The sequence below is a fragment of the Blastocatellia bacterium genome (genome assembly GCA_035275065.1).
Lineage (GTDB): Bacteria > Acidobacteriota > Blastocatellia > UBA7656 > UBA7656 > DATENM01.
The window spans coordinates 173,015-223,668 of the sequence record DATENM010000153.1 but is presented as its reverse complement, the minus strand read 5'-3'; the positions used below and the strand labels follow the sequence as shown (position 1 = coordinate 223,668).

General features: G+C 61.8%; 39 protein-coding genes (1 of these 39 cut by a window edge). 18 read left to right on the top strand and 21 right to left on the bottom strand.

Annotated elements, in window-relative coordinates; genetic code table 11:
• The first annotated feature begins 164 nt into the window (after nt 1–164).
• From rimP to VJ464_28950, 5 genes are all read left to right on the top strand, one after another.
• Nucleotides 165–626, top strand: coding sequence for a ribosome maturation factor RimP (gene rimP, locus VJ464_28970; GenBank protein ID HKQ09191.1), 462 nt, complete (start codon nt 165–167; stop codon nt 624–626).
• Nucleotides 627–713: 87 nt separating this feature from the next.
• A complete protein-coding gene (gene nusA, locus VJ464_28965) occupies nt 714–2,717 on the top strand; it encodes a transcription termination factor NusA (protein HKQ09190.1) in 2,004 nt (667 codons plus the stop codon).
• 86 nt (nt 2,718–2,803) lie between these two features.
• Nucleotides 2,804–5,551, top strand: coding sequence for a translation initiation factor IF-2 (gene infB / locus VJ464_28960; GenBank protein ID HKQ09189.1), 2,748 nt, complete (start codon nt 2,804–2,806; stop codon nt 5,549–5,551).
• Nucleotides 5,552–5,958: 407 nt separating this feature from the next.
• Nucleotides 5,959–6,357: a 30S ribosome-binding factor RbfA gene (gene rbfA / locus VJ464_28955; protein HKQ09188.1), complete on the top strand. Its 399-nt coding sequence runs from the start codon at nt 5,959–5,961 to the stop codon at nt 6,355–6,357.
• A gap of 169 nt (nt 6,358–6,526) precedes the next feature.
• Nucleotides 6,527–7,492 carry a bifunctional oligoribonuclease/PAP phosphatase NrnA gene (locus VJ464_28950; GenBank protein HKQ09187.1) on the top strand — a complete coding sequence of 322 codons (966 nt, stop codon included), beginning with the start codon at nt 6,527–6,529 and terminating at the stop codon, nt 7,490–7,492.
• A 29-nt stretch (nt 7,493–7,521) separates the two neighbouring features.
• Here the strand turns inward: VJ464_28950 and VJ464_28945 are convergent, their stop codons facing one another.
• From VJ464_28945 to rhaI, 4 genes are all read right to left on the bottom strand, one after another.
• Nucleotides 7,522–8,475 (bottom strand): VWA domain-containing protein, encoded by a 954-nt coding sequence (locus VJ464_28945; GenBank protein HKQ09186.1) that lies wholly within the window; start codon nt 8,473–8,475, stop codon nt 7,522–7,524.
• A gap of 368 nt (nt 8,476–8,843) precedes the next feature.
• Nucleotides 8,844–11,639 (bottom strand): glycoside hydrolase family 78 protein, encoded by a 2,796-nt coding sequence (locus VJ464_28940; GenBank protein HKQ09185.1) that lies wholly within the window; start codon nt 11,637–11,639, stop codon nt 8,844–8,846.
• Nucleotides 11,640–11,686: 47 nt separating this feature from the next.
• On the bottom strand, nt 11,687–12,196 hold the full coding sequence (locus tag VJ464_28935; GenBank protein ID HKQ09184.1) for a tyrosine protein phosphatase: 510 nt from the start codon (nt 12,194–12,196) through the stop codon (nt 11,687–11,689).
• Between the two features lie 301 nt (nt 12,197–12,497).
• Nucleotides 12,498–13,796 (bottom strand): L-rhamnose catabolism isomerase, encoded by a 1,299-nt coding sequence (gene rhaI / locus VJ464_28930; GenBank protein ID HKQ09183.1) that lies wholly within the window; start codon nt 13,794–13,796, stop codon nt 12,498–12,500.
• A gap of 534 nt (nt 13,797–14,330) precedes the next feature.
• Between rhaI and VJ464_28925 the strand changes: the two genes are divergently transcribed.
• On the top strand, nt 14,331–16,382 hold the full coding sequence (locus VJ464_28925; protein HKQ09182.1) for a TolC family protein: 2,052 nt from the start codon (nt 14,331–14,333) through the stop codon (nt 16,380–16,382).
• A 100-nt stretch (nt 16,383–16,482) separates the two neighbouring features.
• On the opposite strand, the gene VJ464_28920 is transcribed toward VJ464_28925, so the two are convergent.
• Nucleotides 16,483–16,797 (bottom strand): hypothetical protein, encoded by a 315-nt coding sequence (locus VJ464_28920; GenBank protein ID HKQ09181.1) that lies wholly within the window; start codon nt 16,795–16,797, stop codon nt 16,483–16,485.
• Nucleotides 16,798–17,124: 327 nt separating this feature from the next.
• On the opposite strand from VJ464_28920, the gene VJ464_28915 reads away from it, so the two are divergent.
• The 8 genes from VJ464_28915 (at nt 17,125) to panC (ending at nt 26,959) form a co-directional block, all read left to right on the top strand.
• Entirely contained in the window at nt 17,125–18,582 is a 1,458-nt protein-coding gene (locus VJ464_28915; protein HKQ09180.1) for a DUF1800 domain-containing protein, read from the top strand.
• Nucleotides 18,583–18,593: 11 nt separating this feature from the next.
• The gene (locus VJ464_28910) at nt 18,594–19,895 is read left to right on the top strand and encodes a DUF1501 domain-containing protein (GenBank protein ID HKQ09179.1); all 1,302 of its coding nucleotides are present in this window, start codon (nt 18,594–18,596) and stop codon (nt 19,893–19,895) included.
• Nucleotides 19,896–20,042: 147 nt separating this feature from the next.
• Nucleotides 20,043–20,555, top strand: a complete 513-nt coding sequence (locus VJ464_28905) for a peptide deformylase (GenBank protein HKQ09178.1) — start codon at nt 20,043–20,045, stop codon at nt 20,553–20,555.
• Between the two features lie 191 nt (nt 20,556–20,746).
• On the top strand, nt 20,747–22,201 hold the full coding sequence (locus VJ464_28900; protein HKQ09177.1) for a DUF1800 domain-containing protein: 1,455 nt from the start codon (nt 20,747–20,749) through the stop codon (nt 22,199–22,201).
• A 15-nt stretch (nt 22,202–22,216) separates the two neighbouring features.
• Nucleotides 22,217–23,515: a DUF1501 domain-containing protein gene (locus VJ464_28895; GenBank protein ID HKQ09176.1), complete on the top strand. Its 1,299-nt coding sequence runs from the start codon at nt 22,217–22,219 to the stop codon at nt 23,513–23,515.
• 176 nt (nt 23,516–23,691) lie between these two features.
• Nucleotides 23,692–24,876 carry a choice-of-anchor V domain-containing protein gene (locus tag VJ464_28890; protein HKQ09175.1) on the top strand — a complete coding sequence of 395 codons (1,185 nt, stop codon included), beginning with the start codon at nt 23,692–23,694 and terminating at the stop codon, nt 24,874–24,876.
• A gap of 231 nt (nt 24,877–25,107) precedes the next feature.
• Nucleotides 25,108–26,001, top strand: a complete 894-nt coding sequence (gene panB / locus VJ464_28885; protein ID HKQ09174.1) for a 3-methyl-2-oxobutanoate hydroxymethyltransferase — start codon at nt 25,108–25,110, stop codon at nt 25,999–26,001.
• Between the two features lie 100 nt (nt 26,002–26,101).
• Nucleotides 26,102–26,959: a pantoate--beta-alanine ligase gene (gene panC / locus VJ464_28880; GenBank protein HKQ09173.1), complete on the top strand. Its 858-nt coding sequence runs from the start codon at nt 26,102–26,104 to the stop codon at nt 26,957–26,959.
• A gap of 6 nt (nt 26,960–26,965) precedes the next feature.
• Here panC and VJ464_28875 read toward each other — a convergent pair whose 3' ends face one another.
• Nucleotides 26,966–29,260: an ATP-binding protein gene (locus VJ464_28875; GenBank protein HKQ09172.1), complete on the bottom strand. Its 2,295-nt coding sequence runs from the start codon at nt 29,258–29,260 to the stop codon at nt 26,966–26,968.
• 161 nt (nt 29,261–29,421) lie between these two features.
• Between VJ464_28875 and gatC the strand changes: the two genes are divergently transcribed.
• The gene (gene gatC / locus VJ464_28870; protein ID HKQ09171.1) at nt 29,422–29,724 is read left to right on the top strand and encodes an Asp-tRNA(Asn)/Glu-tRNA(Gln) amidotransferase subunit GatC; all 303 of its coding nucleotides are present in this window, start codon (nt 29,422–29,424) and stop codon (nt 29,722–29,724) included.
• Nucleotides 29,725–29,737: 13 nt separating this feature from the next.
• Nucleotides 29,738–31,192 carry an Asp-tRNA(Asn)/Glu-tRNA(Gln) amidotransferase subunit GatA gene (gene gatA / locus VJ464_28865; GenBank protein ID HKQ09170.1) on the top strand — a complete coding sequence of 485 codons (1,455 nt, stop codon included), beginning with the start codon at nt 29,738–29,740 and terminating at the stop codon, nt 31,190–31,192.
• Nucleotides 31,193–31,242: 50 nt separating this feature from the next.
• Here the strand turns inward: gatA and VJ464_28860 are convergent, their stop codons facing one another.
• A complete protein-coding gene (locus VJ464_28860) occupies nt 31,243–31,659 on the bottom strand; it encodes a hypothetical protein (protein HKQ09169.1) in 417 nt (138 codons plus the stop codon).
• A gap of 35 nt (nt 31,660–31,694) precedes the next feature.
• Nucleotides 31,695–32,180: an outer membrane beta-barrel protein gene (locus VJ464_28855; GenBank protein HKQ09168.1), complete on the bottom strand. Its 486-nt coding sequence runs from the start codon at nt 32,178–32,180 to the stop codon at nt 31,695–31,697.
• Between the two features lie 486 nt (nt 32,181–32,666).
• On the opposite strand from VJ464_28855, the gene VJ464_28850 reads away from it, so the two are divergent.
• Entirely contained in the window at nt 32,667–34,208 is a 1,542-nt protein-coding gene (locus tag VJ464_28850) for an FAD-dependent oxidoreductase (GenBank protein ID HKQ09167.1), read from the top strand.
• Between the two features lie 36 nt (nt 34,209–34,244).
• On the opposite strand, the gene VJ464_28845 is transcribed toward VJ464_28850, so the two are convergent.
• The 13 genes from VJ464_28845 to rplU form a co-directional block, all read right to left on the bottom strand.
• Nucleotides 34,245–35,858, bottom strand: coding sequence for a M28 family peptidase (locus VJ464_28845; protein ID HKQ09166.1), 1,614 nt, complete (start codon nt 35,856–35,858; stop codon nt 34,245–34,247).
• Between the two features lie 76 nt (nt 35,859–35,934).
• The gene (locus tag VJ464_28840; GenBank protein ID HKQ09165.1) at nt 35,935–37,230 is read right to left on the bottom strand and encodes a pitrilysin family protein; all 1,296 of its coding nucleotides are present in this window, start codon (nt 37,228–37,230) and stop codon (nt 35,935–35,937) included.
• Entirely contained in the window at nt 37,217–38,575 is a 1,359-nt protein-coding gene (locus VJ464_28835; protein HKQ09164.1) for a pitrilysin family protein, read from the bottom strand. The genes VJ464_28840 and VJ464_28835 overlap by 14 nt, the downstream gene beginning before the upstream one ends.
• Nucleotides 38,576–38,791: 216 nt before the next feature.
• Entirely contained in the window at nt 38,792–42,799 is a 4,008-nt protein-coding gene (locus VJ464_28830; protein ID HKQ09163.1) for a carboxypeptidase regulatory-like domain-containing protein, read from the bottom strand.
• 228 nt (nt 42,800–43,027) lie between these two features.
• Complete coding sequence (locus VJ464_28825; GenBank protein ID HKQ09162.1) at nt 43,028–43,888, bottom strand: double zinc ribbon domain-containing protein; 861 nt, start codon at nt 43,886–43,888, stop codon at nt 43,028–43,030.
• Nucleotides 43,889–44,195: 307 nt separating this feature from the next.
• Nucleotides 44,196–44,561: a TraR/DksA family transcriptional regulator gene (locus tag VJ464_28820; protein ID HKQ09161.1), complete on the bottom strand. Its 366-nt coding sequence runs from the start codon at nt 44,559–44,561 to the stop codon at nt 44,196–44,198.
• 105 nt (nt 44,562–44,666) lie between these two features.
• Nucleotides 44,667–45,128, bottom strand: a complete 462-nt coding sequence (locus tag VJ464_28815) for a 23S rRNA (pseudouridine(1915)-N(3))-methyltransferase RlmH (GenBank protein HKQ09160.1) — start codon at nt 45,126–45,128, stop codon at nt 44,667–44,669.
• A gap of 99 nt (nt 45,129–45,227) precedes the next feature.
• Complete coding sequence (locus VJ464_28810) at nt 45,228–46,181, bottom strand: sigma-54 dependent transcriptional regulator (GenBank protein ID HKQ09159.1); 954 nt, start codon at nt 46,179–46,181, stop codon at nt 45,228–45,230.
• A 125-nt stretch (nt 46,182–46,306) separates the two neighbouring features.
• Nucleotides 46,307–46,711, bottom strand: coding sequence for a ribosome silencing factor (gene rsfS, locus VJ464_28805; protein ID HKQ09158.1), 405 nt, complete (start codon nt 46,709–46,711; stop codon nt 46,307–46,309).
• Nucleotides 46,708–47,367, bottom strand: coding sequence for a nicotinate-nucleotide adenylyltransferase (nadD, locus tag VJ464_28800; protein HKQ09157.1), 660 nt, complete (start codon nt 47,365–47,367; stop codon nt 46,708–46,710). The genes rsfS and nadD overlap by 4 nt, the downstream gene beginning before the upstream one ends.
• Nucleotides 47,364–48,395: a GTPase ObgE gene (gene obgE / locus VJ464_28795; GenBank protein HKQ09156.1), complete on the bottom strand. Its 1,032-nt coding sequence runs from the start codon at nt 48,393–48,395 to the stop codon at nt 47,364–47,366. Before obgE ends, nadD begins: the two co-directional genes overlap by 4 nt.
• Before the next feature lie 72 nt (nt 48,396–48,467).
• Nucleotides 48,468–48,725, bottom strand: a complete 258-nt coding sequence (gene rpmA, locus VJ464_28790) for a 50S ribosomal protein L27 (protein ID HKQ09155.1) — start codon at nt 48,723–48,725, stop codon at nt 48,468–48,470.
• 70 nt (nt 48,726–48,795) lie between these two features.
• The gene (gene rplU / locus VJ464_28785) at nt 48,796–49,158 is read right to left on the bottom strand and encodes a 50S ribosomal protein L21 (GenBank protein HKQ09154.1); all 363 of its coding nucleotides are present in this window, start codon (nt 49,156–49,158) and stop codon (nt 48,796–48,798) included.
• Nucleotides 49,159–49,362: 204 nt separating this feature from the next.
• Here rplU and serA point away from each other — a divergent pair, with 204 nt between their 5' ends.
• Nucleotides 49,363–50,654, top strand: the 5' portion of a protein-coding gene (gene serA, locus VJ464_28780; GenBank protein HKQ09153.1) for a phosphoglycerate dehydrogenase. Its footprint extends 289 nt past the window's final position; 1,292 of the gene's 1,581 nt are visible here — the first part of the coding sequence; it begins with the start codon at nt 49,363–49,365; the stop codon falls past the right edge of the window.

Here is a 50,654-nt window from a genome sequence, read left to right as displayed (position 1 = left end):
AAAGGCGCGGCATCGCATGGCCATGATGAGGCCGCAGTGCCGCGCTTCTTTTTGCGGCCCGCGGTTGCGGCGCGGCGCGATGCCTTGCAATTTCTTTGCACAAACGGGTATCATAATAAGCTTGGTAAACAAGTGGGCTTGGCCCACTTTTTTCATTAGGGATAATGGCCGGCTTAAACCGTGAAGCGATTAACGAGATCATAGAGCGCGTGGCGGCGCGCGAGGGGCTCGAACTGGTTCACTGGGAGGCGGTGGGGCCGCGCAATCATTTCGTCTTGCGCATCTTCATTGATAAGCCGGGCGGCGTCACGATCAACGACTGCGAGCGCGTCAGCAATCAGGTCGGCACCCTGTTCGACGTTGAAGACCTGATCCCGAATCAGTACACGCTCGAAGTTTCGTCGCCGGGCATCGAGCGCGGCCTCTACAAGCGCGCCGATTACGAGCGCTTCGCCGGCAGCCGCGTCAAGCTGCGGACGGCGGAGCCGATCAACGGCCAGCGGAATTTCAGGGGCAAGCTGCTCGGCATGAGCGGAGACACGGTCAGCCTGGAGGCTGACGGGCCGGGCCGCATAGATATCCCTTTCGAGCAGATCGCCAAGGCGAACATCGAGTACGAGTTCTAGGTGCCAGGGGCCAGTCGTCAGTCGTCAGTTCGGAAGCGCGTTTGCTGACCACTGGCCGCCGACCGCTGACAACTAAAGGAAAGAGCTATGTCCACGAGCATGAGTCCGATTGCCCAGACCATAGACGTTCTGAGCCGCGAAAAGAACATTGACCCGATGGTGATCATCGCGGCCATCGAGGAGGCCGTCATCAAGGCGGCGCGCAAGCAGTTCAACGCCGAGCAGACGGGCGAGGAGTTGCGCGCGCGCTACGACCCGGAGACCGGCGACATCGACCTGTTCGCCTTGATGACCGTCGTGGACGAGGTGCAGAACCTCGCGACAGAGATCAGCCTCGCCGACGTGACCGAGATGGGCATAGAGGGCGCGGAGGTCGGCGACCAGTTGGAGTTTCCCAAGCCGAAAGAGGAACTCGGCCGCATCGCCGCGCAGACCGCCAAGCAGATCATTTTTCAAAAAGTCCGCGAGGCCGAGCGCAAGAACGTTTATGACGAATACATCGGGCGCTTGGGCGAGCTCGTCAACGGCTTCGTCAAACGCTTCGAGGGCGGGCGGCTGATCATCGATTTCGGCAAGCTCGAAGCCGTGCTGCCTAAATCGGAGCAGTCGCGCGTCGAAAGCTTCAGCCAGGGCGAGCGCCTGCGCGTCGTCATCAACAACGTGCTGACGGATTCCAAAGGGCCGCAGGTCGAAGTCTCGCGCACCTCGCCTGAGCTGCTGAAGCGGCTGTTTGAAATGGAAGTGCCGGAGATTTATGACGGCACGGTGCAGATCAAGGCCGCCGTGCGCGAGCCCGGCGACCGCGCCAAGATCGCGGTGATTTCGACCGAGCGCGACGTCGACCCCGTCGGCGCGTGCGTCGGCATGAAGGGCTCGCGCGTGCAGGCGATCATCCGCGAGCTGCGCGGCGAACGCATCGACATCATCGAGTGGAGCGAAGACCCGGCGGTCTTTGCCGCGAACGCCCTGTCGCCGGCCAAAGTCTCGAAGGTCGAGATCAACAGCTTCGAAGAGAAGAAGCTGACCGTCACGGTCCCCGAAGACCAGTTGTCGCTGGCCATTGGTAAGAAGGGGCAGAACGTGCGGTTGGCGGCCAAGCTGGTCGGCTGGCACATAGACATCCGCAGCGCCGAAGAAGCGGCGCGCGCTGCCGCCGCGCAGCTCGAAGCCGTCATGGCCGGCGGCGAAGCGACGCTCGCCGACATCCGCGAGAGCCTGGCGCTCGACCAGATCACGGCGCAGCGCTTGAAAGACCGCGGCATCGAGAACATCGAGCAGTTGAGCGGCATGGGCGTGGACGAGCTGGTTGACGCTATTGACGTGAGCTTCGACCAGGCGAACGAGATTCTGGAGCGCGCGCACCGCTTGCTGGCGCAGAAGCACGCGCGCGAAGTGCAGGCGGCGAAGGAAGCTGCTGCCGCGCCCGCCGAAGCCGAGGCCGCTGATGAAACGGCGACCGGGTCCGAAGCTACTGAGCCCGAAGCCGGTCACGGCGTCTCGGTCAGCGAAGAAGGCGTTGAAGGATCGGCTCACGACGCCGAGCTGGCGGAAAGCGGCGAAGCCGCGGAAGCGGCTCCTGAAGCCGCTTTGGAGGCCGAAGCCATGCCAGAAGAAGGGCACGAAACCGCGACCGCGGCGACAGAAGAAGCAACCATTGACCCGTCGCGGCTCGCCGAGCCTGAGCCTTCCGCGGAAGAGGCGGCAGACGAGATGGATGAAGAGCGGCAGTACGCGCCGCCGCCCGATGCCGAGCCTGACCCGGCGCGGCCCGACGCGTCCGCCGTGCCGAATTTTGACGCGATGAGCCCAACCGAGGTGCAGATTCAAGAAACGCTGGCCGATGCGCCCGCGGGCTCTGAAGCCGAGCTGGGGCCGATGCCGGCTTCCGGCCTGCAAGCTTTCGCGCCGGGCGCGCAGGTCGTCGCCGAAACCCACCGCGAGTGGGTCGAAGAGAGCGGCATCGATGAAGGCCGCGAGCAGAGCGCCGAAGAGCTGGTCGAATCGTTCCGCGCCGACCTGACGCTTGAAGATGTCGAGCACGTCACCGGCGAGACCGCGACGGGCGGCGAGGGCGAGGAAACGAAAGAGTAAAGTTGATCACACGCAGCGCCGTGTGGCGTTTGCGAGAGCGGCTCGTTGCGGATGCGGCGGGCAGACGGAGAAGTTTTCGGATCACTATGGCGACAGCAGGCAACAAAACGAGAATCTACGACCTGGCGAAGGAGCTGAAACTCGATAACAAGAAGGTTATCGAGGACGCGCGCCGCGAGGGCATTGATGTCAGTGTGCCTTCCAACACCGTGCCGAATGAGGTGGCCGAACGGATTCGCGCTAAGTACTTTCCCAAGAAGGCGACGCCGAAAGTCGCGCCGCGCCTCATCAAGCACGCGCACATGGAGGCGGCACCGGCAGAAGCCACAGCCGTCGAGCCGTCCGCCGAAGCGCCTGCTTATGAAGCGCCGCCGCCTGCCGCGCCGTCTGTCGAACCCGGCAGATTCGAGCCGCGCGGGCCACAAGTCCGCGTGCTGAAGAAAGCGCCGGCCCCGACGCCGCTGGCTCCGCCAACCGCGCAGGCCGCGCCGCCTGCGGCTGAGACCGCTGCGCCCGCCGCGCCGCCGACTTCCGTATTCGAGCCTGCGCCGCCAGCCGCCGAAGCGGCAGAAGCGCAGGCCCCTACCGTCGAGCCTGCCGCGCCGCCAATCACTGAACCGGTCGCGCCGCCGGTCGCGCCAGCGACTACCCCTGCGCCCGCCGCTTTGCCGCGCAGCGGTCAGCAGGTGCGCCAGTTGCGCCGCATTCCGGGCGCCGTCGTGGCGCCGCCTGCCGCGCCGCCGGCGACGACTCATGCGGGCGCGCCGGGTGGGCGTCCGGGCCATATGCGTCCCGGACAGCCGGGCGGGCGTCCAGGTGGTCCAGGGATACGCGCCGAAGCCGCCGCTCCCGGCATCGCCCCCGACGGCACAAAGAAGCCGAGCACGGTTTACATCCCGCAAGACAACCGCCCGCGCAAACGCACGCGCCGCGGCAAGCGCGGGCCGGGCGAATTCGGGCCGGAAGAGGGCAAACATCTCGATTCGCCGCGCACGCACCGCGGCACCATCGCGCCCAAGCAGAAGCCTGTCTTTACAGAGATGCGCGCCCTGAAAGTCGTCGAAGGCATCACGGTCAAAGACTTCGCTGAGAAGATCGAGGTCAAGCCGAAAGATGTGGTCACCGAGATGATCAAACGTGGCGTGATGGCGACCATCAACCAGACGATCAACCCGGAGATCGCCCAGGCCATAGGCCGTGAGTTCGGCTACGAGATCAGCTTCGCGCCGTTTGAAGAGATCATCAGCGAGGCCGAAGAAGTGAAGATGATCGAGTCGGGCGAAGAAGACCTGGCACCGCGCGCCCCTGTCGTCACCGTCATGGGCCACGTCGATCACGGCAAGACGTCGCTGCTCGACGGCATCCGCGAGACCCGCGTTGCCGAAGGCGAAGCCGGCGGCATCACGCAGCACATCGGCGCTTACGCGGTTGACGTTGCCGACCCGGACAATCCTGAGAAGTTGCGGCGCATCGTCTTCCTCGACACGCCGGGCCACGAAGCCTTCACGATGATGCGCGCCCGCGGCGCCAAAGTCACAGACGTTGTGGTGCTGGTCGTCGCCGCCGATGACGGCGTCATGCCGCAGACCCTCGAAGCGATTGACCACGCCAAGGCCGCCGAAGTGCCTATCGTTGTCGCCATCAACAAGATCGATAAGCCCGACGCCAATCCCGACCGCGTCAAGCAGGAGCTTGCCGACCGCGGCCTGTTATGGGAAGGCTGGGGCGGCGACACCGTGATGGTCGAAGTCTCTGCCAAGCAGCGCACCAATATCAAGGGGCTGCTTGAGATGATCCTCATCACCAGCGACCTGCTGGAGCTGAAGGCCAACGCCGACCGCCTGGCGTCGGGCGTGGTGCTCGAAGCCAAGCTCGACCGCGGGCGCGGCGCGGTCGCCACGGTGCTCGTCCAGCAGGGGACGATAAAAGTCGGCGACCCATTCATCGCCGGTCAGATTTTCGGGCGCGTGCGCGCGATGTTTGATGATCGCGGCCACGCCGTGGCGCAGGTCGGCCCGGCGACGCCCGTCGAAGTTCTCGGCCTTCAAGGCGTGCCGGCGGCGGGCGACCAGTTACAAGTCGTCTCTGACGCCACGCAGGCCCAGCACATCGCCAGCCAGCGGCAGATGCAGGCGCGCATGGCGGCCATCGCCCGCACCTCTGCGCGCGGCCTCGAACAGTTGTTCTCTGAAAAGAGCGCCGTCAAGGAATTGAAGGTGATCTTGAAGGCCGACGTGCAGGGCTCTGTCGAAGCCGTGCGCGACGTTCTCAACAAGTTAACCACGGAGCGCGTCAAGATCAGCATCATTCGTTCGGGCGTCGGTGCCATCACCGAATCGGATGTCATGCTGGCCGCCGCCTCGTCGAAAGACATGGGCCGGGCGGCGGTCATCATCGGCTTCAACGTGCGGCCGCAGTCGCGCGCCCGCGAGATTGCCGAGAACGAAGGCGTAGACATCCGCCTGCACACGATCATCTACAAGGTCGAAGAAGAGATTCGCCTGGCGATGCTCGGCTTGCTCGACGCCACCAAGCGCGAAGTCATCACCGGCCACGCAGAGGTGCGCCAGGTCTTCCGCGTGCCGCGCGTCGGCCAGATCGCCGGCTGCTATATCACCGACGGCTCGATCCGCCGCACGACGGCGCGCATCCTGCGCGACAACGTCGTCATCTTTGAAGGCAAGATCGAGTCGCTCAGGCGCTTTAAGGATGACGTCAGCGAGGTCAAGCAAGGCTTCGAGTGCGGTATCTCGCTCGAACGCTTCCAGGACGTCAAGACCGGCGACGTCATCGAAGCCTATATGACCGAGGAAGTCGCGCCGACGTCGTTGTAACGCGGCGTCTGGGCGTTTTGAAATTCAAGCTCCGTAGGAGCGGAATGTTTATAGATGACCGGTGCCAGAAGCACCCAGGCCCCGTAGGGGCGGAAGGTTGACATTGCGCTCCTGACGGGGCTCGATGCTTGAGTTGATCCGGTTGCTATAAACATTTCGTCCCTGACGGGACTTCGTGGAAGCATTGAAGAATCGGGAGCGGCCATCTGCGAGGCTGCTCCTCGAAGTGCGGTGAATCGCAGAGAATCCCCCCACGGCCTCTCGAATCGTATGCGCTTTTGTATGGCGCACTGCCCAAATTTATTTATGATGGAACTGTTGCAACGGTTGCTGACAGTTGCGCCGCAGGCGATTTGCGGATAGCATTTAAAGTTTAATTGTGGCCGCAAAACCTGACAGGTGAAAGTATGATTGGCAGAAGACAGGAACGATTGGCCGAACAGATCCGCGAAGAGATCAGCATGATTATCGCCGGCGAAGTCGAAGACCCGCGCGTCGCCACGGTCACCGTCACCGATGCGCGCCTGACGCCTGATCTTAGAAACGCGAAGATTTATGTCACCGTGCTGGGCAATGACGAAGAGATTGACGAAGCGCTGGCGGCGCTCAAGCACGCCGCTGGCTTCATTCGCACGCAGCTCGGGGCGGTGTTGCGCATCAGGCGCACCCCGGAGCTGCACTTCGTCTATGACAACACGACCGAGACTGCCACACGAATCGAAAGGATACTAAGCGAGGAAGGAGAAAAGGCACGGGCGCGCGAACAGGCCGCGAACGCTTCGGAATCCGGCCCCAGCGATGAATAATTTTGGATTTTAGATTTTCATAGCTTGGCGCTTCGCGCCGGCGATTTTGGATTGCCGGAAAGTTCGGACAGTACGGTATGGCTTTTCCCGTAATCCAAAATCCAAAATCGCCGGCGCGAAGCGCCAAGCTATGAAAATCTAAAATTCCCCCGTGTCTTTTGGATGTATTATGCTTGGTCAGGTTGTACAACTCATCGAACAGAAGCAGCGTTTCATGATCACGTCGCACATTCGGCCCGATGGCGACGGGCTCGGCTCAGGGCTGGCGCTCTACTGGATGCTGCGCAGTCTCGGCAAAGATGCCGAAGTCGTGCTGCATGACCGTGTGCCGCCGGCTTATCACATTCTGCCCGGCTCTGACGGCGTGCTCGTGCAGCCTGACATTGACACCAGCTACGACGCCGTCTTCATCATCGAATGCAGCGACGTTGACCGGCCCGGCCTGCCCGGCCTGCACCGCCAGTTCGTCGTCAACATAGACCACCACTCGACGACCTTGCCCTTCGGGGACATCAACTGGATTGACCCGACGGCGGCGGCGGTCGGCGAGATGATCTACAATCTCTGCAAGGCGCTCGGCGTCGAAGTCAGTAAAGAGATCGCCGACTGCATCTACACGGCGCTGCTGACGGACACCGGCAGCTTCCACTTCTCAAACACCACGGAGCGCACATTGAAGATCGCTTCCGAATTGGTGCGCTGCGGCGTCGAGCCGGCGAAGATTTCGCAGGCGCTCTTTTATTCCTACCCGTTCTCGAAGGTCAAGCTGCTCGGCCTGGCGCTGGCCGGCATGGAGCGCGACGAATCGGGGCGCATCGGCTGGGTGACCATGGATCGCGAGATGATGTACGAAGCCGGCGCTTGCGAAGAGGACGCCGACGGCATCGTCAACCACGCGCTATCGGTCGGCGATGTCGGGGCGGTGGCCTTTTTCAAGGAGATGGCGCCGGGCGTCTATCGCATCAGCCTGCGCTCGAAGGGGCGCATCAACGTCGCCAAAGTTGCCGAGATGTTCGGCGGCGGCGGCCACAAGAACGCCGCCGGCTGCCGCATCGAAGGCGATTTTGAAGAGGTCAAGCGCCGCGTCATCGAAGGCTTGCAGGTCGCCGTCGGCGTTGCGCCGGTGTCGGCCTGACCGCTGGGCTCGGGCGCGCCGACCGGCGCTTATCTGGCGAAATAGCCGCGCCGGCTATTGAGCTTTATCCCTTCACGATTGACCGTCAATTTGATGGCCCGCCAGCGCCCGTCTCTGTGCGTATCCTTGGCGGCGTAGGCGAGGCTGTAGAGCGCGTGCAATTCTTCGGCAACCAGTTGATAAACGCCATCCAGGTCTTCGATGCGCCGCGCCATGAAGTAAGCGCCGCCGGTCTGCACGGCGAGCGTCCGCAACTGCTCGCGCGCCTCGACGTAGGCGGCACGAGAGTAGTGGTGAATCCACTCCTGCTCCGTGTCGAGGTAGATCGGGTAGATCGTTGTATCCTCTTCGAGCGCCCGCATCAATAACTCGTTGAAGGTATGCGTCGAGCCGCCATCGTCTTTGGGGCTAAACGAGCTATCAACCCCATCCGTCAACATAACAATGGCTTTGCGTCCCTCGCGGATTTGACGCAGAAGATCGAAGGTCTTCCACTCGGCATCATAAAGCGCCGTGTCGCCGCCCGCATCTTTGATGTGGTCAATGCACTCTTTCAAACGCTTCCGATCCCCGGTAAAGTCTGAGACCAGCCTGAAGCGTCCTGTGAAGGTCGCTATCGCCATGCGGTCATTCTCTTTCAGCATGTCAACGAAGCGGCTGGCGGCTTTCTTCAAGGCTTTCAGCTTGCTATCAATGCTGCCGCTCAGATCAAGTAGCACGACGAGATTGACCGGCGCCTCGACGGGCGCGAAGTGAACGATCTCCTGGCGCACGCCATTTTCGAAGATGGCGAAATCTTCGCGCCTGAGCTCGGTGATTTTCTTGCCCTGCGGGTCGGTGGCGCTGATGTTGAGGTTGACCCAGAGGGTGTTGAGCTTGATGACGCTTTCGTCGGCGCCGGGGTTTTGTTGAACGGACAGGGTGCGCGCGGGGGTGCAGCACAGCAACAGGATGATTGCCGCAAGCCGGCCTTTATATGCCACGGGGTGCCTCCTTAGACAATCAGCTCGGTGGCTCGCCTCCACCAGAAATCAATACGCAGGGCGGGACGCGGGCGGGTGCAGGCGAAACGGCGGCGGCGTTTTTAGAGCAAGTTTCAGTTGCCCCTAAAAGCGTGTTTTGAGAAGCGGTAAGCCCTGAAAGGGCTTCGGTTAATAGCCGGTGGCAACGCCACCGGGAAGGCCACCGGTTAAGGACGGTTGATGCCCCGACCCTGAAAGGGTCGCCGTCTGCGGCAACGGCGACCCTTTCAGGGTCGGGAACTTTCCGGCCTGGCTTCCGTGGGCGCTGCCCACGGCTATTGACGCCATCCCCTTCGGGGATACTTTCAAAACATGCTCTAACTGATTGCTTAGCGCGCCGTGAAATTGTACTTGCCGGATTGCACAAGGAAGACCGCCGCGCCGTCTTCCATTCGCAAGAACTTGACGCCCGGCGCGGCGCTCGCCGGCTTGCCGCTTTCCATCACCCCGGCCGCGTCTTTCGCCGGCACGTAGACCGCCGCCGCCGTGTTTGCCGGGATCGTCACGTTGTATTGCATCTGGCCCGCGGCGACGCTCCAGCTCGATTCGATGCGACCGCGAATCGAATCATAATGGCCTCTGGCCCAACTCAGGCCGCCGCCCGGATAAGGGCGCAACGTGAACTGCTCGTAAGCCGGATGCGCGTCGTCGTTATTGATGCCGAGGATGACTCGCGCCATCCATTCGCCCACCGCGCCGATGGCGTAATGGTTGAACGAGTTCATGCCCTTGTCCTGAAAGCCGCGCCCTTTGACATAGCCATCCCAACGCTCCCAGATCGTCGTCGCGCCGTTATCAATTGAATACTCCCACGAAGGGAAGCCGCGCTGGTTGACCAGGCTGTAAGCCACTTCGTTCTCGCCGGCGCGCGTCAGCTCTAACATCATTCGATAGGTCGAGTGAAAGCCGGTTGACATATGGCCGTTGTAACGGCTGATGCCATCGAGCATGTACTTGAGCGCCGTCGGGCGCAGCGCGCTCGGCAGCAGGTCGAAATGCAAGGCCAGCGCATAGCCCGCCTGCGTGTCGCCGCGGATGTGACCGTCTTCGCTGACGTAGGCTTTGTTGAAGGCCGCGCGGATGTCGTTAAACAGCGCCGCGTACTTCTTCGCTTCATCTTCTTTGCCGATCACCCCGGCTATGCGCGAGAGCAGGTCGGTCGCGTAGGCGAACATCATCGTGGCGAAAACTTCTTTCGGCACCTGACCGCCTTTGCGCGGGAAGCCTTCGTAGACCAGCGTGTCCGAGTTGAGCCAATCGCCATAGTCGTTGCCGCGTTTGTTCTTCCACAGCAGGTCGGGATTGTTGCCGCGAATGAACTCGACCCAGCGGCGCGCCGAATCATAGCTTTCGATAAGCAAGCGCTTATCGCCATAGTGCTGCCAGACGCGCCAGGGGACGACGATGCCTGCGTCACCCCAGCCGGCGACGCCCGTGAATATTTTGTCCTTGCCGAACGGGTGCGGCGAGAAATCGGCGAAGCGCCCGTCGGTCGCCTGCGCGTCGCGCACGTCACGCATCCACTTGGTGAAGAACGCCGCCATGTCCATGTTGAAAATGCCTGTGCCGACGAAAATCTGAATGTCGCCCATCCAGCCCAGCCGCTCGTCGCGCTGCGGGCAGTCGGTCGGGATGCTCTCCATATTGCCGCGCTGCGTCCAGAGAATGTTTTGCCAGAGCTTGTTGAGCAGCGGGTCTGAGGTTTCGAAGCTGCTGGTTTCAGCCATCGCCGAATGAAAGACGCGGCCCGTGATGGCGTCAATTGCAGGCTTGGCGGCAAGGCCGGTGACTTCGACATAGCGGAAGCCGTGATAGGTGAAATGTGGTTCGTAGGCTTCGCTGGCCGCGCCGCGCAGCGTGAAAGCGTCGGCCTGCTGCGCGCCGCGCAGGTTTTCGGTGTAGATCGTGCCGTCCGGGTTGAGCATCTCGGCATGTCGTAGCCTTACAGTCGTTCCCACCGCGCCGCGCGTCTTCAGCCGGCACCAGCCAACCATGTTCTGTCCCATGTCAAAGACGTAAACGCCAGGCTTCGGCTCGTTCACTGCAATGGGTTTGATCTCGCGAGTGACGCGGATCGGTTCGTTGGGCTGCGCGACCAGTTGCGTGCCGGCGTGGGCCTCGACCTCTGCCGCAGACCATGCATGATCGTTGAAGCCGGGGCTGTCCCAGCCGGCCATCTCGCGCCGCGCGTCGTAGACTTCGCCGTTGAGCAGATCGGCGCTGCGAATCGGCCCTTCGCGCGTCGTTCGCCAGTTGGCGTCGGTCTCGATGCGCGCTTTGCGGCCATCGCTCAGATCGATTTCAAGCTGGGCAATCAATCGCGGGTGATTGCCGTAGATGTTGCGCGGCTTCTTGAGCAGCGCCTGCGCCAGGCCGATGCCGCCGGCGTACCAGCCGTCGCCGAGCATCGCGCCGATGGCGTTCGCGCCCGTGCGCAGCAGGCCGGTCACGTCATACGCCTGATACTGCGTGCGCGTGTGGTAGTCGGTGAATTCCGGGGCGAGCAGTTGATCGCCGACGCGCTGGCCATTGATGTGCAGCTCGTAAACGCCAAGCGCCGAGGCATAGACGATGGCGCGCTGCGGTTTTGCCGTAAGCTCAAACTCACGCCGCAGCATGGTCGCCGCGACGTTCTCGACCGACGGCAGCTTATCGCCGATCCACTGCGCCGACCAGTCGCCGGGCTCCATCAGCCCCATCACCCAGCGCGCCGGCTGGCTCCACGCCGCCGGCTTGTCGTTCTGATCCCAGATGCGAACTTTCCAGAAGCACGCCTGGCGCGAGGCAAGCGGCTTGCCTTGATAAGCGATCTGAATCGTCTGGTTGGATGCGACTTTGCCGGTGTCCCACAGGTCGCCACGGTTTGCGGCAAGCAGGCTGGCGCTACTGGCGACCAGGATGTGATACGCCGTCTGTTTGGCGCCGCGCTGGTTGCTTTCAATCGTCCAGCTCAGGCGCGGCGCGCGCGCTTCGACCGCCAGCGGCGAGACCAGGTATTCACAACGCAGCGCGGCGACCGCGAGGCGGCTGGCGTTTTGCGCCAACGCCATCAACGGCGAAGCCGCCAGCAGTAACGATGCTAAGCACACACAGGCGATGATTTTCGATGAAAAGCTTTTTCTCATAAGCCGGGCCCCATAGAGTAAACCGATAGCAAACATCCCATGTGAACTCATCGTCTAGCTCCCGTCATCAGCGCTGCCGCGCGGTCTGCGACCCACTGTATTTGTTCAGCCGTATCCGGCACGTTGACGCCGCGGGCCGAACGGATGCGGTCGAAAGCACGTTGCGGGTCTTCGCCTTCTGATATGAGCAGGTAAGCCGCAATCAATGCCGACCGGCCAACACTCTGCCGGCAATGCAGCGCTACCCTTTCCCCCTTCGCAAGCGACTGTGTCAAATCCTGCGCCAAGGCCGCGGCGGCGCGTTGTGATGCGGGGACTCCACGGTCAGGAACCGGAAAGGAAATGAAGCGAATCCCCTGGGCCTCACTTAATTCTTTTTCTGCCTGGAGATCAAACTCGGCGACTTCATCCGGGGTCAAGAAAGAAACCACGGTGTCTATGCCCGCCTCGCGCCAACCCGCAACCTCGTCTTCGAGCCAGTCACCGCCACGAGGGCGCGGGACGATGGCTAACCGTCCTTTCCATGGCCCTTCAATCCAGTATGCCTGCGCTGCCATTATTCTCTCCTTCTGTCGCTGGCGAATACCGAACGATGATCTCGCGTGGCAAGGCATCGATGTTCATGCCCCGGTCTCGTAGTATTCTAAGCCGATGATGACCGTCCAGCACAGTGCCATCTGGCCGAGCCTTGAGCGATCCCTGCTGTCCGGGTTGTAACGAGTCTATAAGTTCTTTGTCTGATAGCTTGCTGAATGTGTCAAGCTTACCTCTGTTCAAAGCATCATCCGAATGAAGCATCTTCAGAGGTGGTTGATCCATTGTCGCCTTTGTGACTTATCTATCAGGGGCAGAACAAATTCAAACGATGCCGGCGGCAATGCCGACTTGCGCCGGGCGCTCTTCGGCCTTGCGTTGGCGATAGCCGCTCTTGCGATACGTCGCGATGGGATCAATGGCGCCGCCCGAGCGCGCCCGCGCCATCGCCAGGATTGGCGTCACGTCGGTGGTGAAGGCTTGCTTGAGCGTCGCCAGCGCCACGAGCGGGTCGCAGCTCTCTTGCGCTTCCACCAACGCCTGACGATCAACGAGATGGGCTTGCACGTAAGCGCGCGCCAGCTCGCCGGCGCTCATCATCAGCGATTCGATGGGGTCTGTGACGTTGTGCGACTGGTCGAGCATGTAAGCCGGGTGAAAGTCGGGCGTGCCATCAAGTTCGGCGTCAACCAGCTCGTTGAAGATCAGGAAGAGCTGAAACGGTTTGATCGAGCCGGCGTCCAAATCATCGTCGCCATACTTGCTGTCGTTGAAATGAAAGCCGGCGAGCTTGCCCAGTTGAATCAGGCGCGCGACGATCATCTCGATGTTGACGTTCGGCGCGTGGTGGCCGAGGTCAACCAGGCAAGCGGCCTGCGGCCCCAGTTGCGTGGCGCAGTAATAACTCGTGCCCCAGTCGTTGATCACCGTCGAGTAGAAGGCCGGCTCGTACAGCTTATGCTCAAGAAAAATGCGCCAGTCCGAGGGCAGCGCTTTGTAGATTGCATGGAGGCTTTCGAGATAGCGTTCGAGGGCGCGGCGGAAATGCAGCTGGCCGGGAAAATTGCCGCCGTCGGCGATCCACACGGTGTGCGATTTGGAGCCCAGCGCCTTGCCGATCTCGATGCATTCAATGTTGTGCGCGATGGCTTGCTGGCGCACCTCGGCGTCCGTGTGCGTCAGGCTGCCGAATTTGTATGAGCGGGGCTGCCCCGGCTGATCCTGAAAGGTGTTCGAGTTCATGGCGTCGAAGCGCAGGCCGCGCGCTTCGGCAAACTGCTTGAGGTCGGCGGCATCATCCGGCTTGTCCCAGGGGATGTGCAGCGACACGGCGGGCGTCGAGCGCGCCAGCCGAAAGATCGTCGCGCAGTCTTCGAGCTTTTCGTAAACATCGCGCGGCTCGCCGACGCCGGGGAAGCGCGCGAAGCGTGTCCCGCCGGTGCCGACGCCCCACGACGGCACCGCGACGCGAAACGCTTGCGCGCGATGGGTGAGCGCTTCGATGTCTATCTGCCTGCGCCGCAACGAGCGGGCGAGGTGGTCATAGTCTTCGTCGAGCCACGCTTGCGCTTTGCGGTTCTGCCCGGCGATTAATTCGTCGTCAATCTCAAAACGGCTTGCCATTGTCTTTCACGCCTCGGAAGGATTCGCTGCGGCTCGCCGGTAAGCTCAAGAATCAGGGCAAGCCGACAGGATAATATACTGCCGATCTGCCTGATTCAATGCGCTGTGCTGATTGAAACAATCGCTGCCAGTCTGTGCGTCTGTGGGAAAGCAGGTTCCCACAAATGGGCAAGCGCGGCGCGGGCGGCGACCGCCTTTTAGCGATAAACGCTCATTTCGTTGATGATGGGCAATCGCTGCGCATTGGCACGGCACTTGACAGGAGAATAGCCTGGCCTGCCCTCGCGTGGCGGCTGGACGGTTGTGAGGATTTGGCTGATGGCGCTTCAGCGTGTAAACTTTTAGTTTGGTCAAAGGATGGCGGGCGCCCATTTTGCACCACCAGGCGCGCGTGATTTAGATGAAACGGCAGCACAGGTAATGACGTATCAAGCTGTGACTGACCAGAAATCAACAAGCATTATCACTGGCAGGCGCGGCGCCGATTGAGCCAGTATGGCGCGCGAGTCCGGCAATTCATTCGAGAGGAAGTTTATGAGTTCACTTATACAGAAACTGCAACAGTCAGGGCGCGTCGTCACGAGTCTCTCGCTGGCGGCGTTGCTTGCAGCGACGTTGCCGGTCGGCGTCTTCGCACAGGACGGCGTCGTCGCCCGTCAGCAGCAGCCGACACCGCAGCAACCGCAACAGCCGAAACCGCCCGAGACGCCGCCCAGCTCGCCGACAACCCCGCCGAGAAACGATACGCGCGAACAACGCGAGCGGCTTGAAGAACACGGCACGACGAATCCCAACTTGCCGACCGAGCGTGAGCGCCGCAACGTGCCGGCGCCGGGACAGGCCCCTGTGACCAACCCGGCGGTGACGCCGACGCCCGGCGCGCCGGCGCAGGACACCACGGGCCAGAACCCCATCACGCAACCGCTGGCGCTGTCGCCCGAAGTTACGCCGCAACGCGTCGGCGTTGATCTGAGCCAGACCGTGCCACTGGCAATGCGTGATGCCATCGCTTTGGCCCTGCAAAACAACCTCGACATCGAGCAGTACCGCGAGGGCGTGCAGATCGCCACCTTTAACTTGCAAGCGTTGCGCGGCGTCTACGACATCCTGTCTTCGGCGGACATCAACTTTCGCAGCCAGACCATTCCGGTCGCCTCGCTGTTCGCCGGTGGCGGCTCGGCCTTCTCGGTCACGCAAAAAACGCTGACCGCGAACTTCATCACCAATCAGTATGTTGAGCGTTCGGGCGGCTTCTGGCAGGCGGAGTTCGACAATAACCGCACGACCACCAGCTCGACGGCGCAGTTGTTGCCGACGCAGTACAACCCGTCGCTGACCTTCTCGTTCACGCAGCCGTTGATGCGCAATTTCAGGACTGACTTGAACCGCCGGCAGATTCAGGTCGCCAAGAAGACGCTTGATCTTACGGACAGCCAGTTCCGCCAGCGCGTCATCGAGATCATCAATCAGGTGCAGCGCGCTTACTGGGATCTGGTCTTTGCCATCGACAACGAAAAAATCGCCCGCGATACGGTCGAGCTGACGCGCACGCAGCTTGAGAACAACCGCCGCCAGGTTGAAGCCGGCACCGCCGCGCCGATTGACCTGCGCTCGACCGAAGCGGCGCTCGAACAGCGCAAGGGCGATGTCATCACGGCGCTGCAAAGCATCACGACGGCGGAAAACGTCCTCAAAGGGCTGCTGATTAAACGGCAGGACGACAAGCTCTGGAGCGCGGTCATCACCCCGACTGATGAGCCGCCGGTCACGGCGCAACAGTTCAACCTCGATGAATCGACGCGGCTGGCGCTGACCAATCGCCCGGAGCTTGAACAGATACGCTTGCAGACCGAGCAGAAGAACATTGACATTGATTTTTACAAGAACCAGACCAAGCCGCAGGTTGATCTGGTCGGCTTCTACAGCAACACGGGACTGGCGGGCACGCCGTCCTCCACGGTCAATCCGGGCGGATTCAGCACCTTCAACCAGGGCGTGATCACCAACCTGAATGCGGCATTGTCGGCGCTCGATCTGCCGCTATTCAGTCCCCCGGTGCCGGCGGCGACGGTCGTCGGCGACAGCGTCCCAGGGCGCTTCCAGGGCGGTTATTTTCAGTCGTTGCACAACCTCTTCAGCCAGGACTTCAGGACCTATCAAATCGGCGTGCGTCTCAGCTTCCCGTGGCGCAATCGCACGGCGGAAGGCAATCTGGGCCGCGCCCTTGCCGAAAGCCGGCAGCTTGACGCGCGCCAGCGTCAACTGGTGCAGAACGTGCAGATTGACGTGCGCAACGCCCTGCAAGCGGTCGAAGCAGCGCGCCAGCGTTACGAAGCCGCGCATGCCGGAGAACTCGCCGCGTTTGCTCAGTTGCAGGGTGAGCTAGAGAAGTTCCGCGCCGGCCTTTCGACCAACTTCTTCGTCTTACAACGGCAGACGGATTATGCGACGGCGAAGGGCAACGAAGTGCGCGCCAAGACCGATTACAACAAGGCGCTCGCCGACCTTCAGCGGGTCACCGGCCTGACGCTGGTGAGCAACAACGTGCAGGTGACGGCGCTCGCGCCGCCGACCGGCAAGAAGTAAGCAATTGACTTTGGGGTAAAGTAAAGGGCGACTCGCGCGAGTCGCCCTTTTTTTATGAGAGGGATAAAGATGCTGCGGGGTCAGCGGTCGGCTTTGCCCTTCAGCCGATCAGCTTGATGATCTGTTCGCGGTCGGCGGCGGAAATCCCCGTGAAGTCCACGTCGAAGCCTTCGGCGAAGTTGTGACTGCTGACGACGCCGGTGGCGCGGACCTGGTGGCCGTTGGGCAGATTGAAGCGTAGCACAACCTGCGTGCCGGTCACGTGCGGAATAAAGCTTTCGATAAAGGCGCGGCGCGGCGTCAGATTGAAGAGCCGGCAGTCGCGTCCACTGCCCTGCGCTTCGCAGCGCGCCCGCAACTCGCCTTTGTAAACTGCCTGCCTGCCTGAAGAGGCGCAAACTCCCATAGCCGTCATAGCCTCGTCTCTCCTTCTTATAGCTTCAGTCGGTGCAAAAACTAATTGCTTGCCAAGCCTTATAGAATACACCACAGCGGGCCGTAATTCAACGCGATTTTTGGCGATAAACGCCTGTTGCGGGCGGCGCAAGCAGCGTAGAATAGGGGCGGCCCGCGCCGGAGTCATATAGTTCGGTGGCACCAGGCGACTAATCAATCAGGTGAGACGGTTCACCGCCGAGGCACGCAGGTCACAAAGAAAACAGCAGGAAGCCCTGATGCTCTCTTTGTGCGTTTTATGCCTTCGTGGTGAACCCCCTGGCGGCAAGCGGACGGAGGAGAGGCCATGGCGACTTTGAGCTACGACGAGGCGGCGCACCTGTTGCGCCGCATGGGATTCGGCGGCCCGCCCGAAGAGATTGACGCGCTGGCCGCCCGCGGGCGCGAAGGCGCTGTCGATTACCTGATCGCTTACACTCAGGTTGATAACCGCGCGATGGAAGATCAGTTGCGGCGCGGCTTCAATTTTTCCGACCCGTCTGACGTCAGCAAATTCAGCCTCTCTGACCTGCAACGCTGGTGGTTCGCCCGCATGGTCACGACCAGCCGGACCTTTGAAGAGAAGATGACGCTCTTCTGGCACAACCACTTTGCCACCGCGGCCTCGAAAGTGCCGGACCTCTTCCTGTACATCCAGAACCTCAAGCTGCGGCAGCGGGCGCTGGGGCGCTTCGATGATCTGTTGCTGACGGTCGCGCAAGACCCGGCCATGCTTATCTGGCTCGATGGCCTTACGAATGTCGCCGGCAAGCCGAACGAGAACTTCGCTCGCGAGCTGCAAGAGTTGTTCACGATGGGCATTCGCGATGTCGTCACGGGCGAGCCGAACTACACGGAAGAGGACGTCAAGGAAGTGGCGCGCGCCTTCACCGGCTGGAAAGCCTTCCACCCGCGCGAGAGCGCCGATCCTTTTGACTTCCAATTCGTCGTCAACCCGCCGGAGCATGACAACACGGCGAAGACCATCTATGCCGGGACGCCTTATCAAGCCAGTGGCAATCTCAGCGGCGAAGATATCATCGCGCTGATCTGCGCCCGTCGCGCGACGGCGCGTTTTCTGGTGGCCAAGCTGTTCAAGTTCTTCGTCTATCCCTTGAACGATAATACCGCCGATCATGCCACGGTCGAGAAGTTCGCCAGCGTCTATCTCAACAACAACCACTCGATCAAAGAGCTGGTGCGCGCCATCTTCACTTCGGACGAATTCTACAGCGAGCGCGCTTTCTTCTCCCTCGTCAAGCAGCCGGTTGAATTGATCGTCGGCGGCATTCGCATGCTCGGTGCCGATTACCTGTTCGGCACCACCGCCTTTCAAGGCAATGCCAACCTGCCGGCCATCCTGGCGCAGTTCCTCGGCCAGGCGTTATTCAATCCGCCTGACGTTGCCGGCTGGCGGCTCGGTCTCGACTGGATCAACACCTCGACGCTGCTCAACCGTTTTACCTTCGCCACCTTCCTAGCGACCAGCCGGCAAGGTAACGATCCGCAGCCGGGAATTTACCTGTCGCACGCGCGGCTGCAAGAACTGACCGGCAAGAAGTCGAAGAAGGTCGTGAAGGCTTTCCTCTCGCAACTCGGGCCGCTCACGGTTGACGGCGCGACAACGCGTGCCTTGATCGATTACCTGGAGAAAGACGACGCCGGCAACGCCGTCGGCTTTCACCGCACAGACCCGCTGATCGATAAGAAGGTTCGCGGCCTGATTCACCTGATTATGTGTTTGTCGGAGTTCCAGTTGAACTGAGGAGAACGGTCATGCCGATTAGCAGACGACAATTCATCAAGCGCAGCGCCGCGGCGGTGACGGTCGGCGTCGTCGTGCCGCAATGGCTCGCGGGCACGGCACGCGGCCAGCACACGGAGCTCGCCGGCAACCGGCGCTTCGTCATCATTCAACTGGCCGGCGGCAACGACGGGCTGAATACGGTCGTCCCTTATACGGATGCGCGCTACTACGCGCTGCGCCCCGTGCTGGCGTGGAAGGAAGCCGAGTTGAAGACCGCCGCGGGCGCTTCGACGATCATCTCCGACCGCTTCGGCCTGCACCCGGCGCTCAGCGAAATCAAAGGGCTGTACGACGCCAACCGCGTCGCCATTGTCACAGGCGTCGGCTACCCGAATGCAACGCAATCGCATTTTCTTTCGATGGACATCTGGCACACGGCGGACTTGAGCGGCCTGGCCAGTCGCGGCTGGCTTGGCCGTTTCGCGGACCTGGCGCTGGTCGGCCAGTCGAACCTCTCGGCGCTCTCCATCGGCAGCCTCGACACGCCGAAGACGTTTTACGCGGCGCACTTCGTCACCCCGAACATTCTCAATCTCGATCTCTATCAGTTCCTCGCTGATGGCGCTTATCCGGGCGATTACAACAACCAGCTCAACACCTTCAACCTTGCGGCGACGCGCAGCTTTGCTGCCGACACATTGATGGGCGCGATCAACAAGACCGCTTTCGAATCGGTCAGCGGCGCGCAGGTCGTTCAGCAAGCGGCGCGCAGTTATCACTCATCGGTGGTTTATCCTACGGACAATCCGCTCGCCGTCGGTTTAAAGCTGGCGGCGCAATTGCTGACGACCGTGCCCGAAGCGGCGATTCTCTACGTGCGGCTCGACGGCTTCGATCACCATGCGGATCAAGTGGCGCATCGCAACGGCCAGGTGGATAAACTGGCGGGTGCGGGTAACAACCACTTCAACCTGATGCGCTGGTTCTCGCAGGCGGTAAAGCTCTTTTACGACGACCTCACCGAGCATGGGCTGGCCGACAATACGGTCATCATGCAATGGTCAGAGTTCGGGCGGCGACCGGGCGAGAATGCGTCGTTCGGCACCGATCACGGCTCGTCGGCACCGCTATTCCTCATCGGCAACCCTGTGCGCGGCGGGCTCTATGGCGAGCAGCCGTCGCTGGCGGCAACGGCATTAGACCTGGCAGGCAATCCGGGCTTTACGGTAGACTTTCGCGCCGTCTACGCGACGTTGCTCGACCGCTGGCTGGGCGTAAACCCCGTGGAGGTGTTGGGCGCGGGCTATGAGAACATCGGCTTCCTGCCTTAATCCCGCGCCCGGATCGTTCAGCTTGCCCGGCCATGACAAAACGCTTTCCCGCCGCCGACAGGCGCGATATAATTCTCTCCGACAATTGAGCGGAAGACCTCACCTTCCACAATCGTTCAACCTTGGTCTCTTGCAGGAGCACGTCTGATGCCGGGACGCGAAATCTTACAACTGGGCAATCCCTTGCTCTGGCAGCCGGCGGCGCCGGTTACGGAGATTGCCGCGACCGATACCCAGGCGATCATTCGCGATCTCAGCGATACGCTCGCCGGCTTTCGCGAGCGCACGGGATTCGGGCGCGGCATCGCCGCGCCGCAGATTGGCGCGTTGCAGCGGATGATCTTCATTCGCATGCAGCCCGCGGGCTTTGCCGGCGCGCTGATCAACCCGGCCATCGTCTGGAGCAGCCCGCAACGCTTCGAGCTGTGGGACGACTGTTTCAGCTTTCCCGACTTGATGGTGCGCGTCGAGCGCGCCGCGAGCGTTCGCGTCGCTTATCAGGACGAGCGCGGCAACCGGCAGACCCTGGAAGCCGAAGGCGACCTGTCGGAGCTTTTGCAACACGAGATCGATCATCTGGACGGCATTCTCGCAATTGATCGCGCCATCGCGCCGCGCGCCTTGATGACGCGCGCCGAGTGGCTGCGGCAATCAAGGTAAGCGTAAAAAACATTTTCAGACTTTTTGACCCTGGCGACGGTCTGAGAAGACGTAGCCAATGAAGCCGTATAGATCGGGAGTCGCGCCCAGCGCGGCGTTCCTGTAGTCGGCTTGCCCTTGCAAAACGCAGCGCCGAAGGCGGACTGCCGCATCAGTCGACAGTCGGGCAATCTAAGGAGGAGGACAACCGCATGGCCAGCTTAAACTACGACGAAGCTGCGCATCTGCTCAGACGCGCAGGCTTCGGCGGCACGCCGGAAGAGATCGACAGTCTCGCCACACGAGGCCGCGAAGGCGCCGTTGATTATCTACTCAACTATTCCCAGATCAACAATCAGGCGATGGACGATCTGCTCAAGGCGAGCTTCGACTTTTCTGACCCGACCGACAATCAGAAATTCAGCAACGGCGAGATTCGCCGCTGGTGGGTGACGCGCATGGTGGCGACGCAGCGCCAGTTCGAAGAGAAGATGACCCTCTTCTGGCACAACCATTTTGCCACCGGCAGCTCGAAGGTGCAGGACGTCTATATGTACGTCCAGAACCTCAAGCTGCGGCAGGGCGCACTGGCGCGCTTCGATGATCTGTTGCTGACGGTCGCGCAAGACCCGGCCATGCTCATCTGGCTCGACAACACCACGAACGTACTCGGCAGGCCGAACGAGAACTTTGCCCGCGAGCTGCAAGAGCTATTCACGATGGGCATCAACGACGTCGTCACCGGCACGCCGAATTACACTGAAAACGATGTCAAAGAAGTGGCGCGCGCCTTCACCGGCTGGAACTTCCAGCGCGCGCAAGGCAGCCCGTACGGCTTTACCTTCCGGGTCGTCAACAATCAGCACGACAACGGCGCCAAGACCATCTATGCCGGGACGCCTTATCAAGTCAGCGGCAATCTCAGCGGCGAAGACGTCATCACGGTGATCGCCAACCGGCAAGCGACGGCGCGTTACCTGACCTGGAAGCTCTGGAACTTCTTCGTCTACCCGCTGACGACCAGCAGCGCCGACAAAGCGACGATTGATCGCTTCGCCAGCGTCTATCTCAGCAACAACCACTCGATCAAAGAGCTGGTGCGCGCCATCTTCACTTCGGACGAATTCTACAGCGAGCGCGCTTTCTTCTCCCTCGTCAAGCAACCCATCGAGCTGGTGGTCGGGGCGCTGCGCATGATCGGCGGCACCTACCTGCCGGGCACCACAGTCGGCACGGGCAATCCGCGCACGTCGAACGTGCCCTCGCAGTTGTCGCGCAACATGGGGCAGGACCTGTTCAACCCGCCCGACGTTGCCGGCTGGGATTTCAATCTCGGCTGGGTCAACACCGCCAGCATGCTCGAACGCTTCAACTACACCAACACGCTGATGACGAACCGCAACACCACGAACCCCGGCATCTTCGTGACCACCGAGCAACTGAAGAAGTACGTCAAAGGCAACACCAAGAAGACGGTCAAAAACTTCCTGTCAACGCTCGGGCCGCTGTCTGTCGGCAAGCCGGTCATCAAGCCCTTGCAGGCGTATCTGACGACCGGCGACAACGGCCAGGAGATCGAATACACCACGGACGACGCTTACGTTGACAAGAAGATTCGCGGCCTCGTCCACCAGATCATGTGCCTGCCGGAGTTTCAGTTGAATTAGGAGGGGAGGAGAGTTATGCCAATCAACAGACGCCAATTTATCAAGCGCAGCGCCACGGCGGTCACGGTCAGCATGGTGATGCCCAAGCTCTGGCTCGGGCGCGCCGACGCCCGCGAGGTCAACGCCGCCGACCGCCGCATCTTCCTGGTGATACAAATGGCCGGCGGCAACGATGGCCTGAACACCGTCGTCCCGTATGCCGATTCCAAGTATCAGCAGTTGCGGCCCACCCTCGGATTCAAGGACACCGAGCTGAAAGACGCGCAGGGCCACTCGATGATTCTCAACAACAGCCTCGGCCTGCACCCGTCGCTCAGCGAGATCAAGTCGCTTTATGACGCCAACCGCGTCGCCATTGTCACAGGCGTCGGCTACCCGTCGGCCAACCTGTCGCACTTTCTCTCGCAAGACATCTGGCAGACGGCCAACACCAGTGGCGGGATCGGCAATGGCTGGCTCGGCAAGTATGCCGATCAGAAGCTGGTCGGCCAGAGCGGCCTGGCGGCGGTTTCAGTCGGCGGCTCGCTGCCGAAAGCCATGTTCGCCGATCACTACGTCGCGCCGAACATCTCGCCGGCAAACGGCACAGACGCGTTCGCCAACTACCAGTACCTGACCGACCCGCGCAACGCCGGCGACAAGAACAATCAGGTGAACACCTTCAAGACGACGAACACGCGCAGCTTTGCCGCCGACAGTTTTGTCAGCGCTATCGCTAAAGCCGGCTTCGACGCCGAAGAAGGCGCGGTGCAGTTGCGCACCGCCGTGGCGGGCTACAGCTCGACGGTGACGTATCCGACCAGCTCGCTGGCTTCGGCCATGCGCATGGTGGCGCAGATCGCCACAACCGTTCCCGATGCTAACCTGTTTTATGTACAGCTCGGCGGCTTCGATCATCACTCGGCAGAGATCGGCAGCGCCCAGGCACCGACGGATAAGACGGTCGGCCAGCACGCGGCGCTGCTCGGGCAACTGTCGCAAGCGATCAAGGCGTTTTACGACGACATGACGGCGCACAACCTCGCCGACAACGTCATGCTGATGACCTGGTCAGAGTTTGGCCGCCGTCCCAACGAGAACGCCTCGCGCGGCACCGATCACGGCACGGCCTCTGTGCAGATGCTCGTCGGCAACCCTGTGCACGGCGGCGTCTACGGCGAGCAGCCATCGCTGACGGACCTGGACAGCGCCGGCAACATGAAGTTCAAGGTGGACTTCCGCGCCGTCTATGCGACGATCCTCGACAAGTGGCTCAACGCCGACTCGAAGGCGATTCTCGGCGGCCAGTTCGAGAACATCGGTTTTCTCGGCTAGGCCGGCCAGGTAAGTACGGGCAGAGGGACGAAGTGATGACCTCGCCCCTCTGCCATGTATTTTGGCTGTCCCCCTTACCTCTACTTATCTGGGGTATCCCTGCAAATCTGCGTCTGTGGGTGCGTTCAAAAAATAAATAGGCAAGCAAGCGTGGGAAGAAAGGCAGACAGCTCACAATGCTCGGATTGAATTATAAAAAGAAGCTTCAGGCGGTAGCGCTTCTATTGACGATCACGGCGGTCGTTTATGCCAAGATCACCGGTCCGGAGCCGGGCTATACGAACGCGCCGAATGACATCGGCAGTTGTGTTTTTTGTCACGACACCTTTCATACAGAGAACGTCGGGTCGGGAACCATCACGGTCGCGGGCGGCCCCATCAACGGCGTCTACGAGCCCGGCCAGCAATACACGCTGACGGTCACCGTCTCGCAGTCGCAGCCGCGCCGCCAACGATTCGGTTTTCAGATGACGGCGCTCGACGGATCGAACCACCGCGCCGGCACGCTGGCCGCGCTCAGCGGTGATGCGCAGGTGCTTTCCGAAACCGGCTTCGGCGGTCGCCAGTACATCGAGCATACCGAACCGGGAACCTTGCCGAATGCCCAGAACAGCCGCGTCTGGCAGGTGCGCTGGACCGCGCCGGACACCGATGTGGGCACGGTGGCTTTCTACATTGCCGGCAACGCCGCGAACGGTGATGGCACCAACCAAAACGATTACATCTATACGAGCAAGTTCTTCGCCGATTCGCCGACCAGTCATGTGACGCTGGCGCTTACGACGCAGCTCAATGAGCAGGCGCTTGAGCCGGGCGCGCATGTCCGCATTGATTGGGTGACGACCGGCGCGGCGAACATTGATAACATCGAGGTGCGCTATTCGACGGATGACGGCGCGACCTTCCCGATCAGCCAACAAGTCTTCTTCACAACAGACGGCAGCGCCGCCGGCTTTGATTGGACGGTGCCGAATGTTCGCGCCACGGCGGCGCGCTTGCGCATCAGCGTCGGTACGAAATCCGGCGCGCCGGTCGCCAACACCATCAGCGCGCCTTTCACGATCAACGGCGCCGGCCCGCCGCTGCCGATGATCGCCAGCGCCACTGTGCAAGGCAAGAAACTGTTCATCAGCGGCCAGAACTTCGGGGATGGCGCGGCGCTGTTTATGTGCGACACCTGCGCGCAGCCTGCAAACGACGGCAGCAAGGTCAAGAAGACGTTTAACGACGACACCACCCCGGCGACCTTGCTGGTCTCGAACAAAGGCGGCAAGAGCATCGCTTCAGGTCAGACCGTCAACTTGCAGGTCAAGAATCCCGACGGCTCGCTGTCGAACACCTTCACCTTCACACGACCCTAGCGATGAGGCAGGAAGCAGGAAGCAGGAAGCAGGAGGCAGTACGAAACAGCGAAGGCAGCAGGCGGCGGAATTCATTGGCCTGCTGCCTTCTGTATTTATCCGAATGTCCCGGCCTGCTTCCTGCTTCCTGCCTCCTGCTTCCTGCTTATTGCCTCCTTGATTTGCAATCCCCGTCGCCGCCTCCCTATAATCCCACAAGCAAGCGGGTCACGTTCGCAAGGAGGCCGCCCGATGAGTCATATCACCGAAAGCAACCCGAAGAAGATCACCGCTCCGCAGCTTCGTGCCCGCAAAGGCGGCGCGCCGATTGTCGCGTTGACGGCTTACGATTACCCAACGGCGCGGCTGGTTGACGAGGCGGGGTTCGACTTCATCCTTGTCGGCGACAGCCTGGCGCAGACCGTACTCGGCTACGACACGACGCTGCCGGTTACGCTCGACGAGATGTTACACGCGACGCGAGCGGTGCGGCGTGGTGTGCGGCGCGCCCTGATCGTCGGTGATATGCCGTTCGGCACCTATCAAGATCACCCGGCGAGCGCCGTCCAGGCGGCCATTCGTTTCATCAAAGAAGGCGGCGCCGAAGCCGTCAAAGTCGAAGGCGGCGCGCGGCGCGTTGAGGTCGTCGAAGCCATCGTCAATGCCGAGGTGCCGGTCATGGGTCACATCGGGCTGACGCCGCAATCGGTCTTGCGCATGGGCGGCTACCGCGTGCAAGGCAAGACCATCGAAGCGGCGCGCCAGTTGATCGAAGACGCGCTGGCGCTCGAACGGGCCGGTGTCTTCGCCATTGTTCTGGAAGGCATCCCGGCAGAAATCTCGCGGCTGATCACCGACCGTGTGCATGTGCCGACCATCGGCATCGGCGCGGGGCTGGAATGCGACGGCCAGATTCTTGTCTTCAGCGACCTCGTCGGCCTGACCTTTGGCCACACCGCCAAGTTCGTTCGCCAGTACGCCGACCTGCGAGCCGTCATCACCGATGCGCTGAAACGCTATGCCGATGACGTCACGGCGCGGCGCTTCCCGGCTGACCCGGAGAGTTACCGTCTGCCGGAAGGCGTGGTCGTCGAGATCACCGACGAAGAGACCTATTCGATGCCGCCGCTCGGCCCGATCAATTGAGGGTGACAAGTGACAAGTGACAAGAGCGTGTCGGCATTGCTGCGACGCTCTCCCACTCATCACTCATCACTTCTTGTCACTTGTCACTTGTCACTATCCTATGGAAGTCATCAACCGCATACCTCGAATGATGTCGGTGGCGCGTGACATGCGCGCCGAAGGCAGCCGCGTCGGCCTGGTGCCGACGATGGGGTCGCTGCACGAAGGCCACCTGTCGCTGATGGCGCGCGCCCGCGAGATGTGCGACATCGTCGTCGCCTCGGTCTTCGTCAACCCGGCGCAGTTCGGCCCCTCGGAAGACTTCGAGCGTTACCCGCGCGACCTGGCGCGCGACGCCGAGCTGGCCTTTGCCAAAGGCGTGGACTTTATCTTCGCGCCGTCGCCGGAAGAGATGTATCCGTCGGGCTTTGTCACTTATGTTACGGTCGAAGGGTTGAGCGAAAGGCTCGAAGGCGCGAGCCGCCCCGGCCATTTTCGCGGCGTGACCACGGTGGTGAATAAATTATTCAACGTCGTGCAGCCGAACTTCGGCTTCTTCGGGCGCAAGGACGCACAGCAGGTCATCATCATCAAGCGTATGGTGCGTGACCTGGGCGTAGATGTCGAAATCGTCGTCGGGCCGGTGGTGCGCGAAGAAGATGGGCTGGCCCTGTCGTCGCGCAACGTTTACCTGACGACCGAGCAGCGTCGTGCGGCGATTGTTCTGCGCCGCGCCCTGGAAAAAGCCCGCACGCTCTACAACGGCGGCGAGCAGGAGGCCGGGCGATTGCAGGCCGCCATCCGCGCCGTGGTCGAAGCCGAACCGCTGGCGCGGCTCGATTACGTCGCCCTCACCGATACACGGCGGCTCGACCCGGTCGAAGTCATATCGGGCGACCGGCCGACGCTCATCTCGATGGCGGTTTACTTCGGCAAAACGCGGTTGATTGATAACATCGTGCTGAATGGCGAGCTGTAACGCAGGTCACTCATTGCGCCCCGCGGGCAGCTCGATGATGAAACGAGCGCCGCGCGGCTGGTGGTCTTCGACCCAGATGCGGCCTTTGTGGTCGGCGATGATGTGGCTGACGATGGCCAGCCCCAGACCTGTGCCCCGGCTGCGCGTCGAAAATTTCGGCAGGAATAACTTGTCGCGGTCACGCGCTTGAATGCCATGCCCGGTGTCGGCGACGGTCAGGCGCACCGCATCAGCCGGCCGCAGCATCCGGGTTTCAATCTCGATTCGCTTTTCCCCTGTCAGGTTGGCCGAACCGTTGCCGTTGCCATTGCTGTCAGCCGTCAACGCCTCGATGGCGTTATCGATCAGATTCACCAGCACACGCTGCATCTGCTCCGCATCAATCCACAGTGGCGGCAGTGCCTCATCCAGCTTACAGCTCACGCGGACATCGTCCAGCCGGTCGTCGTAGAGGCTGACGGCGTCGCGCACCACATCGTTTAATGAGGCTTCGGCGGGACGCGATTCGGGCAGCCGGGCGAAGCGCGAAAACTCTTCGACCATGCGCTGCAAGGCGGCGACTTCGCGGACGATGATGGCCGTGCCTTCGTGGACGACGGCGCCGAAATGCGTTTCAGTTTGCAGCCGCTCGTTGCGCGTGTAGTTTCGCAGGATGCGCTGCGCCGAGAGCTGAATGGGCGTCAGCGGGTTCTTGATCTCGTGCGCCATGCGGCGCGCGACTTCGCTCCAGGCGGCGGCGCGCTCGGCTTGAATTAAATCGGTCAGGTCTTCGATGACGACGACCCAGCCGGCAATCGGCCCTTCGGCGCTGCGCAGCATGATGGCGGTTGTCGCCGTGTGCAGGGCGCTGCCGTCGGCGCGCTTGAACTCGATCTCGGCATGCGCCGTGTCCGAGCGGCGGGCGCGGCGGCAGAGCGCCGCCAGCTCTTTGCCCTGCTGCCCGCCGATCATGCGGTTGAGCGGCGTCGAGATGGCCGGCTTATCTTCCAACCCGAGAATCGCGAGCGCCGCGGCGTTGATCGTCGCAATCCCCATCACCGCGTCGGTCGAAATCACGCCCGTCGAAAGCGATTCCAAGACGGTTTCGATATAAACGCGGCGGTCGTCGAGAGCGAGATTGGTGCGCCGCAAATCTTCGGCGGCCCGCTCCAGGCGCTCGCGGTTCTCGGCGAGCTGTGCCGACATCTGATTGAATGAGCGAACCAGCGCGGCCAGCTCATCGTCGGCCAGCACGTCAACCTTGTGAGAGAAATCACCGTGGGCAACGCGGTCTGTGGCTTCGGCGAGCGCCTGTATGGGCACCGTGATATTGCGCGCGACGTAGAGCGCCAGCCAGCTTGCGGCAAAGATCAGCAGCAGGGTGACGACGCTCAGTTGCAGGACATAGATCGTCTTGATGCGCTTGATCTTGTCTTTGAGGAGATGAAACTGCCGGTGCTGCTCGTTGATGTTGGCGACGCGCGCCGTCAGCTCAGGCGGGAACTGGCGGGCGATGACTAGCAGGCGCGGCTGCCGCGCCAGGTCGCTGACGCGGACGCCGGCGATGACATAGATAACCGAGGGGCTTTCACCGTCATCGCTGCCGGTGAAGGGCGCGGCATCCGTGAGCGCGTGTTGTTCAGCGGCGGTGAGCGTTTCTTCGATGTCAGGCTCGATTGGTTTATCGCCGGCCTCTGCCGTCATGCGGTCACTGCCGGCAACCACGCGGGCGAGCGCGATGTTGTACTCGCTCATCTCCTGGCGCAACAACGCCTGAAAGTCTGGGCTCTTGAAGTCCTGGCGTGAGGTCAGCGACAGGCTGCGCGCGATAGCCCGACAGATACTGGCCAGCTCGGCTTCTTCTTTCTTGAAGTATTCGCCTTCGATGGTGTGCGCATCTTCGACGATCTGCCGCGCCGGCTCGCCGAACCAGCGGTCGAGGCTGCGGTTGAGCAGGCCAAAGGCGAAGAAGAAGAGCAGCAGCGCCGGCAGCAGCGACAGCCCGATGCTGTAAGCCACGAGCCGCGTCTTGAACTTCGAGCCCAATCGCCCGGCGCGGCGCTCGCGCACCAGCTTGATGATGTTGCGCAGCAGGACGAACAGCACCGTGACGAAGGCGAGGAAGTTGAGCGTCGAGAGCCCATAAAGCAACAGCGTTTCGGTGGCGGTGTCGGGCGTGATGAAGGGCTTGAGGTTGAAGCCCGACTGCGCGACCAGCGACAGCATCAGCAACAGGCCGATGACCGACAGAAAGATAATTGTCGCCTTGCGCCGTCGAGGTGGCGGTGTGTCTGGGCTCTGGTTGTCGCGCGGTTGTGACAATAGACTGCTCTCTCAGGGTGTTGATTCACCTCTCGCACCCGAATTGTATCAAAGCTGCCAATCCGGCGCACAGCCGCCGAGTCGAGACTGACCCACCTTGCTCGCGCGGCGCGCGGTTCCTATAATCTTCAGGTTCATCACCGGCTGATATTGGAGACCGTATGCCCATCACTCGCACGGACGTTGAGAAGATCGCCGAGCTTGCACGGCTTGATCTCACTAAAGACGAAGCCGACTCGTTCACCGACCAGTTGAGCGCCATCCTCGGTTATATCGATCAGCTCAATGAGCTGGATACCGCCGACGTGTCGCCGATGTCGCACTGCGCGGCCGCTGAAGATGACACAGGGCACGCGCTGCGCGACGATGTCGTGCGTCCCAGCCTTGGCCAACAGGCCGCCACCGCCGCCGCGCCCGACGCCGAAGCCGGTTACTTCAAAGTCCCGAAGGTTATTGGGCAATAACAAAGGACACACTGTGGAAATCAGGGAGCTGACCATTAGATCGCTCAAAGCGGGGATCGCCGCGCGCGAAGTATCCGCCGTCGCCGTCTGCCGCGCCGCGCTTGAGCGGATCGAGAAATTATCTGCGCTCAACGCTTTTGTTACGGTGATTGCCGAGGCGGCGCTCGAACGGGCGGCGCACATTGACGATCTGGCACAAAGGGGCGACACGCTGCCGCCGCTTGCCGGGACGGTCGTTGGCATCAAAGATAACATGGTGATGCGCGACGTTCGCACCACCGCAGGCTCGCGCATCCTGTTCGACTACAAGCCGCCTTACACGGCGACCGTCATTGAGCGGCTCGAACGGGCCGGCGCGATCATCGTCGGCAAGACCAACCTCGACGAGTTTGCGATGGGCTCGTCAACCGAGAACTCGGCGCACGGCGCGGTCAAGAACCCGTGGAATACCGATTACGTTCCCGGCGGCTCGTCGGGCGGCTCGGCGGTGGCGGTGGCCACAGGCATGGCGATGGCGGCGCTCGGCTCGGATACCGGCGGCTCGATTCGCCAGCCGGCAAGTCTTACGGGCGTCGTCGGCATGAAGCCGACTTATGGGCGGGTGTCGCGCTATGGCTTGATCGCCTTCGGCTCGTCGCTCGATCAAATCGGCCCGTTCGCCAACCGCGTCGAAGACGTTGCCGAGGTGTTGAATGTGATCGCCGGCCATGACGCCAATGATTCGACTTCGGCAAATCAGCCGGCAGCGGATTACGTCGCGGCGCTTGCGGGTGAGGTGCGCGGCCTGCGCGTCGGCGTGCCGCGCGAATATTATGGCGAAGGACTGAACGCAGAGGTGCGCTCGCAGGTCGAAGCGGCAATTGAAAAACTGAGAGCGTTGGGCGCAGAGATCGTTGACGTGAGCCTGCCGCACACGAAATACGCCGTGCCGGTTTACTACCTGATCGCCACGGCGGAGGCCAGCTCGAATCTGGCGCGATTCGACGGCGTGCGCTACGGCTTTCGCGCCGAAGATGCCGCAACCCTCAAGCAGATGTACAGCCGCACGCGCGACCAGGGATTCGGCGCCGAAGTGAAGCGGCGCATCATGCTCGGCACCTATGCGCTCTCCGCCGGTTACTACGATGCCTATTATGGCAAGGCGCAAAAAGTCCGCTCGCTGATCGAGCGCGACTTCCGCAACGCCTTTGCGGCGTGCGACGTGATTGCGACGCCGACCGCGCCGACGCCGGCCTTCAAGTTGGGCGAGAAGGCCGACGACCCGCTGGCCATGTATTTGTCGGACATCTTCACGATCACCGCGAATCTGGCGGGCGTGCCGGGCATCAGCCTGCCGTGCGGTTTATCAAGCGAGGGCCTGCCCATCGGCGTGCAGTTGATCGGTCGCCACTTCGACGAAGCCCGCCTGCTATGCGCCGCGTATCACCTGGAACACGCTCTGGGAGTCCATCTCAAGCTGCAACTCTAGCAAAGAAAATAAAGAACAGTTTAACGATGCAAGCCTCCGATGGCAGCGAGTTAAATCCCGCCGCGTGCGGTGACGTAGAGCGCATAGGGGATAAGCCCCACACAAACGGCTGCGACGACCGGAGCCGCGCCGATTCTCTTTAAGGCCTTGACGACCGGGTTACGTTTCCTGGCTGACAGGATGTCCCCGTAGGCGATTGTTTCTGTACAGCCATCAAAAAACTCCATGCGCCGATGCATAAGGCAGATGCTGTCGTTATCTAATTTCACCACCTTTCCACTGACCGTAGCTCCCCCCTTTAACCCGATAATGACGACCTCCTTGTTCTGTTGCGCGTCGATGAGGAGTGAGACCATCTGCTTGTAACTCATGTCTTGTTTGGCTGGTTTGTCACCTGCAAAGCTCGGACTAACATCCAGGCAGAGCATGACGAAGAGCAGAGAATAGCCAATCAGCTTACCTTTCATAAGAGTTCCTCCTTTGCTGTGAAACGGAAAGACCATTAGCGGAACGTCACGCCGACGCGGAAGGTGAACAGGTGGGGGCTGTCGCTTGAGAAGATGTGGTCGCGCACTTCGAAGCGCAGGCCGACATGATCTTTCGGCCAGTATTGAATGCCGCCGCCGAAGTTGCCGCCGCCCGCCGCCGAGCTGCCGCGGAAGGCCGCCGACGCGCCGCCGGTCACAAACGGCGCGACCTTGCCGGCATTGTTGAAGTGATAGGCCAGATTCACTGAACCGATGCCGATGCCGTCGCCGATGCTGTTAGACGAAGAAAGGTAGCCGATCTCGCCGCCGATGCCGAGGCCGCGATAGAACAGCCTCTCGCCGCCGCCGCCGGCGGTAAATCGGGCTCCCGAATCGGACCCGGTGTTGCCACCGACGCCGGCGAAGGCATAGCCCCAGCCGCGACGCTCGCCCTGCGACTGGCCGAAGGCCGCCGCCGGGATCGCAGTCATTAGCAGAATGATGACGAATAGCTCACGCATGATTTGCTCCTTATGTGTTTGACGTTACAACTGAACCCGCGACGCTTTCTTGAGCCGCGAATCATCGCTGATCCATAGGCAATGCGGGTGCCACAGCCCCAGCGTCAAAAATGAAGAGTTTTTGAGGCTTTTGAAGTAATTGTACCGCCGGGCGCAGCCTTTCCGTAGCACGTGGATGAAGAATCTGGCAGCCGGAACCGGCGCGCGCCATCGGGAAACCTGCCTTTGAGCGTTCCAGCTGGCGCGCCGATAATTTTGACACTTCGATCCGGCTGATGTACTAATAAGACAATGGCCAAAAGCCATGACCGAAGGCCGCAAGTGGACACGACCAGCAGATGAATTGCGGAGATTGAGTCCCAAACCGTGCCACCGCTCACAATCCGAACGACAACCACCTGAACCGGACGCGCGTCCGCGACATCGCCCGTTTGACTGACGAATTCATCGGTGGCCGGGCAGATCACTAATGGGGAGCAGAGGAAAATGACAAGCGATTCTGGAGTGAGGGTTTCGATCTGGATGGCGACGGCGGAAGTGCCTGCGCGGCCTCCGCTCACCGAAAACATCCATGCGGATATCTGCATCGTCGGCGCCGGCATCGCCGGCATGACGACCGCTTACCTGTTAGCGCGCGAAGGCCGCGCCGTCGTCGTTCTCGATGATGGACGCATCGGCGGCGGCATGACTGAGCGCACCACGGCGCACCTCTCTAACGCCATTGACGACCGCTATTTCGAAATCGAGCGCCTGCATGGAGAAAAGGGGGCGCGGCTCGCCGCCGATAGTCACACGGCGGCCATTGATCGTATCGAAGCCATCGTCGCGGAGGAGGGAATCGAATGTGATTTCGAGCGGCTTAATGGCTACCTGTTTGTCCCGCCCGGCGAATCGAAAGAGGTGCTGGAACGTGAGCTGAAAGCCGCGCATCGCGCCGGGTTGGTCGAGGTCGAGCAGGTGGCGCGCGCCCCGCTTGACGCTTTCGATACCGGCATCTGCTTGCGTTTTCCACGGCAAGCGCAATTCCACCCCTTAAAGTATCTGGCCGGCCTGGCCCGCGCGATTGAGCGGAACGGCGGACGCCTGTTCACTCAAACTCATGCGAGCCGCATGGAAGGCGGCGCGCAGGCGCGAGTCGAAACCAGCGATGGCTATGTCGTCACCGCCGAAGCGATTGTTATTGCGACAAACACCCCGATCAACGATCTGGTGACGATTCACACCAAGCAGGCCCCGTATACCACTTACGTCATCGGCGTGCGCGTGGCGCGCGGCTCGGTCACACGGGCGCTCTACTGGGACACGCTCGACCCCTATCACTACGTCAGAGTGCAGAGCCTTGACGGCGGGGATGGCAATAGTGATGACATCCTCATCGTCGGCGGCGAAGACCACAAGAGCGGACAGGCGGACGATGGCGACCAGCGGCTCGCGCGACTCGAAGCCTGGGCGCGCGAACGCTTCCCTGATGTGGGAGAGGTCGTTTTTCGCTGGTCGGGTCAGGTGATGGAGCCTGTGGATGGCGTCGCCTTCATCGGCCGCAACCCCGGCGACCCGCGCAACGTCTATATCGCCACCGGCGATTCAGGCATGGGAATGACGCATGGCACGATTGCCGGCATGCTGATCACCGATCTGATTATGGGGCGGGACTCTGAGTGGGCGACGCTTTACGATCCTTCGCGCAAGACGCTCGGCGCGGCGCTTGAATTCGCTAAAGAGAATGTCAACGTCGCCGCACAGTACGTCGAGGACTATTTGAGCGGCGGCGACCTCGGCACCGACGAAGCCGTTGCCGTAGGCGAAGGCGCGATCATCCGCCGCGGCCTTAAGAAGGTCGCGGCCTACCGCGACGAGCAAGGGGTGTTACATGAGCGTTCAGCCGTGTGCCCACACCTCGGCTGCATCGTCGCTTGGAACGGCTTGGAAAAGACCTGGGATTGTCCGTGTCATGGCTCGCGCTATGACCGTTACGGGCGGGTGATCAACGGGCCGGCAAACCGCGACCTTGAGCGCGTCGAAGACTGATGTGGCAATGGCGGCGGCGCTCAGCCGCCATTGCCACTATCTGGCCGCCGAGCGCGCCGCCGCTTTATCCACGACGACGCGGTGATCGAGATTGGCCACGCGCCAGCCTGTCGCAAAGACCATGCGGGCGATGTGCTCCATCTTCTCGAAGTCAATCTTGTCGACGTCGTCGGTCGTGCGATGATAGTCGCGGTGCAGTCCGGTGAAATAAAAAATCACCGGCACGCCATGCTTGGCGTAGTTGTAATGATCCGAGCGGTAATAGAGTCGCTCCGGGTGCTTCTCGTCGTTGTAGCGATAATCGAATTTGAGGTGCGCCATCTCGTTGTCGGTCGCCTCGCTCAGCCTGTGCAGCTCACTCGACAACTTGTCCGAGCCGATCAAATAAACCGTGTCTTTATCTGAAAGCTCGCGGTCACGCGGGTCTGTGTCGCCGTCGGGTTTGGTGCGACCAATCATGTCTATATTGAAGTCGGCGACCAGTTGCGCCATCGGGATGACCGGCGCGTAATCCGTATTATATTCCGAGCCGAACAGCCCCAGCTCTTCACCTGTGTGGAAGATGATGAGGATGCTGCGCCGCGGGCGCGGGCCAACGGTGAACGCTTGAGCAATCTCTAAGACCGAGACCGTGCCTGAGCCGTCATCGTCGGCGCCGTTGTAGACTTCACCGTTGTCCGTCGTCTTTAAATGGTCGTAGTGGGCGCTGAAGACAACGTATTCGTCTTTCAGCTTCGGGTCAGCGCCTTCGAGGATGCCGACGACGTTCTGTGCCGGCGGCGCTTCTTTAACCGTGGCCTTCAGCTTGACATCCGTATGCGCCGGCACGGCCATCGGCGGCGCCGCCTTGCCCGACGGCTGCAAGTAAGATGGCTCTTTGCCCATCGCTTTGGCGATGGCGTTGATCAGCAGCGGCCCGGCGGCAATCGATGGAAAGGGTTTGCCCTCGGCCGTCGGCAGCGGCGGCAGGCCAAGCTGGTCGGGGTGACCCAGAAAGGCTTTCATCTGGTTCCACTCGGCGATCATCGGCTTTGGCAGGATGCCGATTGCGCCAATTGCGCCATGGGCCATGGCGGCGCGCTCGCCTTTTTCTTCGTCGCTGATCGTCACGCCGTTGAGGGCTTCGGGCATGTCTTCGGCAATCAGCACGACGATCTTGCCTTTGACGTCGAGGCCGGCGTAATCGTCATGCTTATTCTCCGGCGACGAGATGCCATAGCCAACAAAGACCAGATCGCCCGCGATGCTGGCGTCAACCGCCGGCGACATGAGGAAGTCATCGCCAAGCTTCAGTTCCATCGTCTGCCCCGGCGCGGTGAAGGTGACACGACTTGCCGGGTCGCCGCTGCGATAGCTTAACGGCACCTTCTGAAAGTAAGAGCCATCGCGCGCGCCGCCGCGATAACCGAACGATTCGAGCTGCGAGGCGAGATAGCGCGCCGCGATGCGGTTGCCGGGGCTGAGCGTGAAGCGCCCGCCTAGCTCATCGGAGGCAAGAAAGCTCAAATGCTTTTTCAGGTCGCGGGCCGTGATGCTGTTCAGTTCTTCGCGCGACGGCAGCGGCAGGCTCGCCGCGGCCACCGCGACGGCCAGCCACACCGCAAGCAGCGTTGCCGTCAACGCGCGTTTCAATGAATCATTCGCTCTCATGAATTATCCTTCGACGGTTGGTCTACTCGGGGCACACGGAGCAGGCGCACATCTTCGCCTCCCTCTAATGTCGGGCTTACGTTTCAGCCAGCGGGCCGACAACCACTGTCGTCAGGTGTTCGGGGTCGATGTAGGCGCGCGCCACGCGCCAGACGTCTTCAACCGTGACGGCGCGAATCAGTTGCGGATAGCGTTCGAGATAATCGAACCCCAGGCCGTAGGTTTCGGCGTCGGCAAGAAAGTCGGCAATCTGCAAGCTCTTTTGAAAGTGGAAGACAAAACTGCCGGTGAGATAATCCGCCGCCAGCTCGACTTCTTCGCTCGTCACCGGCTCTTTGACGATGCGCTCGATCTCGTTGCGCAGGCCGGCCAGCGCCAGTTGCAAGTTGTCGGGCGAGGTGCCGATGTAGGCGACGAAGCGGCCCGGATCAAGGCCGGCGCTCGACGTGATGTTGCTGTAAGTCGTATAGGCCAGGCCCATCTCATCGCGCAGGATGCGCGGGATGCGCGAGGTGAAGCCGGGGCTTGACCCTAAGATCGTGTCCAGCACCAGCAGCGTATAGTAATCCGGGTTACGCCGCTCGATGCCGCCGTGGCCGATGAAGATGTTGACCTGTTCCTTGGGCACGGCGATGAATCGCTCGATGGCCTGATGCTGGCGCGCGGGCTTTTCGACCGCGGGCAGGGCCAGCGCCCCCGACGCCGGCCACGCGCCGAAGGCGGCTTCGACCTGGGCCAGCACCGCGGCTTTATCGATGTCGCCGACGATGGCGAGCAGCGTATTGTTCGGCGTGTAGAAGCGGTGATAAAACGCCGCCATGTCGCCGCGCGTCAGGTTCTTGACCGTCGCCTCGTGGCCGACCGCCGGGCGGTGCTGCGGCGTGCCGCTGAAGACGATGTCGTTGAAGATGTCGGAAGCCAGCGTGCGCGGCAGGTCCAGGCGGCTCTTGAGCTGTGCCAGCCGCCGTGCGCGTTGCTGTTGCACCTTGTCTTCGGGAAAGGTCGCGTTCATCAACAGGTCGGCGGTGATCTCCAGGCCGAGCCCGAGGTCTTGTGACAGAAACATCGCGACGACCCCGCTCTCCTGATAATCGCCATAGGTGCCGAGCTTGCCGCCGACGGCTTCGATGGTTTCGGCGATCTGCCGGGCGCTGCGCGTCGTCGTGCCTTCATCGATCATCTCGCCGACAAGCGATGCCAGGCCCGCCTGCTCGTCCGTTTCATAGCGCGAGCCGGCGGCGACGACCGCCTTGATGGCGACCGCGGGCGTCGCATGATTTTCAGACAGCAAGACGACGAGCCCGTTGGCCAGCTCCAGGCGCTCGACGTCGAGGCGCGGTCGCGTCGCGGACTGTGTGCTAGTCGGCGGCAATCGCTTGCTCCTTTGCCGGATCAACCATGTAGCCGACCGTGCGGTTGTCTGCGGTGAAATAGTGGCTGGCGACGCGCATCACGTCTTCGGCGGTGACGGCGCGGATACGCGCAATCAGCGTGTCCAGGTAACGATAGCCGCGCTCGTCTTCCGGGATGCGCTCGTCGCTGGCGATGGTCTCGTACTGGCCCAACAGCATGGCCTGTTGCAAGGGCTCTTCGTGGCTCATGACGAGATCGGCCTCGATCTGCCGCCGCGCTTTCTCTAGCTCGGCTTCAGCGGCGGGCTCACGTTTGAGCCGATCCAGCTCGTCATAGATCGCGCCTTCGACATCACTGAGCGCGAAGCCGGGCTTCAGCTCGGCCTTGAAATAAAAGAGCGCGGGGTCAATGTGATCGTGAAAGTTGGCGCTCGCCGAAGTCACCGATTGATCACCTTCGACCAGCCGCTGATAAAGCCGCGACGACCTGCCGGTTGATAGCATCGCTTCGACGACTTGCATGACGTAAGCGTCTGAGTGAGCGACCGGCGGCGCGTGGTAAGCGATAAGCAGGCGCTCGACGGGCGTCGCTTTCTTGACGACGACGCGCTTCTCGCCGCGCTGCGGCGGCTCGTGAATGCGCAGCGCTTGCGCCTCAGGCCCGGCGGGGATCGCCGCGAACAACTCTTCGATGCGCGCCCGCGCGGCTTCGCTGTTGAAGTCGCCGACGATGACCAGCGTGGCGTTACGCGGATGATACCACTTGTCGTAATACGCCTTCATGTCGGCTCCTGTGGCCGCTTCCAGGTCATCGAGCCAGCCGACCGTCGGCCAGTGGTAAGGATGCTGGCGGAAGGCTGTGGCCCAGACTTCGTTTTCCAGCACCTCCCAGGGCCCGTCCAGGCCGATGCGCAATTCTTCTTCGACTACCTGTTTTTCGGAGGCGAACTCTTCTTCGGCAAAGCTGGTGTTGCGCATGCGGTCGGCTTCGATTTCCAGCGCCGTCTGCCAGCGGTCGGCGGCAAAGGTGAAGAAATAAGCGGTGAAGTCGAGCCAGGTGAAGGCATTGTTGGCGCCGCCGTTCTTGAGCGTCAGCAGATCGATCTCGCCCTTGGCGTACTTCTCCGTGCCTTTGAAAAGCATGTGCTCAAGAAAATGCGACTTGCCGGTCTGTCCCAGCTCTTCGTTGCGCGAGCCGACGCGATACCAGATGATCGTCGCGACCACAGGCTTGTCGTGCTGCTCTTTGGTGATGACCGTGAGACCGTTCGCGAGGGTCATCTTCTGCACGCCGCGGGTCAGAAACGATTCGTCCGGGGTTGCTGTCGGGGCGGCCTGGTCAGGCGGTGTGATCAATGAAGTCATAAAAATGAATAGCAATCGCGAATGAAAATATCAATGCGCTCTTCGACATCCTCGCGTCCGCACCTCGCAACAAAAAATTGTAGAGGCCGCCAAACGGCAGTGTCAAACGCATCGGCGGTAAGGCGCGCTAAGGCGGGCTGCCATAAAAAGCAAAAAAGCCCCGGTTGCCGTAACAACCGGGGCTCTGGAGTGAATTCGCGCTGCGATACAAACAGCTCAGAATTTGAATCGCAACTGGAACTCGATCAGGCGTCCGCCGGGATCGTTCGTTCCCGACACCGTCGGATCGCGGTAAGCGGCGCGCGTCTGGCCGAACTGGTCAGAGTTGACCGAGACGATGTGCCGCGGGTCATTGGTGCTGCCGAGGTCGCCGATGAAGAAGTTCGGGCGGTTGAAGGCGTTGAGGAACTGCACGCGGCCTTCGAAGCTCGTCTTCTCGGTGACGTGGATGCGCTTGACGATGTTGAGGTCAAAGCGCGCCGTCATCGGCCCGTAAAGGATGAGGCGGTCGCCGAGCTCGCCGGGCGTCGTCGGCGGCCCGAGGTAGGGCGCGTTCGGGTCGAGGTCTTTCAGCGTCTTGCCGCCGAGCTCGAACGCCGCCAGCGTGTTGTCGATCAGCGCTTGCGGCAGCCAGTAGACCACTCCGCGGCCAGTCACAGGGTTGGTCGTCTTGCGAATCTTGACCATGTCCTGTAGCTGTTTGAGCGAAATATTGTGCAGCACGAGGCCGGCGTCAGGCGTGTTGCCGGCAACGCTCTGGTCATAGGTGTAGCGACCGCTTTGCAGCAGCGTCGAAGGCCCGGACTGCACGGTGGCGACGCCGCCGAACTGCCAGCCTTCGAGCAGGCGACCGAGGACAGGGTTGTTGGTCGCCAGGAAGGGCTTGCCCGGCCCGACCGGCAATTCGTAAATCCAGTCAACCTTGAACGAGTGACGAATGTCCCACGGCGAGGCGGCTTTGTCTAGCCCCTGGTCGCGCAGCGTTCGCGGATTGCTGAAGACGGTCGCAGAGCTGCTGTAGGAATTCGACAGCGCTTTGGCGTACTGATAGCTGGCTTGCACCAGCAGGCCGGCGGACAGCCGCCGCCGCAGCTCGATTTGCAGCGCGTTGAAGGTCGTGTTGATGCCGTTGGTCATCACGAAAGCGCCGGCGGTCGTCTGCGGGTTGACGATGAAGAAGTTCGACACCCGCTGGCCGTTCGCCAACGTCGTGAAGGGAATCAACGAGGCGTTCATCAGGTTGGTCATGCGCGACGCCGTCGAGGCAATGTCGTTGGCCAGGTTGCCGGCCTGCCCCTGGAGCAAGCGGATCGTCGTCGTCTGGTCGGTTGACGAGCCGATGGCGGTCGTGATCAGCGGCACGTTGACCTGGCCCGGCAGCCCCGTGTTGCCATAGTTGCAGGTGCCGGAAACGTAGCTCTTCAGCGGGCCTTTTTCGAGAATCACACAGCCCGGGTTCGCCTTGGCGAAAATCGCCAGGTTGTTCTGCGCGGCCTTGAACTGGTCGAGGAAACCATTCTCGAAAATGTTGACCTCGTTGTAGTCCATCTGCCGCCACAGGTGCGTGCCGTGCGTGCCGACGTAGCGCACCTCGACCGCCGTCGCTTTGTCCAGCTCGCGCTGGAGGCCGAACGTCCACGACTGCGTGTAGCCGGGCCTGAGGCCGGGGTCGAAGTCGTTGGCGCTGGTGCCGCTGAAGGCACCCGGTATCAGCGGGAAGCGGCTGGTGTCGGCGGGCGGCTGGCGGATCGGGAAGTTGCCGTTGCGGAAGAGCACGCCGCCCGCGGTGAAGATGTCGGGCGAGATCGACGGGCTGACGTCGAGCGTGATCTTCGGCCCGTCGTTGGAGCCGAACATCGCCTCGTAGGCGTTGAAGCCTTCGCGCGTGTAGGCGATTGAATAGCCGCCGCGCAAGACGGTTCTGCCGTTCTGGCCGAAGAGCTTGCCGAGCAGCCCGCTTCTCGACTCAGGACTCCAGGCCACGCCGACCGATGGCGCGAAGTCCTTGTGGCGAGTGACGAAGGCCTTCTCTTGCGGCTCAAGCAAGCGGAAGGCGGTCGGCTTGCCGGTGAAGACGCCCGGCTTAAAGAGGTTGCCGTCGCCGGAAACGCCGAAGATGCCTTCGATGCCGACCCGCGTATAGACGTGATTGTCGTTGAGCGGCGACGGATCGATCTCCCAGCGCAGGCCATAGTTCAGCGTCAGGTTCGGCCTCAGCTTCCACGAATCCTGCGCATAGATCGCGTACTCTTGCTGGTGGCTGTACTCGTTGAGCGGTTTGAAATCAAAGCTCTGGCCGTCGAACGAGGCCGAGCGATTGATCGAGCTGACGCGCCCGGTCAGCACGGCGTAGAGCGTGCCGGCCAGCGTCCGCTGCGCCGAGGTCGAGCCGGGGAAGTTGGCCGTCGTGAAGATCGAGGTCGAGCCCGTATTGACCGGGTCGCCCGACGCCAGGCCGAGGTTGATGCGCGGGATGACCTGCGTGTCGACGCCCTGGTTGAAGGCGGCGACGCGCGTGAAGGCGACTCCCAGGTTGAGCGTGTGCGTGCCTTGCAGCATCGTCAGGTTGTCGCTCAAGCCTTTGACCGGCGTGTTGCGCCGCGACTGCGAACGGCGGTTGTAGAACGCGCCGCCGAGCGCGCCGCCAAACGACGTGCCGCTCGCCACCGCGTAGCCGCCCCAGAAGTCATACAGGCGCGGGTCGAACTCCTGGAAGAAGAGGCTGGTGCCGTTGCCAGACGAAGTGGCGCGGAGCTCGTTGACCAGCCGCTCGTTGATCGTCCAGCGCTCGGCGGCGACGAACGAGAAGGTGTTGCGGTGGACCGAGCCGGTCTGCCCCGGGTGACCAACGACGATGCCGCTGCCGGGATAGACGTTGATCTGGCCGTTCACGCCATCGGGCAGCGAGAAGTAGTGTTGGTAGTTGTGAATGAATTCGGCGTGGTGCTTGGCCGTGATGTTCCAGTCAAAGCGCGCGGTCGGGAACCATCGCTTGTTCAGGCCGGGGTCCTGGAACTGGTAATCGAGCCGGTTGTAGTCCCCTAGAGGGACGCGGCTGGTGAGCGCGCCGGCGGTATGCACATAGCCATTAATCAGGTCGAAGGCTTTGGCGATTGTCGGGTCGGGCGTGCTGGTGAAGCCCTTCGAGCCGGCGATCTGATAGAGGTTAACCTTGTGAACCGCGCCGGCCGGATCGGCATAGGTGAAGATGCCGTTGCGCGCGTCGTCGGTCAGCACCAGGATGTTGCTGTTGACCAGCAGTGAGCCGTAGGCGTTCGGCAGATCGAAATACTCGTAGTTGACGAAGAAGAACGCCTTCTCGCGGTTCTTCAACAACCCCGGAATCAGGATCGGCCCGCCGATGTTGCCGCCGTACTGGCGCAGCACAAAGGCGTCGCGCGGCAGCCCGTCAATGTTGTTGAAGTAGTAGTTGGAATTGAACGTCTTGGAGCGGTACTGCCAGAACGTGCCGCCGTGATATTCGGGCGAGCCGCTCTTGGTGACAAAGCGGACTTGCACGGCGCCTTCGCCGGCGCTCTCTGCGCCCGGCGTCGCCGTCGTCACGGTGACTTCTTGCACGGCGTCCGACTTGGCCTGGATGCTGGTGAAGAAGCCGTCCGAGCTTCTCAAGAAGTTGTCTTGAATGTTGGCGCCGTCGAGCGTCAGGTTGACCGAGCCCTTGGGCAAGCCGTTGATCGAAGAAGTGCGCGGCTTGTCGGGCGTCAACACGCCGGGCAGCGTCGTGACCAGCGTCAGCGCGTCACGAGTCGAGAACGGCAGCTCGCCGATCTGCCGACCGCTCAGGGTCGTGGCGACCGTCGCGCTTTCGGTGTGCAGCACCTCGCCGGCGGCGGTGACGACGACCTGCTCGGTAGCGCCGCCGGTTTCAAGCACGGTGTTGAGCGAGGCCACCTGCCCGACCTCAACTTTTACCCCTTTGTTGACCGTGGTCTTGAACCCCGGAGCCGTGACGGTGACGGTGTAGGTTCCAATGGATAGGGAAGGAAGATTCCAACTCCCCTCGTCGTTGGCGACAGTCTTGTACTCGCCTCTGGTCTGGTCATTGACGGCGACGATCTGGGCTTTCGGAATGAGCGCGCCCTGTGCGTCGGTGACTACGCCTGACAATCGTCCCGAAGTCGTGACCTGCGCCGGAACGGCTTGCGCCACGAGCATCAGAATCAATGACAGCAACACCAGTCGGCTGAAAAACAGCTTCTTCATAGTGTCCTCCTCAATACCTGTTCAACAGGTAGCTAGGTTATCCCTTTGTGAGCACTCTAGATTGTTTACCCTGGATTGACGAAAAGACCGGCGGTGGCGGCCATGCTGTTCCTGAGTTTCCAGATAGCTGCTTCTTGATCCCGATGCCGAGAAAGCCAGGCTTTTCGTTGCGCGCACTCTACAACGTCGCGCGGCAAAACACAAGAGGAAAGGCAAATAAAAAGAGGCTCAACGGGCGCGCCGCGCCGGCGCGGCGGCAACCACGCGGGCGACGGTCAGCACGCCGACGCGCCGCGCCCCGGCGTCCATCAGCGTACGGGCCGCCGCCGATAGCGTGCCGCCGGTCGTGAAGAGATCGTCTATGAGAAGAATTGAGGCGTTGATGACAGCGCGCCGCTCGATAACGCGGAAGGCGTCAGCGACGGAGCGGGCGCGGTCGCGGGCGTCGAGTCCGGCGCGGTGGCGCTCGGTCGGTTTGCTGCGACTTAGCATATGCGTCGCCAGCGGCAGGCGGCTATGGCGGGCGATGACGCGGGCGACGATCTCGGCTTGATTGAAGCCGCGCTCGCGCTGACGTTTCGGGTGCAGCGGCACCGGGATGATGACCTCTGCGGCGAGCACGGCTTGATGCGCGACAAAGGTCTGAGCGATCAAGCGGCGCAGCCGGCGACAGAGATGCGGATAAGACTTCAAGAAAAGGATGCTGGCTTCGAGCGCCCCTGAATAAGCGCCGCAGGCGCGCGCCGTCGTAAACTCAAGCTCGCCGCACATCCCGCATAGCGACGTGGCGAGCCCGCCGCAGGCGCGCTCGCTTATGCCGAGCCCCGCAAGCGGGTGCCCGCACTTGCCGCATAGCGCGCCGTCAAACAGCGGTGTAATTTCGGCGTCGGCCCAGCACGCATTGCAGGCGACACCGTCATCGTAGCGATCAATCATCGCGCCGCACACCCGACACTGCGCCGGGTATGCGAGCGCCGTCAGCCCGTCTTTAAGGCCACTGATTAGGCGCATCGCGTTGTGACCAGAGCCGTTTTCGATTGCGTTTGCCATGTAGCGCAAGGCGGTTAGCTTGCGCCAGGACTCGCGCAAGCTAACCGCCTTGCGCTACACCGGATTGAAAACCGCTTATCTTGAGACGCAGCCAGAGACCACGCCGGATGTCAGTGTGGGGAAGATCAAAGAGGAATCAAGCGGGCGCGCAATGTGGCGCGCCCTGGCGACCTGTGCTCGCCAGCCGGCGCGCCCTCTCTGTGCGACAGGGCGCGCCGGCTTCGGGCCAATCATTGTGCGGCGGGCGGATTCATTTTGGTTCTCTAAGAATCATTCGATGACTGCGAATAATGGTTGCTGTGGTCGGCTGCGCCTGAGGGCGGGATGCCGGGCAGGCGCGCCGCGGTTAGTCTTTTTCGGTCAAGAGCCCCTGCTCGACCAGTTCCTGGCAGCGAATGCAGTGCGGCGTCCAGGGGATGGCGTCGAGTCGCTTGGGTTGAATCTCTTCGCCGCAATTGACGCACTCGCCGTAGCCGCCGTCGGCGATGCGGTTAAGGGCTTCTTCGATCAGCCGCAGGGTGTTACGTTCGTTCGTGCTCTGTGAGAAGAGCAGCTCCTTGGTGTATGAGTTCGACGCCTTATCGGCGGGGTCCTGGCTGACTTCGCGATCCGCCTCGCGGCCATAGTCCTCTGTGCGCTCGACCATGTTAAGCAACTGGTTGCGGCGCTCAAGCAGCTTGGCCTCGTACTGTTTCAGTCTCTTCTTATCCATCGAATTCTCCTGGAAAAATAATCAAGCTTTCAACCACCGAAAAGCTCCAGGCTGCCTCCTCTATCCTGTACTTATCTGCGCCGACGCCAAGCCGGCGCGCGTCCATCACTTCTGATACGGCAGGTCGTGGAGGATCGTAAAGGCGCGATAGACCTGCTCGGTTATTAACACCCGCGCCAATTCATGCGTCAGCGTCATGCGCGACAGCGCCAGCACCATCCCGGCCCGCCGCCGCACCGCCTCTGATAACCCCTGATGCCCGCCGATGATGAAGGTCACCTGCTTGGTGCCGGTGGCGCGATGCTTTTCAACCAGCTCGGCGAGCTTGAACGAATCCATCTCGCGCCCGCGCTCGTCAAGCGCGACGACAAACCCTGCGTCACCGAGGCGCGCCAGGATGTCTTCGCCTTCGCGTTCAATGATCTGGCGCGGGTCGCTGTCGGGGCGGTCGCGCAACTCGATAATCTCGACCGGCGCGAAGTGCCGCAAGCGCCCGACGTACTCTTCGACCAGCTCCCTGATCGGCGCCCGTCGCGTCTTGCCCACCCATACGAATCGCAACTTCATAACCGGTGACGAGTGACGAGTGACAAGTGACAAGATCAAAGAACGGTCTACTGCCAGCGGATTGCTGTTTCTTTCTTGTCACATGTCACTCGTCACTCGTCACGATCCCCCGGCGTGATTCGCCTTCATCTTGCCGATGTTGTAGCGCCGCATTTTCTCGTAGAGATTCTTACGGCTGATGCCGAGAATCTCGGCGGCGCGCGTCTTGTTGCCGCGCGTATGCTCTAACACTTCGCCGATGTAAACCGCTTCCAGCTCGGCCAGCGACGGCTTGTGCGTCCGCGACTGCATCAGTCGCGCTGCCGAGCGCAAGTAATCCGGCAATTGTTCGGGCTCGATCACTTCGCGGTCGGCCCTGAGCACCGCAAGTTCTATGATGTTACGCAGCTCGCGAACATTGCCTGGGAAATCGTAGCTTTCTAAAAGGGCCAGGGTCGTCGGCGCCAGATGCATGCCGGCGCGCCCGCCGCGCGCCGCAAACTCGCGGACGAAATGCTCGGCCAGTTGCGGCATGTCTTCGATGCGGTCAATCAGGCGCGGCAGCTCGATGGTGACGACGGCCAGCCGATAATAGAGGTCACTGCGGAAAGTATGAGCGCGCACGGCGGCTTTCATATCGACGTTGGCGAGCGCCACGATGCGCACGTCAATGCGGATGCTCTGCTTGCCGCCGAGGCGCTCGAACTGGCGCTCTTCGATGACGCGCAGCAGCTTCGCCTGGGATGACGAGCTGAGGCTGGCGATCTCGTCGAGGACGAGCGTGCCGCCGTCGGCGGCCTCAAAGCGACCGGGCTTGGATTCGGTCGCGCCGGTAAATGCGCCGCGCTCGTAGCCGAACAGCTCGGATTCGAGCAGTTCTTCGGGCAGCGCCGCGCAATCGATCTTGATGTAAGGGCGGTCGTGGCGTCCGCTCTTGTCATGGATCAGGCGGGCGACCGCATCTTTGCCGACGCCTGATTCGCCGAGCACCAGGACATTGGCGTCAGCGACGGCGACGCGCTCGACCAGCTCGGCGACCTTCTGCATCGTCAGTGATAATGTGACCAGCTTCATGTGTTACGCGCGTTCCTCTTTGGGCGAAGTCTGTGGTCGTGCGGCCCGAAAATCAACCGATGAACTATGAACGATGAACGGCAAACAGTAAAGGCTTTTCGCGAGTCCGGGCCAGCGGCGCGCGTTTACGGCTTCAGGTCGGCGGGCAGCGGCACCTGTTTGGCGTCGCGCCACAGCCGTTCGAGATCGTAAAAGCGCCGCGACGCCGGGCTGAAGACGTGGGCGATAAAGTCGCCGTAATCGAGCAGCACCCATTCAGCCGCCGTGTAGCCTTCGATATGCGAGGGGCGCTTGCCGGCCTGGCGCAGGTTCTCTTCGATGGCGTCGGTGACGGCCTGCACCTGGCGCGAGTTGTTTGCCGTGCAGATCAGAAAATACTCGGTGAATTGCGCCACGTCGCGCAGGTCGAGGATGACCATATCGGCGGCCTTGCGGTCGCTGGCGGCGTGCGCGGCCAGCATCACGGCCTCTTCGGTTTCCAGCCGCGCCGGTCGCTCGACGGCGTCTTCGTTGATTGCTTTACGACTCATGATTGCCTGTACAGTGCATACTTGCTGATGTAATCCGCCACACGCGGCGGCACGTCATCGTCAATTGGCTCGCCGTCGCGCACCTTGCGCCGTATCTCGGTTGAGGAAACGTCCATGTTCACCGCATCGGTCAGGTAGACGCCGCCGGCCCGCTCCGACGCCACCGCTTCCAGGCGACCGCCGCGCAAATCGATAAGTCCCGCGGCAATGCGCGCCGGCAAATGTGTCAGGCCGATGGCGTGGCGCGGTCGCGTAATCACAATGATGTTGGCGCTGTCGAGAAGGCGCTCGGGCTCGCGCCAGAGGTGTAGCTCCTCGAACGAATCCGCGCCCATGACAAAGAGCAGACTGGCTTGCGGCCCGAACCGCTCGCGGAGCCGCTCAAGGGTCTCGAACGTGTAAGGCCGCTCGGGCGCTTCCAGCTCAATGGTCGAAACCTTGAAGCGCTGGTCATCGAGCGTCGCTATCGCCGCCATCGCATACCGATGATAAGCGTCGGCAATCACCCGCGAAGTCTTGTGCGGCGGTCGGTGCGCCGGAACGATGAGCAGCTCATCGAGAGCGAACTGATGAGCCACGGCGCGACTGACTTCGAGGTGGCCCTGATGGATCGGGTCAAAGGTGCCGCCGTAAACTCCGATGCGCCGCTCGCTCATAGGTCGGCAACCACTACGTCGCCGGCCTGGCGCATCTCTTCGACGCGCTTGCCGAGCGCGGTCACCAGCTCTTTCAATCCCTGGCCGGTGACGGCTGAGACGACAAACAGCTCAAGCCCGCGCCCGTCGCAAAACTCACGCAAGCGGCTCACCCGCTCCGGCTCGTCGAGGGCGTCCATCTTTGACGCCGCGACCAGTTGCGGCTTGCCGAGCAGGTCGGCATTGTACAACTCAAGCTCGCGGCTGATGGTCAGAAAATCCTCAACCGGATCGCGCCCCGTCGTCGAGACATCGATGACGTGCAGCAGCAGCTTGGTGCGCTCGATGTGGCGCAGGAATTCCAGACCGAGACCTGTGCCGGCGTGCGCCCCTTCGATCAAGCCGGGAATGTCGGCGACGACGAACGAATCCCAATCGCCGAAAGCGACGACGCCGAGATTCGGTTCGAGCGTGGTGAACGGGTAGTCGGCGATCTTTGGGCGCGCCGCAGAGATGCGCGAGATCAGCGTGGACTTGCCGACGTTCGGAAAGCCGACCAGCCCGACATCGGCAATCAGCTTCAATTCGAGTTGCAGCGCGCGGTTCTCACCCGGCCGCCCGTCCTCGTGATACCGCGGCGCGCGATTCGTCGAAGTCGCAAACTGCGCGTTGCCGCGCCCGCCGCGCCCACCCGCCGCCACCACGATGCGCTCGCCCGCTGTGGAAAAGTCGTGAATCAGTTCGCCGGTCTCGGCGTCGGTGACCAGCGTGCCTGCGGGAACGAGGACGATCACGTCTTCGCCGTCTTTGCCGTGGCGGTTGCTGCCTTCGCCGTGCGCGCCGCGCCCGCCGCGATATTCGGGATTGAAGCGGAATTGCAGGAGCGTGTTGAGCTGGTCGGTGGCTTCCATGTAGACCGTGCCGCCGTGACCGCCATCGCCGCCCGAAGGCCCGCCGCGCGGAACAAACTTCTCGCGCCGAAACGCCGTCACTCCGTTGCCGCCGTCGCCGCCTCTGACTATGATCCTGGCTCGGTCTAAAAACTGCATTTTATTCAGTCGTCAGTCGTCAGTGGCCAGATTAAAACCAGCTCCTGACCAGGGGCCACTGCTGACTGACCACTACTCTGCCGGATAGACGCTGATGAATTTGCCGCGGCGCCCTTTTTCTTCGAACTTGACGACGCCGGTGACCAGCGCAAACAGCGTGTCGTCCGAGCCGCGCCCGACATTGTTGCCCGGCTTGAACTTGGTGCCGCGCTGGCGAACCAGTATCTCGCCGCCCAACACCGCCTGCCCGCCGAAACGTTTTACGCCCAGTCGTTGAGCATTCGAATCGCGCCCATTGCGCGAGCTGCCTACACCTTTTTTGTGTGCCATAACCCCTCTAGTGAAGCCGGAATTCAGAATTCAAGAGTCGGAATAGAGAAGCGCGCCAGGGCGCGCTCGCCTATTCGGAGTCCGGGTTGCTGACTTCTGACTCCTGACTACGGACTTCCGTATTTTCAGACTCGTTCTGCGCGCCGATTGATTCGATGCGCACGGCAGTGAAGTTCTGCCGATGACCGTGTGTCTTCTTGTACTGCTTGCGGCGCTTTTTCTTAAAGACGATGATCTTCGTGCCGCGGCCATGCTCGACGACCGTTGCGGTCACCGGGCTGCCGCCAAGCTCGATGCTCGACCCGTCACCGGTGAGCAGCGCTTGTAGCTCGACCGAATCGCCGACCTCAGCCGTCAGAGTGGGAACGCGCACCACCTGGCCCTGACTGACCCGAAACTGTTTGCCGCCTGACTGAACGATAGCGTATGCCACAGTAGCTCCCTCCAAAAAAATCCTCTTGACGAAAGTCTCAAATTATATCCGGCGCTTTCCGTCACTGTCAACGCTTGCGCAGACCCGGCGCGCAAACAGCGCCTTGCGGTAACGGCACGTTGGCTTAGGCGCGCGCGCTCGGCTACAATCACACCTTTGCTGGAAGACGCCCGCGCGGCGTCAATTTTATCCTTGGGTGGACTTATGCGAATCCTTGTTTGTGATGGATTGGAAAAGGCTGGCGTTGATATTCTGCGCGCCGCCTCCGGCGTTCAGGTTGACGAGCGCCCGGCGATGGATAAAGACGAGCTTGCCGAAATCATCGGTGAGTATGACGGCCTCATCGTCCGCAGCAAGACGCGGGTCACGGCAGAGCTGATCGAGCGCGCGGCGCGCTTGAAGGTCGTCGGACGCGCCGGCACCGGGGTTGACAACATTGACGTAGCGGCAGCCACCCGTCGCGGCATTGTCGTGATGAACGCCGCCGCCGGCAACACCGTGACCACCGCCGAGCATACGTGGGCGCTGCTGATGGCGCTGGCGCGGCAGATTCCGCAGGCAGATGCATCGCTTAAAGGGGGCCGCTGGGAGAAGGCGCGCTTCGTCGGCATCGAGCTGATGGGCAAGACGCTCGGCGTCATCGGCCTGGGCCGCATCGGCTCGACGGTCGCCGAGCGCGCCCGCGCCTTTGGCATGACGGTCATCGCTTATGACCCGTACTTTACGGCGGAAGCGGCGCGCGACCTCGGCATCGAGATAACGACGCTTGACGAGCTCTATCCGCGCGCCGATTTCATCACCCTGCACACGCCGCTCACCGAAGAAACGCGCGGCCTCATCAACGCGGCGAGCATTGAAAAGATGAAGCCGGGCGTGCGGCTGATCAACTGTGCGCGCGGCGGCTTGATCAGCGAAGCGGCGCTAGTTGACGCCTTGCGCAATGGCAAAGTCGCGGGCGCGGCGCTCGATGTGTTTGAGAAAGAGCCGACCCCTACCGACAATCCGCTGCTCAGCTTTGATCAGGTGATTGCCACGCCGCACCTCGGCGCTTCGACTACCGAGGCGCAGCTTGGCGTCGCGACGATGATTGCCGAACAGGCGCTCGATTACCTCAAGCATGGAGCGGTGCGGGGCGCGGTCAATATGCCGGCGATGAGCGCCGAGTTGCTGGCCGCCATTGGCCCATACGTCACGCTTGGCGAAAAGCTTGGCTTGTTCCAGGGCCAGGTCTTTGGCCATGACCTGCGCGAAGTGGCGATTGAATACGCCGGCGAAGTCAGCGAGCATGACTTGCAGCCGATCACGCAAGCGATTCTCGCCGGCCTGCTCAGCCCGGTCATCGAGCGCGTCAACATGGTCAACGCCACCATTGTCGCAGAGCAGCGCGGCATCAGGGTTACTGAGTCGCGCTCGCGCAAGGCGCGCGACTTCGCCAGCATGATTCGCGTCCGCGCCGTGACCTCTGAGCGTGAGAGCGAAGTCGCCGGCGCGTTGTT

Bases quoted from the DNA above. Each gene is read 5' to 3' on its own strand.
- rimP (HKQ09191.1), top strand. From the start codon at position 165: ATGGCCGGCTTAAACCGTGAAGCGATTAACGAGATCATAGAGCGCGTG.
- nusA (HKQ09190.1), top strand. From the start codon at position 714: ATGTCCACGAGCATGAGTCCGATTGCCCAGACCATAGACGTTCTGAGC.
- infB (HKQ09189.1), top strand. From the start codon at position 2,804: ATGGCGACAGCAGGCAACAAAACGAGAATCTACGACCTGGCGAAGGAG.
- rbfA (HKQ09188.1), top strand. From the start codon at position 5,959: ATGATTGGCAGAAGACAGGAACGATTGGCCGAACAGATCCGCGAAGAG.
- VJ464_28950 (HKQ09187.1), top strand. From the start codon at position 6,527: ATGCTTGGTCAGGTTGTACAACTCATCGAACAGAAGCAGCGTTTCATG.
- VJ464_28940 (HKQ09185.1), bottom strand. From the start codon at position 11,639: ATGAGAAAAAGCTTTTCATCGAAAATCATCGCCTGTGTGTGCTTAGCA.
- VJ464_28935 (HKQ09184.1), bottom strand. From the start codon at position 12,196: ATGGCAGCGCAGGCATACTGGATTGAAGGGCCATGGAAAGGACGGTTA.
- rhaI (HKQ09183.1), bottom strand. From the start codon at position 13,796: ATGGCAAGCCGTTTTGAGATTGACGACGAATTAATCGCCGGGCAGAAC.
- VJ464_28925 (HKQ09182.1), top strand. From the start codon at position 14,331: ATGAGTTCACTTATACAGAAACTGCAACAGTCAGGGCGCGTCGTCACG.
- VJ464_28920 (HKQ09181.1), bottom strand. From the start codon at position 16,797: ATGACGGCTATGGGAGTTTGCGCCTCTTCAGGCAGGCAGGCAGTTTAC.
- VJ464_28915 (HKQ09180.1), top strand. From the start codon at position 17,125: ATGGCGACTTTGAGCTACGACGAGGCGGCGCACCTGTTGCGCCGCATG.
- VJ464_28910 (HKQ09179.1), top strand. From the start codon at position 18,594: ATGCCGATTAGCAGACGACAATTCATCAAGCGCAGCGCCGCGGCGGTG.
- VJ464_28905 (HKQ09178.1), top strand. From the start codon at position 20,043: ATGCCGGGACGCGAAATCTTACAACTGGGCAATCCCTTGCTCTGGCAG.
- VJ464_28900 (HKQ09177.1), top strand. From the start codon at position 20,747: ATGGCCAGCTTAAACTACGACGAAGCTGCGCATCTGCTCAGACGCGCA.
- VJ464_28895 (HKQ09176.1), top strand. From the start codon at position 22,217: ATGCCAATCAACAGACGCCAATTTATCAAGCGCAGCGCCACGGCGGTC.
- VJ464_28890 (HKQ09175.1), top strand. From the start codon at position 23,692: ATGCTCGGATTGAATTATAAAAAGAAGCTTCAGGCGGTAGCGCTTCTA.
- panB (HKQ09174.1), top strand. From the start codon at position 25,108: ATGAGTCATATCACCGAAAGCAACCCGAAGAAGATCACCGCTCCGCAG.
- panC (HKQ09173.1), top strand. From the start codon at position 26,102: ATGGAAGTCATCAACCGCATACCTCGAATGATGTCGGTGGCGCGTGAC.
- gatC (HKQ09171.1), top strand. From the start codon at position 29,422: ATGCCCATCACTCGCACGGACGTTGAGAAGATCGCCGAGCTTGCACGG.
- VJ464_28860 (HKQ09169.1), bottom strand. From the start codon at position 31,659: ATGAAAGGTAAGCTGATTGGCTATTCTCTGCTCTTCGTCATGCTCTGC.
- VJ464_28855 (HKQ09168.1), bottom strand. From the start codon at position 32,180: ATGCGTGAGCTATTCGTCATCATTCTGCTAATGACTGCGATCCCGGCG.
- VJ464_28850 (HKQ09167.1), top strand. From the start codon at position 32,667: ATGACAAGCGATTCTGGAGTGAGGGTTTCGATCTGGATGGCGACGGCG.
- VJ464_28845 (HKQ09166.1), bottom strand. From the start codon at position 35,858: ATGAGAGCGAATGATTCATTGAAACGCGCGTTGACGGCAACGCTGCTT.
- VJ464_28835 (HKQ09164.1), bottom strand. From the start codon at position 38,575: ATGACTTCATTGATCACACCGCCTGACCAGGCCGCCCCGACAGCAACC.
- VJ464_28830 (HKQ09163.1), bottom strand. From the start codon at position 42,799: ATGAAGAAGCTGTTTTTCAGCCGACTGGTGTTGCTGTCATTGATTCTG.
- VJ464_28820 (HKQ09161.1), bottom strand. From the start codon at position 44,561: ATGGATAAGAAGAGACTGAAACAGTACGAGGCCAAGCTGCTTGAGCGC.
- VJ464_28815 (HKQ09160.1), bottom strand. From the start codon at position 45,128: ATGAAGTTGCGATTCGTATGGGTGGGCAAGACGCGACGGGCGCCGATC.
- VJ464_28810 (HKQ09159.1), bottom strand. From the start codon at position 46,181: ATGAAGCTGGTCACATTATCACTGACGATGCAGAAGGTCGCCGAGCTG.
- rsfS (HKQ09158.1), bottom strand. From the start codon at position 46,711: ATGAGTCGTAAAGCAATCAACGAAGACGCCGTCGAGCGACCGGCGCGG.
- nadD (HKQ09157.1), bottom strand. From the start codon at position 47,367: ATGAGCGAGCGGCGCATCGGAGTTTACGGCGGCACCTTTGACCCGATC.
- obgE (HKQ09156.1), bottom strand. From the start codon at position 48,395: ATGCAGTTTTTAGACCGAGCCAGGATCATAGTCAGAGGCGGCGACGGC.
- rpmA (HKQ09155.1), bottom strand. From the start codon at position 48,725: ATGGCACACAAAAAAGGTGTAGGCAGCTCGCGCAATGGGCGCGATTCG.